General features: G+C 72.4%; 54 protein-coding genes (2 of these 54 running past the window's edge). 13 read left to right on the top strand and 41 right to left on the bottom strand.

Annotation, left to right across the window (positions count from 1 at the left end; translation table 11 throughout):
* Positions 1–1,082, top strand: partial view of a CaiB/BaiF CoA transferase family protein gene (locus ACIRJT_RS08635; RefSeq protein WP_403906274.1) — the 3' portion only. It extends 118 nt beyond the left edge of the window; 1,082 of the gene's 1,200 nt are visible here — the last part of the coding sequence; its start codon lies beyond the left edge, outside the window; it ends in the stop codon at positions 1,080–1,082.
* On the top strand, positions 1,079–1,945 hold the full coding sequence (locus tag ACIRJT_RS08630; RefSeq protein ID WP_403906271.1) for an HpcH/HpaI aldolase/citrate lyase family protein: 867 nt from the start codon (positions 1,079–1,081) through the stop codon (positions 1,943–1,945). The genes ACIRJT_RS08635 and ACIRJT_RS08630 overlap by 4 nt, the downstream gene beginning before the upstream one ends.
* Before the next feature lie 61 nt (positions 1,946–2,006).
* Here ACIRJT_RS08630 and lgt read toward each other — a convergent pair whose 3' ends face one another.
* From lgt to hisI, 11 genes are all read right to left on the bottom strand, one after another.
* A complete protein-coding gene (gene lgt, locus ACIRJT_RS08625) occupies positions 2,007–3,002 on the bottom strand; it encodes a prolipoprotein diacylglyceryl transferase (protein WP_403906268.1) in 996 nt (331 codons plus the stop codon).
* Positions 3,003–3,100: 98 nt separating this feature from the next.
* On the bottom strand, positions 3,101–3,970 hold the full coding sequence (locus ACIRJT_RS08620) for a DsbA family protein (protein WP_403906265.1): 870 nt from the start codon (positions 3,968–3,970) through the stop codon (positions 3,101–3,103).
* Between the two features lie 75 nt (positions 3,971–4,045).
* Positions 4,046–4,858: a tryptophan synthase subunit alpha gene (trpA, locus tag ACIRJT_RS08615; protein ID WP_397795392.1), complete on the bottom strand. Its 813-nt coding sequence runs from the start codon at positions 4,856–4,858 to the stop codon at positions 4,046–4,048.
* Positions 4,855–6,141: a tryptophan synthase subunit beta gene (trpB, locus tag ACIRJT_RS08610; RefSeq protein ID WP_403906261.1), complete on the bottom strand. Its 1,287-nt coding sequence runs from the start codon at positions 6,139–6,141 to the stop codon at positions 4,855–4,857. Before trpB ends, trpA begins: the two co-directional genes overlap by 4 nt.
* Before the next feature lie 138 nt (positions 6,142–6,279).
* Positions 6,280–6,492: a tryptophan biosynthesis modulator TrpM gene (gene trpM / locus ACIRJT_RS08605; RefSeq protein ID WP_371622912.1), complete on the bottom strand. Its 213-nt coding sequence runs from the start codon at positions 6,490–6,492 to the stop codon at positions 6,280–6,282.
* A gap of 16 nt (positions 6,493–6,508) precedes the next feature.
* Positions 6,509–7,318: an indole-3-glycerol phosphate synthase TrpC gene (trpC, locus tag ACIRJT_RS08600; protein WP_010064524.1), complete on the bottom strand. Its 810-nt coding sequence runs from the start codon at positions 7,316–7,318 to the stop codon at positions 6,509–6,511.
* Between the two features lie 136 nt (positions 7,319–7,454).
* Positions 7,455–7,997: a DUF2752 domain-containing protein gene (locus tag ACIRJT_RS08595; RefSeq protein WP_403906579.1), complete on the bottom strand. Its 543-nt coding sequence runs from the start codon at positions 7,995–7,997 to the stop codon at positions 7,455–7,457.
* A gap of 206 nt (positions 7,998–8,203) precedes the next feature.
* Positions 8,204–8,455 carry an HGxxPAAW family protein gene (locus tag ACIRJT_RS08590; protein WP_018957525.1) on the bottom strand — a complete coding sequence of 84 codons (252 nt, stop codon included), beginning with the start codon at positions 8,453–8,455 and terminating at the stop codon, positions 8,204–8,206.
* Between the two features lie 112 nt (positions 8,456–8,567).
* Complete coding sequence (locus ACIRJT_RS08585) at positions 8,568–9,242, bottom strand: TIGR02234 family membrane protein (protein WP_403906258.1); 675 nt, start codon at positions 9,240–9,242, stop codon at positions 8,568–8,570.
* Positions 9,243–9,290: 48 nt separating this feature from the next.
* A complete protein-coding gene (locus ACIRJT_RS08580) occupies positions 9,291–10,784 on the bottom strand; it encodes an anthranilate synthase component I (protein WP_403906255.1) in 1,494 nt (497 codons plus the stop codon).
* Between the two features lie 9 nt (positions 10,785–10,793).
* Positions 10,794–11,174: a phosphoribosyl-AMP cyclohydrolase gene (gene hisI / locus ACIRJT_RS08575; protein WP_361867406.1), complete on the bottom strand. Its 381-nt coding sequence runs from the start codon at positions 11,172–11,174 to the stop codon at positions 10,794–10,796.
* Between the two features lie 84 nt (positions 11,175–11,258).
* Between hisI and ACIRJT_RS08570 the strand changes: the two genes are divergently transcribed.
* On the top strand, positions 11,259–11,891 hold the full coding sequence (locus ACIRJT_RS08570; protein ID WP_403906252.1) for a TIGR03085 family metal-binding protein: 633 nt from the start codon (positions 11,259–11,261) through the stop codon (positions 11,889–11,891).
* A 50-nt stretch (positions 11,892–11,941) separates the two neighbouring features.
* On the opposite strand, the gene ACIRJT_RS08565 is transcribed toward ACIRJT_RS08570, so the two are convergent.
* The 13 genes from ACIRJT_RS08565 to hisD all read right to left on the bottom strand — a co-directional run bounded on the left by ACIRJT_RS08565 (position 11,942) and on the right by hisD (position 25,367).
* Positions 11,942–13,213: an MFS transporter gene (locus ACIRJT_RS08565; protein ID WP_403906250.1), complete on the bottom strand. Its 1,272-nt coding sequence runs from the start codon at positions 13,211–13,213 to the stop codon at positions 11,942–11,944.
* 30 nt (positions 13,214–13,243) lie between these two features.
* Positions 13,244–13,831 carry an ArsR/SmtB family transcription factor gene (locus tag ACIRJT_RS08560; protein WP_403906248.1) on the bottom strand — a complete coding sequence of 196 codons (588 nt, stop codon included), beginning with the start codon at positions 13,829–13,831 and terminating at the stop codon, positions 13,244–13,246.
* 81 nt (positions 13,832–13,912) lie between these two features.
* Entirely contained in the window at positions 13,913–15,193 is a 1,281-nt protein-coding gene (locus ACIRJT_RS08555; protein ID WP_403906246.1) for a PucR family transcriptional regulator, read from the bottom strand.
* Positions 15,194–15,375: 182 nt separating this feature from the next.
* The gene (locus ACIRJT_RS08550) at positions 15,376–18,291 is read right to left on the bottom strand and encodes a LuxR C-terminal-related transcriptional regulator (RefSeq protein ID WP_403906244.1); all 2,916 of its coding nucleotides are present in this window, start codon (positions 18,289–18,291) and stop codon (positions 15,376–15,378) included.
* A 145-nt stretch (positions 18,292–18,436) separates the two neighbouring features.
* Positions 18,437–19,381 (bottom strand): alpha/beta hydrolase, encoded by a 945-nt coding sequence (locus tag ACIRJT_RS08545; RefSeq protein WP_403906241.1) that lies wholly within the window; start codon positions 19,379–19,381, stop codon positions 18,437–18,439.
* Positions 19,382–19,582: 201 nt separating this feature from the next.
* Complete coding sequence (gene hisF / locus ACIRJT_RS08540; RefSeq protein ID WP_403906239.1) at positions 19,583–20,338, bottom strand: imidazole glycerol phosphate synthase subunit HisF; 756 nt, start codon at positions 20,336–20,338, stop codon at positions 19,583–19,585.
* On the bottom strand, positions 20,335–20,757 hold the full coding sequence (locus tag ACIRJT_RS08535; RefSeq protein ID WP_403906236.1) for a RidA family protein: 423 nt from the start codon (positions 20,755–20,757) through the stop codon (positions 20,335–20,337). The genes hisF and ACIRJT_RS08535 overlap by 4 nt, the downstream gene beginning before the upstream one ends.
* On the bottom strand, positions 20,754–21,479 hold the full coding sequence (gene priA / locus ACIRJT_RS08530; protein WP_274029554.1) for a bifunctional 1-(5-phosphoribosyl)-5-((5-phosphoribosylamino)methylideneamino)imidazole-4-carboxamide isomerase/phosphoribosylanthranilate isomerase PriA: 726 nt from the start codon (positions 21,477–21,479) through the stop codon (positions 20,754–20,756). The genes ACIRJT_RS08535 and priA overlap by 4 nt, the downstream gene beginning before the upstream one ends.
* A complete protein-coding gene (hisH, locus tag ACIRJT_RS08525) occupies positions 21,479–22,144 on the bottom strand; it encodes an imidazole glycerol phosphate synthase subunit HisH (protein WP_403906233.1) in 666 nt (221 codons plus the stop codon). Before hisH ends, priA begins: the two co-directional genes overlap by 1 nt.
* 10 nt (positions 22,145–22,154) lie before the next feature.
* Positions 22,155–22,322, bottom strand: a complete 168-nt coding sequence (locus ACIRJT_RS08520) for a hypothetical protein (RefSeq protein WP_003969742.1) — start codon at positions 22,320–22,322, stop codon at positions 22,155–22,157.
* Entirely contained in the window at positions 22,319–22,915 is a 597-nt protein-coding gene (gene hisB / locus ACIRJT_RS08515; RefSeq protein ID WP_093686685.1) for an imidazoleglycerol-phosphate dehydratase HisB, read from the bottom strand. The genes ACIRJT_RS08520 and hisB overlap by 4 nt, the downstream gene beginning before the upstream one ends.
* The gene (locus tag ACIRJT_RS08510; RefSeq protein WP_403906229.1) at positions 22,912–24,048 is read right to left on the bottom strand and encodes a histidinol-phosphate transaminase; all 1,137 of its coding nucleotides are present in this window, start codon (positions 24,046–24,048) and stop codon (positions 22,912–22,914) included. Before ACIRJT_RS08510 ends, hisB begins: the two co-directional genes overlap by 4 nt.
* Complete coding sequence (gene hisD / locus ACIRJT_RS08505; RefSeq protein WP_403906227.1) at positions 24,045–25,367, bottom strand: histidinol dehydrogenase; 1,323 nt, start codon at positions 25,365–25,367, stop codon at positions 24,045–24,047. Before hisD ends, ACIRJT_RS08510 begins: the two co-directional genes overlap by 4 nt.
* 185 nt (positions 25,368–25,552) lie before the next feature.
* On the opposite strand from hisD, the gene ACIRJT_RS08500 reads away from it, so the two are divergent.
* The 4 genes from ACIRJT_RS08500 to ybaK all read left to right on the top strand — a co-directional run bounded on the left by ACIRJT_RS08500 (position 25,553) and on the right by ybaK (position 29,695).
* Positions 25,553–27,154 (top strand): oxidoreductase, encoded by a 1,602-nt coding sequence (locus ACIRJT_RS08500; RefSeq protein WP_403906224.1) that lies wholly within the window; start codon positions 25,553–25,555, stop codon positions 27,152–27,154.
* A gap of 219 nt (positions 27,155–27,373) precedes the next feature.
* Complete coding sequence (locus tag ACIRJT_RS08495) at positions 27,374–28,414, top strand: hypothetical protein (protein ID WP_403906221.1); 1,041 nt, start codon at positions 27,374–27,376, stop codon at positions 28,412–28,414.
* A 5-nt stretch (positions 28,415–28,419) separates the two neighbouring features.
* Positions 28,420–29,181, top strand: coding sequence for an LON peptidase substrate-binding domain-containing protein (locus ACIRJT_RS08490; protein WP_403906219.1), 762 nt, complete (start codon positions 28,420–28,422; stop codon positions 29,179–29,181).
* 16 nt (positions 29,182–29,197) lie between these two features.
* Positions 29,198–29,695, top strand: a complete 498-nt coding sequence (gene ybaK, locus ACIRJT_RS08485) for a Cys-tRNA(Pro) deacylase (protein WP_403906216.1) — start codon at positions 29,198–29,200, stop codon at positions 29,693–29,695.
* Between the two features lie 136 nt (positions 29,696–29,831).
* Here ybaK and ACIRJT_RS08480 read toward each other — a convergent pair whose 3' ends face one another.
* From ACIRJT_RS08480 to ACIRJT_RS08465, 4 genes are all read right to left on the bottom strand, one after another.
* On the bottom strand, positions 29,832–30,554 hold the full coding sequence (locus ACIRJT_RS08480; protein ID WP_403906213.1) for an ABC transporter permease: 723 nt from the start codon (positions 30,552–30,554) through the stop codon (positions 29,832–29,834).
* 69 nt (positions 30,555–30,623) lie between these two features.
* Positions 30,624–31,466, bottom strand: coding sequence for an ABC transporter permease (locus tag ACIRJT_RS08475; RefSeq protein WP_403906211.1), 843 nt, complete (start codon positions 31,464–31,466; stop codon positions 30,624–30,626).
* A 106-nt stretch (positions 31,467–31,572) separates the two neighbouring features.
* Positions 31,573–32,556, bottom strand: a complete 984-nt coding sequence (locus ACIRJT_RS08470) for an ABC transporter ATP-binding protein (RefSeq protein ID WP_403906577.1) — start codon at positions 32,554–32,556, stop codon at positions 31,573–31,575.
* 117 nt (positions 32,557–32,673) lie between these two features.
* Positions 32,674–33,939, bottom strand: a complete 1,266-nt coding sequence (locus ACIRJT_RS08465; RefSeq protein ID WP_403906210.1) for an NYN domain-containing protein — start codon at positions 33,937–33,939, stop codon at positions 32,674–32,676.
* Positions 33,940–34,318: 379 nt separating this feature from the next.
* Between ACIRJT_RS08465 and ACIRJT_RS08460 the strand changes: the two genes are divergently transcribed.
* Entirely contained in the window at positions 34,319–34,492 is a 174-nt protein-coding gene (locus ACIRJT_RS08460) for a hypothetical protein (protein WP_403906208.1), read from the top strand.
* A 94-nt stretch (positions 34,493–34,586) separates the two neighbouring features.
* On the opposite strand, the gene dnaE is transcribed toward ACIRJT_RS08460, so the two are convergent.
* Entirely contained in the window at positions 34,587–38,123 is a 3,537-nt protein-coding gene (gene dnaE, locus ACIRJT_RS08455; protein ID WP_403906207.1) for a DNA polymerase III subunit alpha, read from the bottom strand.
* Positions 38,124–38,337: 214 nt separating this feature from the next.
* Between dnaE and ACIRJT_RS08450 the strand changes: the two genes are divergently transcribed.
* The 3 genes from ACIRJT_RS08450 to ACIRJT_RS08440 all read left to right on the top strand — a co-directional run bounded on the left by ACIRJT_RS08450 (position 38,338) and on the right by ACIRJT_RS08440 (position 41,357).
* A complete protein-coding gene (locus ACIRJT_RS08450) occupies positions 38,338–39,663 on the top strand; it encodes a DUF2252 domain-containing protein (RefSeq protein WP_403906205.1) in 1,326 nt (441 codons plus the stop codon).
* An 84-nt stretch (positions 39,664–39,747) separates the two neighbouring features.
* Positions 39,748–40,476 (top strand): hypothetical protein, encoded by a 729-nt coding sequence (locus ACIRJT_RS08445; RefSeq protein ID WP_403906202.1) that lies wholly within the window; start codon positions 39,748–39,750, stop codon positions 40,474–40,476.
* A 65-nt stretch (positions 40,477–40,541) separates the two neighbouring features.
* Positions 40,542–41,357, top strand: a complete 816-nt coding sequence (locus ACIRJT_RS08440; protein WP_403906199.1) for a DsbA family protein — start codon at positions 40,542–40,544, stop codon at positions 41,355–41,357.
* Positions 41,358–41,430: 73 nt separating this feature from the next.
* On the opposite strand, the gene ACIRJT_RS08435 is transcribed toward ACIRJT_RS08440, so the two are convergent.
* The gene (locus ACIRJT_RS08435; RefSeq protein ID WP_371622939.1) at positions 41,431–42,009 is read right to left on the bottom strand and encodes a dienelactone hydrolase family protein; all 579 of its coding nucleotides are present in this window, start codon (positions 42,007–42,009) and stop codon (positions 41,431–41,433) included.
* A gap of 49 nt (positions 42,010–42,058) precedes the next feature.
* Here ACIRJT_RS08435 and ACIRJT_RS08430 point away from each other — a divergent pair, with 49 nt between their 5' ends.
* The gene (locus tag ACIRJT_RS08430) at positions 42,059–43,207 is read left to right on the top strand and encodes a mechanosensitive ion channel family protein (protein WP_403906196.1); all 1,149 of its coding nucleotides are present in this window, start codon (positions 42,059–42,061) and stop codon (positions 43,205–43,207) included.
* 18 nt (positions 43,208–43,225) lie between these two features.
* On the opposite strand, the gene ACIRJT_RS08425 is transcribed toward ACIRJT_RS08430, so the two are convergent.
* The 5 genes from ACIRJT_RS08425 to ACIRJT_RS08405 form a co-directional block, all read right to left on the bottom strand.
* Positions 43,226–44,812, bottom strand: a complete 1,587-nt coding sequence (locus tag ACIRJT_RS08425) for a Na+/H+ antiporter (RefSeq protein ID WP_403906194.1) — start codon at positions 44,810–44,812, stop codon at positions 43,226–43,228.
* Between the two features lie 109 nt (positions 44,813–44,921).
* Positions 44,922–45,407: a GNAT family N-acetyltransferase gene (locus ACIRJT_RS08420; RefSeq protein WP_403906191.1), complete on the bottom strand. Its 486-nt coding sequence runs from the start codon at positions 45,405–45,407 to the stop codon at positions 44,922–44,924.
* Positions 45,404–46,345 carry an RluA family pseudouridine synthase gene (locus ACIRJT_RS08415; RefSeq protein ID WP_003969718.1) on the bottom strand — a complete coding sequence of 314 codons (942 nt, stop codon included), beginning with the start codon at positions 46,343–46,345 and terminating at the stop codon, positions 45,404–45,406. The genes ACIRJT_RS08420 and ACIRJT_RS08415 overlap by 4 nt, the downstream gene beginning before the upstream one ends.
* A 43-nt stretch (positions 46,346–46,388) precedes the next feature.
* The gene (gene lspA, locus ACIRJT_RS08410) at positions 46,389–46,979 is read right to left on the bottom strand and encodes a signal peptidase II (RefSeq protein ID WP_403906188.1); all 591 of its coding nucleotides are present in this window, start codon (positions 46,977–46,979) and stop codon (positions 46,389–46,391) included.
* A 58-nt stretch (positions 46,980–47,037) separates the two neighbouring features.
* A complete protein-coding gene (locus tag ACIRJT_RS08405; protein WP_403906185.1) occupies positions 47,038–47,844 on the bottom strand; it encodes a TraR/DksA family transcriptional regulator in 807 nt (268 codons plus the stop codon).
* A gap of 561 nt (positions 47,845–48,405) precedes the next feature.
* Here ACIRJT_RS08405 and ileS point away from each other — a divergent pair.
* On the top strand, positions 48,406–51,549 hold the full coding sequence (gene ileS / locus ACIRJT_RS08400; RefSeq protein WP_403906183.1) for an isoleucine--tRNA ligase: 3,144 nt from the start codon (positions 48,406–48,408) through the stop codon (positions 51,547–51,549).
* Positions 51,550–51,826: 277 nt separating this feature from the next.
* Here the strand turns inward: ileS and ACIRJT_RS08395 are convergent, their stop codons facing one another.
* The 6 genes from ACIRJT_RS08395 to ftsZ form a co-directional block, all read right to left on the bottom strand.
* On the bottom strand, positions 51,827–52,984 hold the full coding sequence (locus ACIRJT_RS08395; RefSeq protein ID WP_403906180.1) for a DivIVA domain-containing protein: 1,158 nt from the start codon (positions 52,982–52,984) through the stop codon (positions 51,827–51,829).
* Positions 52,985–53,033: 49 nt separating this feature from the next.
* Positions 53,034–53,318: a YggT family protein gene (locus ACIRJT_RS08390; RefSeq protein WP_006123846.1), complete on the bottom strand. Its 285-nt coding sequence runs from the start codon at positions 53,316–53,318 to the stop codon at positions 53,034–53,036.
* Between the two features lie 91 nt (positions 53,319–53,409).
* Complete coding sequence (locus ACIRJT_RS08385; protein WP_403906179.1) at positions 53,410–54,045, bottom strand: cell division protein SepF; 636 nt, start codon at positions 54,043–54,045, stop codon at positions 53,410–53,412.
* 125 nt (positions 54,046–54,170) lie between these two features.
* Complete coding sequence (locus ACIRJT_RS08380; RefSeq protein ID WP_403906176.1) at positions 54,171–54,890, bottom strand: YggS family pyridoxal phosphate-dependent enzyme; 720 nt, start codon at positions 54,888–54,890, stop codon at positions 54,171–54,173.
* A gap of 6 nt (positions 54,891–54,896) precedes the next feature.
* The gene (gene pgeF / locus ACIRJT_RS08375) at positions 54,897–55,637 is read right to left on the bottom strand and encodes a peptidoglycan editing factor PgeF (RefSeq protein ID WP_403906174.1); all 741 of its coding nucleotides are present in this window, start codon (positions 55,635–55,637) and stop codon (positions 54,897–54,899) included.
* On the bottom strand, positions 55,634–56,401 hold the 3' portion of the coding sequence (ftsZ, locus tag ACIRJT_RS08370) for a cell division protein FtsZ (RefSeq protein WP_403906171.1). Its footprint extends 456 nt past the window's final position; only the last 768 of its 1,224 coding nucleotides appear in the window; the start codon falls outside the window, past its right edge; it ends in the stop codon at positions 55,634–55,636. The genes pgeF and ftsZ overlap by 4 nt, the downstream gene beginning before the upstream one ends.

Below are 56,401 nucleotides of genomic sequence, written 5' to 3'. Positions count from 1 at the left end.
TCGAACACCCCCGTAGACCGGACCCCTCGCGCGGGCACGGGCCCGCCAAGGACGGAATCGGCCTGTGGTGGAAAATGCTCGGCCGCAACAAACGCACCCTGGCTCTGGATCTGTCCGCCCCGGGCGGCCGGGACGTCCTCCTCCAGCTGGCCGCCGAGACCGACGTCATCGTCGAGAACTTCCGGCCGGGGACCCTGGAGCGCTGGGGCCTGGGCCCCGAGGAGCTGCACGCCGTCAATCCGCGTCTGGTGCTGGCCCGGGTCACCGGCTTCGGCCAGTTCGGGCCGTACGCCCACCGCCCCGGCTTCGGCACGCTCGCGGAGGCGATGAGCGGCTTCGCGGCGATCACCGGGGAGCCGGACGGCCCGCCGACGCTGCCGCCCTTCGGGCTCGCGGACTCCATCGCGGCCCTGGCCACGGCGTACGCGGTGATGGCCGCGCTCGCGGGGCGGGAGAAGACCGGCGAGGGGCAGGTGGTGGACCTCGCGATCATCGAGCCGATCCTCACCGTGCTGGGCCCGCAGCCGCTCTGGTACGACCAGCTCGGCTATGTCCAGCCGCGCACCGGCAACCGCTCCCGCAACAACGCACCGCGCAACACCTATCGCACCGCCGACGGCCACTGGGTCGCGGTCTCCACCTCCGCCCAGTCCGTCGCCGAGCGGGTGATGCGCCTCGTCGGCCGCCCGGAGCTGATCGACGAGCCGTGGTTCGGCGCGGGCACCACCCGGGCCGAGCACACCGAGGAGCTGGACGCGGCCGTGGGCCACTGGATCTCCCGGCACAGCCGCGCGGAGGTGCTCGACGGCTTCGAGAAGGCGGAGGCGGCGGTCGCGCCGATCCACGACGTACGAGAGGTGATGGAGGACCCGCAGTACCGGGCGCTGGACACCGTCACCGAGGTCGACGACCCGGAGCTGGGGCCGCTGCGGATGCAGAACGTCCTCTTCCGGCTCTCGGGGACCCCGGGCGGAATCCGGTGGGCGGGCCGCCCGCACGGCGCTGACACCGAGGAGATCCTGGCCGGCCTCGGCATCCCGGAGACCCGGATCGCGGCGCTGCGGGACCAGGGGGCGCTGTGACCGGCCACCCGGTCCCGGCCCCGCCGCTGCCCGAGGGCCCGCCGCCACTCGCCGGACCGCCGCCGCTGACCTGGCTGTACGTGCCCGGGGACCGGCCGGAGGTGGTCGCCAAGGCGCTGGGCAGCGGGGCGGACGTGGTGATCGTCGATCTGGAGGACGCCGTCGCCCCGGACCGTAGGGCGTACGCGCGCTCCGCCACCGCCGAACTCCTCGGCGACCAGGTCACGGCGGCCCCGGACGCGGTGCCGGTCCACGTCCGGGTGCACGGCGAGGGCGACATCCGGGCCCTGGCGGAGCTGCCGGGCCTGGCCGCGTTCCGGCTGCCGAAGGTCACCCACGCGGTCTCGGTGCACCATGTGGCGGCCGTGGCCCCGGGCGTGGCGCTGTATCCGCTGCTGGAGTCGGCGCTCGCGATCGAGCACGCGTACTCGATCGCCTCGGCCCATCACGCCGTGCGCGGCATCGCCCTGGGCGAGGCGGACCTGCGGGCGGATCTGGGCGTACGGGAGGACGCCGGGCTCGACTGGCCGCGCAGCCGTGTCGTGGTGGCGGCCCGCGCGGCGGCTCTTCCGCCGCCCGCCCAGTCGGTGTTCCCGGACGTCCGGGACCTGGACGGGCTGTGGACGTCGTGCGGGCGGGGGCGGGCGCTCGGGATGCTGGGCCGGGCGGCGATCCACCCGCGCCAGCTGCCGGTGATCGAGCGGGCGTTCCGGCCGACGGCCGAGGAGATCGAGGCGGCCGAGGAGATCGTCGCGGCCTCGGAGGTGGAGGCGGGGGCGCTGGCGCTGCCGGACGGGCGGTTCGTGGACGCGGCGGTGGTGGCGTCCGCCCGCCTGACGATCGCGCTCGCCGGGCGGGCCTGAGACTGCGGGCCCGCCCGGCGAGCGGGAGGTGTGCGGGGGTGCGCCCGAGGGGCGCGGCCGGTCAGCTCTTCTCGGCTGCCCCGGCGCTCTCGGCGGTGGCGCCCTGGCCGGGCCCGTCCTTCGTGAGCGGGTCCTTCTTCGCCCCGGCGTCCTGCTGGTCGGCGTCCGCCTTCGCGGAGCCGTCCTCGTCGGAACCGTCCTCGTCGGAGCCGTCCTCGTCGGAGCCCTTCGCGGGGGCGGCGTCCCGGTCGGGCTCGACGATCTCCTCGCGGCCCGGACGGGTCTTCGCGGAGATCACGATGTAGACGACGGCGAGGACGAAGACGATGATCGCGGTCCACACGTTCAGGCGGAGACCGAGGACGTGGTGGGCCTCGTCGACCCGCATGTACTCGATCCAGCCGCGTCCCGCGCAGTAGGCGGCGACGTACAGCGCGAACGCCCGTCCGTGGCCGAGCCGGAAGCGGCGGTCGGCCCAGATGACCAGGAGTGCGACGCCGATGCACCACAGCGACTCGTACAGGAAGGTCGGGTGGTACGTCCCGGCGACCCGGTTCGGGCCCTCGCTGATCTCCAGCGCCCAGGGGAGGTCGGTGGGCTTGCCGTACAGCTCCTGGTTGAACCAGTTCCCCCAGCGGCCGATGGCCTGGGCGATGGCGATGCCCGGGGCCAGCGCGTCGGCCCAGGCGGGCAGCGGGATGCCCCGGCGGCGGCAGGCGATCCAGGCGCCGACGGCGCCGAACGCGATGGCGCCCCAGATGCCGAGGCCGCCCTCCCAGATCTTGAAGGCGTCGACCCAGTCCTCACCGTCGCTGAAGTACAGCTGGTAGTCGGTGATCACGTGGTAGAGCCGGCCGCCGACGAGGCCGAAAGGCACCGCCCAGACGGCGACGTCGGCCACGGTGCCGGCTTTGCCGCCCCGGGCCACCCAGCGCTTGTTGCCGAACCAGACGGCGACGAAGACACCGATGATGATGCAGAACGCGTAGCCGCGGAGCGGGATCGGGCCGAGCTCGATCACGCCGGTCGACGGACTGGGGATGAAGGCAAGATTCATGGCGAGGTCGACGCTACCCTGCCGGGCGGTGGGTACGGCAAGCCACCCGGCAACGTCTGGGTAACGAGGACCGCCTCACGCGCGGGTCCGGGACACGGTCAGGAAGCGGGGGCCGACGACGGATCGGCCGGAGCGGAGGACCCGGCGGCCGGTGCGGACGGGGTGGCGGTGCCCGGCTTCTCGCCCTTGTTGGCCGCGGCGACCCACTTCTTCAGATTCTCCGAAGAGATCTGCTCGCCGCCCTTGCTCGGGAAGACGGACTCCCCGTTGAGCAGCACCGTCGGCGTGCCCTGGAAGCCGCCCTCGCGGAACGCCGTGTCGGACTTCTTCACCCAGCTGTCGTGCTCGCCGTCCTCCACACAGCTGCGGAAGTCCGGTGTGTCGAGCCCCTCGACCTCGCCGGCCAGCTCGATCAGCCGGCTGTTCTTGCCGAAGGCGTCGTCCGGCTCCGGAGGCTGGTTGGCGAAGAGCACGTCGTGGTACGGCGCGAACTTGCCGGCGTCCTGGGCGCAGGCGGCCGCGTTGGCGGCGCGCAGCGACCCGGTGCCGCCGAGGTTGCCGTCGATGATCGTGGCCAGGTGGTACTCCACCTTGACCTGGCCGTCGTCCGCCAGCTCCGTGATGGTGTCCCGGAAGGCGGTCTCGAACTGGGCGCAGACGGGGCAGCGGAAGTCCTCCCAGATCGTGAGGGTGGACGGGGCGTCGGCGGCGCCGACCGGCACGGTCAGGGCGTCCTCGCCGATCGCGCCCGAAGGGGCGACGGCGGGGCCGGAGGCGGTGTCGCCGTCGTCGTCCTTGCCCGCGTTGGCCGCGATCAGGCCGACCACGGCGGCCAGGGCGAGCACCCCGACCACCGCCGAGGCGACGATCAGCGTCCGGCGGCGCTTCTCGCGCCCCTTCTCCCGCTCGCGCTGCTGGGCCAGGCGCTCGCGCGCGCTTCTGTTTCCCTCAGGGATCTTGTCGCTCACACCCGGGAAACGAACCGGGGAGGCGCCTCCGCGCCTCCCCGGCCCACAATCCACCCATTCGGGTGACCAAAGGGCTCAGCGCTTTCGAACGCCCTCGGCCAGTTCGCCCGCCAGGGAGCGGACAGCGGCGAGACCGGCGGCCTCGTCGGGGGCGTCCAGCATGGCCTTCACGAAGGCCGAGCCGACGATCACGCCGTCCGCGAACCCGGCGACCTCGGCGGCCTGCGCCGCGTCGGAGACGCCGAGGCCGACGCAGACCGGGAGGTCGGTGGTGGCGCGGGTGCGCCCCACCAGGTCCTGGGCCTGGGCTCCGACGGAGGCGCGGGTGCCGGTGACGCCCATCAGGGACGCGGCGTAGACGAAGCCGCTCCCGGCCGCCGTGATGGTGGCGAGGCGGGCGTCCTGGCTGCTGGGGGCGACGACGAACACGGTCGCGAGGCCGTGCTTGTCGGCGTGCTCGCGCCACAGCGCGGACTCCTGGACCGGCAGGTCGGGCAGGATGCACCCGGCGCCGCCCGCCTCGGCCAGCTCGGCGGTGAAGCGCTCGACGCCGTAGCGGTCGATCGGATTCCAGTACGTCATGACCAGGATCGGGACGCCGGTGGCCTCGTGCGCCTCGCGGACCGTGCGCATCACGTCGGCGATCCGGACGCCGCCGCGCAGGGCGATGTCGTCGGCGGTCTGGATGACCGGCCCGTCCAGGACCGGGTCGCTGTGCGGGAGCCCGATCTCGACGATGTCCGCGCCGCCCGCGATGACCGCCTTGACCGCCTCGATGCCGCCGTCGACGGTCGGGAAGCCCGCCGGGAGGTAGGCGATGAGCGCCGCCCGGTCCGCGGCCCTGGTGGCGGCCAGGGTGGTGTTCAACAGCTCGATGTTGCCGCTCACTTGGCGTCCCCCTCGATCTCGGCGCGGTCGCTGTCGGCGTCCGCCTCGACGGCGGCGTCGGTGTCGTAGAGCCCGAAGTAGCGGGCGGCGGTGTCCATGTCCTTGTCGCCCCGGCCGGACAGGTTGATGAGGATCAGCCCGTCCTTGCCCAGCTCCTTGCCGAGGTCCAGGGCTCCGGCGAGGGCGTGGGCGCTCTCGATGGCCGGGATGATCCCCTCGGTGCGGGACAGCAGGCGCAGGGCCTGCATGGCCGCGTCGTCGGTGACCGCGCGGTACTCGCCGCGCCCGACGTCCTTGAGGTACGCGTGCTCCGGGCCGATGCCGGGGTAGTCCAGCCCCGCCGAGATGGAGTACGGCTCGGTGATCTGGCCCTCGTCGTCCTGGAGGACGTAGGAGCGCGAGCCGTGCAGGATGCCCGGCTCCCCCGCGGTGAGGGTCGCCGCGTGCTCTCCGGTCTCCACCCCGTGCCCGGCGGGTTCGCAGCCCACCAGGCGGACCTCGGCGTCGGGGAGGAAGGCGTGGAAGAGGCCGATGGCGTTGGAGCCGCCGCCGACGCAGGCGACCGCCGCGTCCGGGAGGCGGCCGGCGCGCTCCAGGATCTGGCGGCGGGCCTCGACGCCGATGACGCGGTGGAAGTCGCGGACCATCGCCGGGAAGGGGTGCGGGCCCGCGACCGTGCCGAAGAGGTAGTGCGTACGGTCCACGTTGGCGACCCAGTCGCGGAACGCCTCGTTGATGGCGTCCTTCAGCGTCCGCGAGCCGGACTTCACGGCGACGACCTCGGCGCCGAGCATCCGCATCCGGGCCACGTTCAGCGCCTGGCGCTGGGTGTCGATCTCCCCCATGTAGATGGTGCATTCGAGACCGAAGAGGGCGCAGGCGGTCGCGGTGGCGACGCCGTGCTGGCCGGCTCCGGTCTCGGCGATGACACGGGTCTTGCCCATGCGCTTGGTGAGGAGGGCCTGGCCCAGCACGTTGTTGATCTTGTGTGAGCCGGTGTGGTTCAGGTCCTCGCGCTTGAGGAAGATCCGGGCGCCGCCGGCGTGCTCGGCGAAGCGCCGGACCTCGGTCAGCGCGCTGGGCCTGCCCGTGTAGTCGACCATGAGCGCGTTGAGCTCGGCGGCGAAGGCCGGGTCGGCCTTGGCCTTGTCGTACTCGACGGCGACCTCGTCCACGGCGGCGACGAGCGCCTCCGGGATGAACTTGCCGCCGTACGCGCCGAAGTAGCCCTCGGCGCTGGGGATCAGACCCTCGGGGTCCGGAATGAAGAATTCGGACGTCATGCGACGTGCTCCTTGGCATGGCAACGGATGGATGCACCGTATGCGCGGAGCGGCGAGCGCCACCGGGACCGGCCTGGGCCGCGGCGGTGCGGTCGTACGTACGAGAAGGGGTGCTGCGGTACGTCGGCCGGGGCTCGCCTACTGCGCGGACCCCGGGCGCCATCGCATCCCGTTCACCTGGCCGGGCTCGTCGCCGATGACGTACCGCACGCGCCGGCCGTGCACGCGCCGGGCGGGGGCGCGGCAGCCGCGGGGGCGGCAGCCGCGCGCCAGCGGGGCGTGCGGGTCCCGGGCCGGGGCCCCGGCGGGGCGGAGGCCCGGCCGGGTGCGGGGCACGGGACGGTCGGTCATGGTCGTCGGTCCCTGCTCAGCCGCGGCCGTGGCGGAGCGCCGGGTGGGCGCCCGCGGCGACGAGGTCGGCGACGGCGGCGCGCGGGTCGCGGCCGGTGACCAGCGACTCGCCGACCAGGACGGCGTCGGCGCCCGCGTTGGCGTACGCGATCAGGTCGTGCGGACCGCGGACGCCGGACTCGGCGACCTTGACGATGTGGTCGGGGATCTCGGGGGCGACGCGCTCGAAGGTGGAGCGGTCGACCTTGAGGTCCTTCAGGTTGCGCGCGTTGACACCGATGATCTTGGCTCCGGCGTCCACGGCGCGCTCCGCCTCCTCCTCGTCGTGCGCCTCGACGAGCGGGGTGAGCCCGATCGACTCGGCGCGCTCGATGAGGGAGACCAGGGCCTCCTGGTCGAGGGCGGCGACGATCAGCAGGGCCAGGTCGGCGCCGTAGGCGCGGGCCTCCCACAGCTGGTACGAGGTGACGATGAAGTCCTTGCGCAGGATCGGGGTGTCGACCTTGGCGCGGACGGCCTCCAGGTCGGCGAGCGAACCGCCGAAGCGGCGCTCCTCCGTGAGGACCGAGATGACGGAAGCGCCGCCCGCCTCGTAGTCCGCGGCGAGCGCGGCCGGGTCGGCGATGGCGGCAAGGGCCCCCTTGGAGGGGGACGAGCGCTTGACCTCGCAGATGACGGTCACGCCCTCGCCGCGCAGGGCGGCGACTCCGTCCTTGGCCTGGGGAGCGCGGGCCGCGCGCTCCTTCAGCTCGTCGAGGCTGACGCGCGCCTGTCGCTCCGCGAGGTCGGCGCGAACGCCGTCGATGATCTCGTCGAGCACACTCACGCGAGCGGCCCCCTTCCGAACGGTTGACGGTGAACAGGATCAGCCGTACCGATGGTATCCGCAGGATGCCCCGGGGCTCGCATCCGGCCACGTCGCGTCCCACTTCCTGGTCATTCGCCCGGGCCGGGCCGGGCGCTCAGGGGGCCAGCGCCGAGCCGAACGGCAGATTCCGGACCACGGTGAAGATCAGCAGGGCGGCGCCCACACCCCACCACCAGACGGGCGCGAGAGCGATGCGCAGGGGCTGTCCGCGCCAGGCCCGGACCAGCCAGAGGATCCAGACCGCGGCGAAGAGGAAGTAGCCGGCGGTGGCGATCGCGTTGGCTTCGAGCGCCGCGCCGAGATCGCCGTGGACGAAGGCGTGGGCGCTGCGCAGCCCGCCGCAACCGGGGCAGAGGACGCCGGTCAGCTTGAGCAGCGGGCAGACCGGGTAGTGGCCGGGCTCGTTGGGGTCGACGGTGCCGACGTAGGCGAACGCGCCGGCGACGGCGGCGAGGATGCCGATGGGGGTGGCGAGGCGGCGCGCTTTCGATCCCGTCCGGCGCTTGAGGACGGAACCGTGGCCTGGGGGGCCGGGCACCTGCGAGGGCTCCTCGCCCGGGGGACCTGTGAGCTCCGGGCCCACCCCGGCGAGGGTTGCGTCCTCGGACGCCGGACGGGCCGGAACGGGCCGGGCCATGTCGGGGGTCGGGCAGACGGTCAGCGGCATGTTCAGGGGGCCGACGCCCTGCTGTGGCTCCGTTTCCGGGTCCGGCGGCTGGGCGGCTGAGGGGGTAGGCGAGGCGTCCACCCGCTGATTGTCCCCCGCCGACGCGAAAAGGCGCAGCCCCGGGTGAGGGCTGCGCCTGTCGGCGTGTCGGTCGCCGGGACGGGCCGGCGTCCGGGTCAGTGGGAGATCTGCGCCCGACCGGCGCGCTCCCTGGCCTCGATCAGCTCGGCCGACTCCTTCGGCATGCCGAGGCCGGCCACCTTCATGGCGAGGCCCACGAGACCACCGGCGAAGATGACGGCGATACCGGCCCAGAAGCCGAGCGGGTTGGCCGCGACCATGAAGACGCCTGCGACGCAGAAGCCGATGAAAGCGATGATGACACCGGTCCAGGCGGCCGGGGTGTGTCCGTGGCTCGTGCCCGCCATGAGTTGCTCCTCGTTGGTGTTGCGCCGTGGGTGGCGCTGTACGTGTGGCCGCCGCCCGGGGACGGCTCGGGTCCATTGTCCCGTACGGGGCAGCGGGAGGTGAGCGTGGGGGTCACGCCTCGCGCGTCGGGTCCTCGCCGCGGTCCAGGGCCTTCCACAGCTCCTCGGGCCGGTCCGGGTCGGGGGCGCTGCGGGGTGCCTTGCCGGGGCGGGGGGTGCCGTCGCGCTCGTACTTTCCGGACATGGCGGGCCAGCGGCTGCCGTAGCGCAGCGCGAGGAGTCCGGCCAGCAGGATCAGCAGGCCGCCGGCGGCCGTGACGTAGGGCCAGGCGGTGTGGCCGATCGCGTGGATGGTGGCCGCCGCGTCGCCGGTCGTCCTGGCGGCCTCCTCGTCGAGGGCCGTGCTGTCGGACCCGCCGGCCCAGGCGCTGAGGGTGGCTCCGAGACCGCTGAGGGCGAGGAGGGCGGCGACGATCCGGCGGCCGGCGCCGCGTACGGCGAAGACGGCGACGAGCGCGGCGAGTCCGACGACGGCCAGGGCGGCCGGGACTCCGGTGACGGCCTGGCCGTCGACGCTCAGCGGGAGGGCGCCACCGCCGGTGGCCGCGTCGCCCTCGGCCCAGGTCTGCCCGGAGGCGAGGAGGACGACGGTCGCGCCGGCCGCGCCGAGGAGCAGACCGGCCGCGAGACTGCGACGGCTCCCTGCGGAGTCGGGCGCGGCGCCGGACGCGGAGTCGGCGGTTCGGGCACGGGGCTGGGGTACGGGGACAGCACTCACGCCCTCCACTATCCCCTACCGCCCCGACGCCCGTGGAGCCGGTCGGCCGTCAGCGGTTCAGCGGTCGTGGAGCCGGTTGGCCGTATGGACGGCGCGGAGCACGGCCGCCGCCTTGTTGCGGCACTCGGTGTCCTCGGCGACCGGGTCGGAGTCGGCGACGACCCCGGCTCCGGCCTGGACGTAGGCGGTGCCGTCGCGGAGCAGGGCGGTCCGGATGGCGATGGCGGTGTCGGAGTCCCCGGCGAAGTCGAGGTAGCCGACGCAGCCCCCGTACAGTCCGCGGCGGCTCGGCTCCAGCTCCTCGATGATCTGCATGGCGCGGGGCTTGGGGGCACCGGAGAGGGTGCCCGCGGGGAAGCAGGCGGTGAGCACGTCGAAGGCGGTCCGGTCCTCGGTGACACGGCCGGTGACGGTGGAGACGATGTGCATCACGTGGGAGTAGCGCTCGATCGACATGAAGTCGACGACCTCGACGCTGCCGGGTTCGCAGACCCGCCCCAGGTCGTTGCGGCCGAGGTCGACGAGCATCAGGTGCTCGGCGCGCTCCTTGGGGTCGGCGAGGAGTTCGTCGGCGAGCGCCTGGTCCTCCTGCGGGGTGGCGCCCCGGTGCCGGGTCCCGGCGATCGGGTGGACCATGGCCCGGCCGTCCTCGACCTTGACCAGGGCCTCGGGGCTGGAGCCGACGACGTCGAACCCGTCGAAGCGGAAGAGGTACATGTACGGGGACGGGTTGGTGGCCCGCAGCACCCGGTAGACGTCCAGGGCGCTCGCCGTGCACGGGGTCTCGAAGCGCTGGGAGGGGACGACCTGGAAGGCCTCGCCCGCCCGGATCCGCTCCTTGATGTCCACGACGGCGTCCCGGTAGGCCTCGCCGCCCCAGAGCGCGGTGTAGGGCGGCAGCTCGGACGGGGGCAGGACGGCGGGGGCGCTGCGGACCGGGAGGCGCAGGTCCCGCTCCATCGCGTCGAGGCGGGCGACGGCGTCCGCGTACGCCTCGTCGACGCCGGTGTCGAGGTCGTTGTGGTTGATCGCGTTGGCGATCAGCAGGACGGTGCCGTCCCGGTGGTCGAGGACGGCGAGGTCCGAGGTGAGGAGCATGGTCAGCTCGGGCAGCCTCAGGTCGTCGCCGCCGTGCTCGCCGATCTTCTCCAGGCGGCGTACGACGTCGTAGCCGAGGTAGCCGACCATGCCGCCGGTGAACGGCGGCAGGCCCTCGTCGCCGACCAGGTCGCGCGGGGTGTGCAGGGTCTCGACGGTGGCGCGCAGCGCGTCCAGCGGGTCGCCGGTCACGGGGACGCCCACGGGCGGGGTGCCGAGCCAGTGGGCCTCGCCGTCGCGGGCGGTGAGGGTGGCGTCGCTGCGGACGCCGATGAAGGAGTAGCGCGACCAGGTCCGGCCGTTCTCGGCGGACTCCAGGAGGAAGGTGCCGGTGCGTTCGGCGGCGAGCTTGCGGTACAGGCCGACCGGGGTGTCGCCGTCCGCGAGGAGGCGGCGGCTGACGGGGACGACGCGGCGGTCGACGGCCAGCTTGCGGAAGGTGTCGAGATCCATGGCCGGACCTTAGCTGTCGAGGAGGGGCAGGGCGTCGGCGTCGAAGCAGGTGCGGTCGCCCGTGTGGCAGGCGGCGCCCGTCTGGTCGACCTTGACGAGGACGGTGTCGGCGTCGCAGTCCAGGGCGACGGACTTCACGTGCTGGACGTGACCGGAGGTGTCGCCCTTGACCCAGTACTCCTGGCGGCTGCGCGACCAGTAGGTGCAGCGGCCCGTGGTGAGGGTGCGGTGGAGCGCCTCGTCGTCCATCCAGCCGAGCATCAGCACCTCGCCGGTGTCGTACTGCTGCGCGATGGCCGGGACCAGGCCGTCGGCGCCGCGCTTGAGGCGGGCGGCGATGGCCGGGTCGAGGCTGCTGGCGGGCGGCGTGGCGCCGGGCGTGCTCGTCATGGGCCCATTGTGCCGTGGTCGCGGAGGCGTTCCGGGCGGACGTCCACTGGGCGGACCCCGGGTGACGGCCGTACGCTGGCGGGCATGTCGACCCATGCGAAGCGTGAACGTCTTCTGCTCGCCGATCTGTTGGAAGCGGCAGGTCCCGAGGCCCTGACGCTGTGCGACGGCTGGAAGACCCGCGATCTGGCCGCCCATGTGGTGGTCCGCGAACGCCGCGCGGACGCGGCGGGCGGGCTGCTGGTGAGCGCGCTGAAGGCCCGGCTGGAGCGGGTGCAGGCGGAGTTCGCGGCGAAGCCGTACGAGGAACTGATCCAGCTGATCCGCACCGGTCCGCCCCGGTTCTCCCCGATGTCCCTCAAGCAGATCGACGAGGCGGCGAACACCGTCGAGTTCTTCGTCCACGCGGAGGACGTGCGCCGGGCCCAGCCCGACTGGTCGCGCCGCGAGCTGGACCCGGTCTTCGCCGACGTGCTGTGGTCCCGGACGGAGAAGACGGCCCGGCTGCTGGGCCGCAGGTCCCCGGTGGGGCTGGTGCTGCGCCGCCCGGACGGCCAGACGGCGGTGGCCCACAAGGGGACGCCGGTGGTGACGGTGACCGGGGAGCCCGCCGAGCTGCTGCTGTACGCGTTCGGCCGGCAGGACGCGGCGGACGTCGAGGTGGAGGGTGATCAGACGGCGGTGGAGCGGCTCAAGGCGGCCGAGCTGGGCATGTAGGCCCAGGGCTCGGGGGTGCCGGGTCGGCCGGGTCCAGCCGGGGTGCCCGGTCAGCGGGGCAGTTCGGCGCGGCGGAGTGCGGTGAAGGCGAGGCCCGCCGCGCCACCGGTCGCGCACACGGCCGCACTGACGGCGTAGACCGGCCCGGTGCCCCAGAGGGCGATGGCAGCGCCCGTGACGGGGTAGCTCAGCGGGATGAGCGCGTAGGTGAAGAACGTCGATACGGAGGTGACCCGGCCCAGGTACGCCGGGTCGGCGGTGGTCTGGACGAGGGCTCCGCACAGCGCGGCGGCCAGTCCGCCGACGAGGCCGACGAACGCGGCGGCCGCGGCGGCGAGGGCCACCGAGGGGACCTGGGCCAGGGCGGCGATGCCCGTCGCGCCGACGAGGGCGGTCAGGCACATCACCAGCCCGGCGCGCGGCACGCGGCCCCGCACGGCGAGGAGGAGGGCCGACCCGGCGGCGCCGGAGGCGAATCCGGCGACGATCCAGCCCATGCCGGCCGCGCCCCAGCCGCGCTGGTCGGAGAGCAGGATCATCCCGAGGTTGAGCGGCCCGACGAAGCCGAGCTCGCTGAGGGCGATGACGAGCATGAGCGGGCCCAGCAGGGGGTGGCGGCGGATGTACCGGAGCCCGTCGACGAGGTCCTGCCAGGCGTTCGGTGTCCTCCCGCTGTCCGCCGACGCCCCCTGCGCCTCGGCCGTCCCGCCCGCCGGCTCGGGCAGCGGCCTGATGCGCAGGCTCAGGAGCAGCGGCAGGGACAGCGCGAACAGCACTCCGGCGGCGGCGAAGGCGAGCGCGGGGCCGCCCGTGGCCACGACGAACCCGCCCAGCGGCGCGCCGACGATCGACGCACCACGTGCGGCCAGCCCGCGCAGCCCCTGGATCCGGCCGAGCTGGCCCGGGGTGCTGATCCGGGGCGGCAGGGCTCCGACGGCGGGCAGGAACAGGGCGTCGACCGCGCCGAAGAGCAGGGCGACGGCCACCAGGACGCCCACGGTGGGCGCGGTGAGGAACAGGGTCGCGGCGAGTCCGAGGACGAGCAGCGCGCGGGCGGCGTCGCTGCCGATGACCACGCGGCGGGGCCCGATCCGGTCGGCGAGCACTCCCCCGCCGAGCATGAGGAGCGCCCGGGGTATCGAGCCGGCGGCGAGGACCAGGCCGGTGCCGGAGGCGCTGCCGGTGCGGGCGGCGGCCCAGGCGAGGGCCATGAAGTAGATGCTGTCGCCGACCATCGACGCGCTGTACGCGCCGAGCCAGCGCAGCACGTTGGGGTCGCGGTGGGCGGGGCGTTCGGGGGCTTCCACGGCGGTGACCGTCATGGGTTCGTCCTTCCGGGCGGAGTAAGGAACTCAGGGGCGGAAGGGGAATCCGTACGTGTGCAGGGCGACGCTCTCGCGGCCCTCCGTGTCGCCCGCTTCCTCGCGGGCGCGGCCCGTTTCCTCGTAGCGGTCGATCAGCGCGCCCATCTCCCGGCCGAGGGCGGCCAGTTCCTCCGCGGTGAGGCGCAGGAGGTTCTCCGCGCTCCAGGAGGCGCCGCGCCATTCCGCGTCCCAGGTGTGCCGTGCGTCCTGGTGGGCCCGGTAGAGCTCGACGTGCTGGTCGAAGGACATCCGGCCGGCGGCGGCGTAGACGGCCGCCTTGTCCGGCGCGTCGTCGAAGTCCGTGTCGCTGAAGGTCAGCCCTCGGGAGGTCGGCTGCCACCAGCGCTCCCGGCCGTCGGTGCCCTGGCCCTCGGCCGGTTCGATCAGTCCGTGGTCGGCGAGCTTGCGCAGGTGGTAGCTGACGAGGGAGACCGCCTCGTCGACCTGGTCGGCGAGCTGGGAGGCGGTGGCGGTGCGCTTGATGTGCAGGGCTCGGTAGAGCTTCAGGCGCAGGGGGTGGCCTATCGCCTTGAGGGTGTCGAGGTCGGAGACGCGGCGTCGCTCTTCACTGGGCATGACACGACCGTAGACGCGCAGGAAAAGTTGCGCAAGAATAATTGCGCAATATTTGTTGTGGAGTTTCTGTTGTGGAGTTTCTCAGGTGCCGAGCAGCCGCCGCGCCGCCAGGGCGAGGGAGACCTCGACCGCGTCCCGGGGGCGGGTGAGGCAGCGGCCGGTGAGCTGTTCGAAGCGGCGGAGGCGGTTGAGGACGGTGTTGCGGTGGCAGTAGAGCCGCGCACCGGCCCGCTGCGCGGAGCCGTCCGCGTCCAGCCAGGCGGTGAGGGTCTCCACGATGACGTCGCGGTCGGCGGGGTCCAGTCGGTCCAGCGGGCCCAGGACCCGGTCGGCGAGCGCCCCGGCGAGCGCCGGGGAGGAGACGACCAGGGCGTCCGGAAGGTGCTCGTCGAGCAGGACGGTGCCCCCGGACGCGGGGCAGGCGCGCAGCGCGGTCTCCGCAAGCCGCCGGGCGTCGCCGAGAGCGGCCAGACCCTCGACGGCGGAGCCGATCCCGGCCCGGACGCCGGCCGGTACGTCCAGTGCGGCGGCCAGCTCGTTCAGCTCGCCGGGCGAGCCCGACAGCGACAGGATCGCGAACTCCGCGTCCGGGCCCGGGTGCCAGAGCTCCGGAGCGCCGGGGGCGCCGGGCGTCGTCAGCGGCGGGCGGGCGACGGCCCCCGGACCGCGCGGGGCGGCGGCCACCGCGAGCACGGCGTAGCGGCCCTGCTCCGGCAGGCCCAGCATCGCGGCCGCCTCGGCGAGGTCGGCGATCCGGGCGGTCCCGTCCAGCAGCGCGGCGACCATGAGCCGCTGCCGGTTCTCGCGCCGCCAGGACAGCCGCCGCTCGGCCTGCCGGTAGGCGTCCGCGACGATCCCGCAGTGCTCGTCGACGAAGTTCCACACGTCGGCGGCGACGTGGACGAGCAGCCGTACGTCGTCGGGGTCGCGACGGGCGGTCTCGTCCACGAGGTCCTGCCAGACCATCGCGCCGCCCATCCGGAAGGCGTGCAGGACGGCGTCGAGCGGCACGCCCTGTTCGGCGCGGATCCCACCGATCCAGCGGGAGGTGCGGTGGGCGGACTCCCGGAACTCCCGCGGCTGGATCAGGGAGCCGACGTTGTGCCGCAGCGAGTGGTGGACCTCCTGCCAGACCTCGGCCCGGCCGGAGTCGATGGCCGCCCGGTAGCCGGGCTCCTGGGCGTACAGGGCCTCGACCAGCCGGTCGGTGAGGGCCGGCAGCGACGCGACGAGGACCCGGGCGGCCCGGTGCAGCACCTCGACGGCCTCACGATCGGCCAGGGAGCGGAAGCGGTGCGGCAACGGGGTTGCCGGGGAGGGGCCGTGCGGCGCCCCGATCCGCGAACGTACGAGCTGTGGCATGGCGGCCTCCACCGGGAATCGACCGGCCGCGCGAGCGGCGGGCCCGGCACCCGGCCCGGGCGGGGCGCGAGCGCGGCGACACGATCCTGACGCCCGCAGAATGACATACCGCCCAGTCGGTACCTAGGGGTCTGCGCGGAACTCGTCATCACGGTCTCGCAACCTCCGGGCCGCGCGGGGGGTCAGGGGCCCAGCAGCCGGGCCAGCTCGGTGCGGGAGCGGATGCCGAGGGCGGCGAAGACATTGCGGAGGTGGTGGTCGACCGTGCGGGGGCTGAGCGACAACCGCAACGCCACCTCTCGGTTGGTGGCCCCCTCGGCGACGCATCGGGCGATGCGTTGCTGCTGCGGGGTGAGCGCCGCCAGCGGCTCGCCCGCCGCGCTCCGCGAGGCCCCGACCGGCTCCCCCGCCGCCCGCAGCTCCCCGGCCGCCCGGTCCGCCCAGGCACGGGCCGAGCAGCGCTGGAAGGCGACCAGGGCGTCGCGCAGCGGGCCCCGGGCCTCCCGGGTGCGCCGACGGCGGCGCAGCCACTGCCCGTACAGCAGCTGGGTGCGGGCCCGTTCGAAGTCGCCGCCCGCCCGGCCGTGGTGGGCCAGGGCCTCGGCGTAGCGGGCGTCGACCTCGTCGGCGGGGGCCAGCAGGGCGCGGCAGCGGGCCAGTTGGGCGGGCGCGCCCGGGTCGGCGGTCCGTGCCGCCCAGGCCGCGAACTCGTCCACGGCCGCCTGGAGTTCGCGGGACTGCTCGGGCTGCCGTCCGCCCAGGACCGCGGCCTCGACCCAGCAGGGGACGGCGAGCATCCGGGCGGCGAAGTGACCCCGCCCCGGGCCGGTCCCGACAAGGGGGGCCAGCCGGGCAGCCGCCTCGCCGGGCCTCCCGGAGGCCAGGTCCGCGCGGGCCCGCGCCCAGGTGGCGAGGGTGACGGCCTGGGCGAGCCCGTGCGGCCCCGCCCCGGTCAGCGCGGCGTCGGCGTGCGCGGCGCACGCCTCCGCGGGCCCCTCCACGGAGGCGGCGAGGGCGAGCACGGCGTGCAGATGGGCGGAGCTGTTGGGCTGCGCCGTACGACGGGCGGCGTGCAGCCCTTCCAGGGCGTGCGCCCGCGCACCTGCGTGCCGCCCGGCCCGCAGTTCGGCGTAGGCGAGGTGTTCGAGGGCCTGGGGCAGCAGCGCGTCGGGTCCCCTGGTCCGTACGGCGGCGAGCGCGCGGCCCCCCGCACGGCAGGCGGCGGTGACATCCCCGAGGACCAGGGCCGCGACCCCGGCCCGGAGCAGCGCGGCCGGGGCGCCGGGGTCCCCTGCTGGGTCGAGGCAGTGGCGGAGCAGTGCGTGACCCTCGGCGGTGCGGCCTGCGAGCACGGCGCACATGCCGGCCCGGTAGTGCTCCAGGCCCGCCTCCAGCGGGGTGCGGGCGAGGCGGTTCATGGCGTCGAGGTAGCCGAGCGCGTCCCCCGCCGCCCAGGCGGCCTCGGCCGCGCAGAGGAGGGCGTCGAGGGTCCGGCGGGGGTCGTGCGGGCCGAGCAGCGCGGCGGCGGCGAGCAGCGCTTCGTGGGCGTCGGCCGCGGGCCCGGAGCGCAGGGCCAGCATGCCGTGGACGTAGGAGGCGAGGCCGCGCGCGGAGTCGGCGGTCGGCCCCGCCGCGCCCGGCGCCCGGGGTCCGGTCCTGGCCAGCAGGGCCCGGGCCAGAGCCGGGTCGCCCGCGAGTCCCGCCTGCTCGGCCGCCGCGGCGAGGCGGGCCGCCCGCAGCGCCGGTTCGGTGGAGAGCAGGGCGGCGCGGGCCAGGGCGGCGGAGCGTTCGGCGTGCGGGAAGGGGGCGCCGGCGGCCGCTTCGAGCCGGGCGGCCAGCGCGGCGTCCGGCCCGGGCGCGGCACAGGCCCGTTGGACGAGGGCGGCGAGCGGGGCGGGCGGACCGGGCGGGAGGGCGATGGCCGGGGGGCGCGGGGAGGACGGAGAGGACGGAGAGGGCGGAGAGAGCGGAGAGGGCGAGGTGGAGGCGCCCGGGGAGGCCCGGTCTCCGGTCTCCGTCAGCAGGGTGGCGAGCAGCTCGTGGGCGGCGCGGCGGTGGGACCAGGGGGCGTGGTGGAGTACGGCGCGGGCGACGAGGCGGTGGGTGAAGTGGGCGCGACTGCCCGCCCGTTGAAGGAGGCCGTCGGTGACCGTGGTGCCGAACAGGGCCCGGTCCAGGAAGTCCCGGGGCAGTCCGCAGCGGGTGCCCGCGCGCAGCAGAAGCAGGGCGTCCGCCCCGGCGCCCTCCGGCTCGTGCTCCTGGGCCGCGGCGGCGAGCAGGAGCAGGGTCCGGGTCCGGTCCGGGAGGCCTGCGAGGCGTTCGGCGTGGGCGGCGAGCACCGCTTCGCCGCCGGGCAGCGGATAGGGCAGCGGGGTGCGGCCGGCGAGCTGGTCCGGGGTGAGGCGGCCCGTGATCCCGGCGAGCAGGCGTGGGTTTCCGGCCGCCTCGCGGAGGAGTTCGGCGCGCACGACCGGGTCGAGCTCCCCCGTACCGACAGCCATTTCGGGAGCAGCCGCGCCGGGGGTGATACCCCCGGTCAGCCGGTCCAGGAGCGCCGAGGCCGCACCCTCGTCCAGGGGTGCGAGGTGGAGCGTGGGCAGTCCGGCGAAGGCGGTGCCGTCGGCGGCCGAGAGGAGGACGGTGGTCCGGCTGCCCGGGCCGAGGTCGCGGGCCGCGAGCGCGAGGGCGGACCTGGACGCCGGGTCCCAGGTGTGCGCGTCGTCGGCGCAGACCAACAGGGGCGGTCCGGCTCCCGGTTCCCGCAGTCGGCGGGCCAGCGCCTCGGAGGTGATGACCGGGTACGGGGCGATGGGCGACAGGCCGGCGGGGAGAGACGGGCCGAGCGGGGCGACCGGCCCGCCACCTGGCACCGGCCGTCCGGCGGAGGCGCCCGAGGCGTACAGCACGGGGCCCCGGTCGCGGTGCGCGTCGGCGGCGGCGCGCAGCAGCGCCGTACGGCCGAGACCGGGCGGCGCGGCCAGCACGAGCACACCTCCGCCGCCCTGCCACGACAGCTCCAACAGGCTTCTCACTGTCGCGAGTTCATCGTCCCGGCCGTACAGCCGGAGCGGACTGCGCACGGTCGTCGATGGGTTCACACCGGCACCGTACGGTCGCGCCGACGGAGGTGGAAGCGCCGCGTCCGGGTCCCCGGCAGCAACGGCCCGGTGCGGTGCGCGCTCCCAGCCGGAGCCCTGCCGCGCTGTGCCGGAGCACAGTGCGGCAGGGCCGGGGACGCCGGGACTACGCGGTGTGCGGGCAGTTGCCCCGGTATTCCGCGATGGTCAGGCTCGGCTGCGGGAGCGGGCACAGGAACTGCTCGTAGCGGGTGTCGTTGTCGATGAATCGCTTCAGCCAGGAAATGCTGTACTTCGCGATCGTCGTGTTGGAGCTGTTCGGCGTGAAGTGCGAGGCGCCGCGCAGCTCCAGGTACGCCTTGTCCAGGGAGCCGGGCAGCGACTCGTAGAACGGCTCGGAGTGCGTGGCGACGGGGGCGACCGTGTCACCGTCCGCACCCACCACGAGGGTGGGCGTGCGCAGTTCGGGCCAGGACTTGTCGGTGTTCCAGCCGGTCAGCGGGATCGCCGCCTTCAGCGAGGTGCGGCTCTTGGCGGCCTCCAGGCTGCCGCCGCCGCCCATCGAGTGCCCCATCACCCCGAGCCGGGAGGCGTCGACCCGGGTCCGCACCGAGCTGCGCTGGGTCAGGTAGTCCAGAGCGGAGAGGAGTTGACGGCCCCGGCTGTCGGGCTGGTCGAGCGTGGTGTTGGTGTCGATGGTGAAGACCACGAAGCCCTGGGACGCCAGGCGCGGGCCGAGCCAGGCGATGGAGGACTCGTAGGCGGTGAAGCCGGGCGAGATGACGACCGCGCCGAAGGTGCCGTCGGCGGTGGACGTCGGGTAGTGGATGGTGCCGCCGCCGAACCCGCTCACGGCGAGCGAGGAGACGGAGGTCTGCGAGGTGGCGTAGGAGCCGCGGCTCGCCTCGATGGAGGCGTTGGTGGGGGCCGGTCCGCGCTCGTAGGGGTTGTCGGCGGCCTGGGCGCCCGGCGCCAGAGCGGTCATCAGGAGACCGGCGGTGGCCGCGGCGGCGGTCAGCAGACCCGCGAGCGTACGGGGGCGGGCCGTGGACGTACGGGAGCGGCTCGGGTGCGGGGGGTGCTGGTGCGAGGGGAGGAGGTGCTGCTGCACGAGGGGGATCCTCTCGGTGGTGGCGGAACCACACCACGCGAGGCCCACGAAGCCCGTCGTCCGGGGGCTCGGGGTGCGCCGCGTGGCCGCCGACGTCGTCCGTCGGCGTTCGCCACTCTCGCGGTGCGCCCCCTGGACGCGCATCGGCGGTATCACCGGTCCCGGCAGGACCGGTGACACCGCCTCGGACTCCGCAGGGACTCAGCGGACCGGGTGGCCCGCTTCCCGCAGGGCGCCCTTGACCTCGGAGATCCGCAGGTCGCCGAAGTGGAAGACGGACGCGGCGAGCACCGCGTCGGCCCCCGCCTCGATCGCCGGGGCGAAGTCGGCGAGCCGGCCCGCGCCGCCGGAGGCGATGACGGGGACGGTGACGTGCTTCCGCACCGCCTCGATCATCTTCGTGTCGTAGCCGTCCTTCGTACCGTCGGCGTCCATCGAGTTGAGCAGGATCTCGCCCGCGCCCAGCTCGGCGGCCCGGTGGGCCCACTCGACGGCGTCGATGCCGGTGCCCTTGCGGCCGCCGTGCGTGGTGACCTCGAACGTGCCCTCCGGGGTGCGGCGGGCGTCCACGGAGAGCACCAGGACCTGGCGCCCGAAGCGTTCGGCGATCTCACGGATGAGGTCGGGGCGGGCGATGGCGGCGGTGTTGACGCCGACCTTGTCGGCCCCGGCGCGCAGCAGCTTGTCGACGTCGTCCGGGGTGCGGACGCCGCCGCCGACGGTGAGCGGGATGAAGACCTGCTCGGCGGTGCGGCGGACCACGTCGTACGTCGTCTCGCGGTCGCCGCTGGAGGCGGTGATGTCGAGGAAGGTCAGCTCGTCGGCGCCCTCGGCGTCGTACAGTTTGGCCATCTCGACGGGGTCGCCCGCGTCGCGCAGATTCTGGAAGTTGACGCCCTTGACGACCCGGCCGTTGTCGACGTCCAGGCAGGGGATGACCCGTACGGCGAGGTTCACTTCGCGCCTCCCCGGTAGGCCTCGACCTCGACCTCGACGACCAGGCCCGGGTCCACGAAGCCGGACACGATGATCATGGAGGCGACGGGGCGCACGGCGTCGAACAGCTCCTTGTGGGCGCGGCCGATGTCCTCCACGTCCCGGGCGTGCGTGAGGTACATCCGGGTGCGGACGACGTCCTCGCGGGTGAGACCCACCTGCTCCAGGGCCGCGAAGGCGACGTCGAAGGAGGTGATGGCCTGCTCGTACGGGGAGCCCGCGGAGATCTGGCCGTTGATCACGGAGGTGCAGCCGGCGACCAGGACGAGCCCGCCCGGGAGCTCGACGGCGCGCGAGTAGCCGAACTTCTCCTCCCAGGGCGCGCCGGTGGAGATCCGGCGTACGGAGGAAGCGGCGGCGGGCTCAGGAGAATCGGTCATGCGGCGACCGCCTTGAGGGCTTCTTCCAGCGTGAACGCCTTCGCGTACAGCGCCTTGCCGACGATCGCGCCCTCGACGCCCTCGGGGACGAGGAGGGAGATCGCGCGGAGGTCGTCGAGGGAGGAGACGCCGCCGGAGGCGACGACCGGGCGGTCGGTGGCCGCGCAGACGTCCCGCAGCAGGCCCAGGTTGGGGCCCTGAAGGGTGCCGTCCTTGGCGATGTCGGTGACGACGTAGCGGGCGCAGCCCTCGGCGTCGAGGCGGGCGAGGGTCTCGTAGAGGTCGCCGCCGTCGCGGGTCCAGCCGCGGCCGCGCAGGGTGGTGCCGCGGACGTCGAGGCCGACGGCGATCTTGTCGCCGTGCTCGGCGATGACCTTGGCGACCCACTCCGGGGTCTCCAGGGCGGCCGTGCCGAGGTTGACCCGGCGGCAGCCGGTGGCGAGGGCGGCGGCGAGCGAGGCGTCGTCGCGGATGCCGCCGGACAGCTCGACCTTGATGTCCATGGCCCCGGCGACCTCGGCGATCAGGGCGCGGTTGTCGCCGGTGCCGAAGGCGGCGTCCAGGTCGACGAGGTGCAGCCACTCGGCGCCGGCGCGCTGCCAGGCGAGGGCGGCCTCCAGCGGGGAGCCGTAGGAGGTCTCGGAGCCGGACTCGCCGTGCACGAGGCGGACGGCCTGGCCGTCGCGGACGTCGACGGCGGGGAGCAGTTCAAGCTTCGGCATTACAGCGTCTCGATCCAGTTGGTCAGCAGCTGGGCGCCGGCATCGCCGGACTTCTCGGGGTGGAACTGGGTGGCCCACAGCGCGCCGTTCTCCACGGCGGCCACGAACCGTTCGCCGTGCGTGGCCCAGGCGACCTTGGGGGCACGGATCTTGGCGTTGGTCACTTCGAGGGACCAGTCGTGCGCCGCGTAGGAGTGCACGAAGTAGTACCGGGCTTCGGCGTCCAGGCCCGCGAAGAGCCGGGAGTCCTCGGGGGCCTCGACGGTGTTCCATCCCATGTGCGGGACGACGTCGGCCTTCAGGGGGCCGACGGTGCCGGGCCATTCGTCCAGGCCCTCGGTCTCCACGCCGTGCTCGATGCCGCGCTCGAACAGGATCTGCATCCCGACGCAGATGCCCATGACGGGACGGCCGCCGGAGAGCCGACGGCCGACGATCCAGTCGCCGCGGGCCCGCTTCAGCCCGTCCATGCAGGCGGAGAACGCGCCGACGCCGGGGACCAGGAGCCCGTCGGCGTTCATCGCGCGGTCGTAGTCCCGGGTGATCTCGACGTCCGCGCCGACATGGGCGAGTGCCCGCTCGGCGGAACGGACGTTGCCGAAGCCGTAGTCGAAGACGACGACCTTCTTCTTGGCGGTCTTGCTGGCAGTCGATCGGTCAGTCACAGCGTGCCTCTCAGTCCCACAGTCCCTGGATCCGCAGGATGCCCGCCACCAGGCACATCACGGAGCCGATCGACAGCAGCACGATGACGCCCTTGGGCATCCCCTGCTTCGCGAAGGAGTAGACGCCACCGGCCAGGAAGAGGCCGACGACGATCAGGATGGTGTTGAGGCCGGTCACAGGGCGCCCTTCGTGGAAGGCAGGATGCCGGCGGCGCGCGGGTCGTGCTCGCAGGCGTACCGCAGGGCGCGGGCGAGCGCCTTGAACTGGCACTCGACGATGTGGTGGGCGTTGCGCCCGTACGGCACGTGGACGTGCAGGGCGATCTGCGCCTGGGCGACGAAGGACTCCAGGATGTGCCGGGTCATCGTCGTGTCGTACTCGCCGATCATCGGCGCCATCTTCTCGGGCTCGGTGTGCACGAGGTAGGGGCGGCCGGAGAGGTCGACGGTGACCTGGGCGAGCGACTCGTCCAGCGGGACGGTGCAGTTGCCGAAGCGGTAGATGCCGACCTTGTCGCCGAGGGCCTGCTTGAAAGCGGCGCCGAGCGCGAGCGCGGTGTCCTCGATGGTGTGGTGGCTGTCGATGTGCAGGTCGCCCTCGGTCTTGACCGTGAGGTCGAAGAGGCCGTGGCGGCCGAGCTGGTCGAGCATGTGGTCGTAGAAGCCGACCCCGGTGGCGACATCGACCTTGCCGGTGCCGTCGAGGTTGATCTCGACGAGCACGGACGTTTCCTTCGTGGTGCGTTCCACGCGGCCTACGCGGGGGCTCATGCGTCGTGCTCCTTCTTCAGTTCGCGTACCGCATCGAGGAACGCGTCGTTCTCTGCCGGGGTTCCCGCGGAGACCCGCAGCCATCCCGGTACGCCGTTGTCCCGGACCAGGACGCCCCGGTCGAGGATCTGCTGCCAGACGGCGTGGCTGTCGTCGAAGCGACCGAACTGGACGAAGTTGGCGTCCGAGTCGGTGACCTCGTAGCCGGTGGCGCGCAGCTCGGCCACCAGCCGGTCGCGCTCGCTCTTGAGCTGCGCGACGTATCCGAGCAGCGTATCGGTGTGCTCCAGGGCGGCGAGCGCGGTGGCCTGGGTGACGGAGGAGAGGTGGTACGGCAGCCGCACCAGCTGGACCGCGTCGACCACGGCCGGGTCGGCGGCGAGGTAGCCGAGGCGGAGCCCGGCCGCGCCGAACGCCTTGGACATGGTCCGCGAGAGGACCAGGTTTCGGCGGCCCTCGATCAGCGGGAGCAGCGAGGGGTGGTGGCTGAACTCGCCGTAGGCCTCGTCGACGACGACCATCGAGGGTCCGGCGGCCTGGGCGGCGTCGTACAGGGCGAGGACGGTCTGCGCGTCGACGGCGGTGCCGGTGGGGTTGTTCGGCGAGGTGATGAAGACGACCTCGGGCCGGTGCGCGGCGATGGCGGCGCGGGCGGCGTCCACGTCGATGGTGAAGTCGTCGCGGCGCGGGCCGGAGATCCAGCCGGTGCCGGTGCCCCGGGAGATCAGGGCGTGCATGGAGTACGAGGGTTCGAAGCCGATCGCGGTGCGGCCGGGGCCGCCGAAGGTCTGGAGCAGCTGCTGGAGGACCTCGTTGGAGCCGTTGGCGGCCCATACGTTGGCCGTGCCGACCTGGTGCCCGGCGGTGCGGGTCAGGTAGCGGGCCAGCTCGGTGCGGAGCTCGACGGCGTCCCGGTCGGGGTAGCGGTTGAGGCCGCGGGCGGCCTCGCGGACCCGCTCGGCGATCCGGTCGACCAGGGCTTCGGGGAGCGGGTACGGATTCTCGTTGGTGTTGAGGCGTACGGGGACGTCGAGCTGGGGTGCTCCGTACGGGGACTGGCCGCGCAGTTCGTCGCGGATGGGGAGCTCGTCCCAGGGGTTCACGGTCGCGCGGGTGGTGCTGTCGTCTCTCACTGCTGCGGAACCTTCCAGCCGAACCTTGCCTTCAGTGCGGCGCCGTGGGCGGGGAGGTCCTCCGCCTCGGCGAGGGTCACGACGTGGTGGGTGACCTCGGCGAGCGCGTCGCGGCTGTAGTCGACGATGTGGATGCCGCGCAGGAAGGACTGCACGGACAGGCCCGAGGAGTGGCAGGCGCAGCCGCCGGTGGGCAGGACGTGGTTGGAGCCGGCGCAGTAGTCGCCGAGCGATACGGGGGAGAAGGGGCCGACGAAGATCGCTCCGGCGTTGCGGACCCGGTCGGCGACGGCGGCGGCGTCGGCGGTCTGGATCTCCAGGTGCTCGGCGCCGTACGCGTCGACGACCTTGAGGCCGTCCTCGATCGAGGAGACCAGGACGATCGCCGACTGGCGGCCGGCGAGGGCGGGCTCGATGCGGTCCGCGATGTGCTTGGTGGCGGCGACCTGGGGGACCAGCTCGGCCTCGGTCGCGGCGGCCAGCTCCTCGGAGTCGGTGACCAGGACGGCGGCGGCCATCGGGTCGTGCTCGGCCTGGCTGATCAGGTCGGCGGCCACGTGCACCGGGTCGGCGGTGGCGTCGGCGAGGATCGCGATCTCGGTGGGCCCGGCCTCGGCGTCGATGCCGATGCGGCCCTTGAGGAGGCGCTTGGCGGCGGTCACGTAGACGTTGCCGGGGCCGGTGACCAGGTTGACCGGGAGGCAGTCCTCGGTGCCGTACGCGAACATCGCGACGGCCTGGGAGCCGCCGGCGGCGTACACCTCGTCGACGCCGAGCAGGGCGCAGGCGGCGAGGATCGTGGGGTGCGGCAGCCCGCCGAAGTCCTTCTGCGGCGGGGAGGCGACGGCGATGCCCCGGACGCCCGCCTCCTGGGCGGGGACGACGTTCATCACGACGGAGGAGGGGTAGACCGAGCGGCCGCCGGGGACGTAGAGCCCGACGCGCTCGACGGGCACCCACTTCTCCGTGACAGTGCCGCCGGGGACGACCTGGGTGGTGTGCGTGGTGCGGCGCTGCTCGCGGTGGACGAGGCGGGCGCGGCGGATCGACTCCTGGAGCGCTGCCCGGACGGCCGGGTCCAGCTCCGCCAGGGCGCGGGAGACGGCGTCGGCGGGCACCCGGACCGACTCGATCCGGACACCGTCCAGTTTCTCCCCCCAGTCGATCACTGCCGCGGAGCCACGATGGCGTACGTCCTCGCAGATGGGCCGCACCGTCTCCAGGGCGGCTTCCACGTCGAACTCGGCACGGGGCAGCAGGTCGCGCAGGGCGGCGCCCTCGGGGAGGACGTCACCGCGCAGATCGATTCGAGAGATCACACGGCAATTCTCTCAGACCGGTCCGAGCGTCCGGTCGCCCGTATCACTGGCTGATACCGGTCGTCCGTACCACTGGCCGATACGCGTCTCGGCCATGTCCGGCTGTCACTGCTGACCGCTAGCTTTCACGGCGTCACACAGAGGGAAGAACAGCACTACAGCATGTGTGCACGGAGGGAGCGGCCGTGACCGAGCCGCACGAAGGCGACATCCCGGACGGCCTCAGCGCAGCGGAGCTGGGCATGTGGCAGTCCTTCCGCAACGGGACCACCTACGACTTACGCAGCTACGACCCGACCCACAACGATCCGTTCGCCCCGCTGGTGTGGGGGCCCGAGCGGAGCGTCGGCGCGCGCACGGTGGCGCGGCTGCTGCTGAGCGGCCCGCCGGCCCGGCCCGGCCGGGTGGCGGCGCTGAAGCTCCGCGGGGTGCGGATCACCGGAAAGCTGGATCTGGCGGGCGGCCGGGTGGCTCCGTACGTGGAGCTGACCGGCTGCCGCTTCGAGCAGGAGGTGGTGCTCCCCGAGTGCCACTTCACGACCCTGCGGCTGGTGGGGTGCGCGCTGCCCCGGCTGGAGGCCGCGCGGCTGCACACGGAGGGCGATCTGCACCTGCCGCGCTGCCGGATCGACCGGGGGATCCGGCTGACCGACGCCCAGATCGGCACGGATCTGCTGATCAACCAGCTCAGCGTCGGCCCGGACCGGCACGGGCGGGCCATCGTCGGGGACGGCATGGCGGTCGCCCAGGACCTCCAGGCCGAGATGATCGAGACGCTCGGCGAGTTGAGCCTGCGCGGGGCGAAGGTGGGCGGTTCGCTGAGCCTGCGCGGCAGCCGGCTGCGCGCCGCGGAGGACCGCCGTGCGTTGAACGCCCCGCAGCTGACGGTGGAGCGCACGCTCTACATGACCGAGGCGTGGGTGAGCGTCGACACGGGGAACCAGGGCACCACTCCCCCGTACGGCGTGGTCTACGCCCCGACCCCGGCGCGCGGCACCCGCTCGCAGATCTTCGAGTGCCGGGGCGGGGTGCGCCTCGACGACGGGCGGTTCGGCGACGCGGTGGACCTGCACAAGGCCCGGTTCACCATGACCAGGCAGGAGGAGTTGTCGCTGCGCCGGATCGTGACGCCGGAGCTGCGGTTCAACGCGGAGCGCCCGGAGGAGGGCCGCGTCGTCCTGAACGGCGCGAAGGTGGTGACCCTGATCGACCTGTCGACGAGCTGGCCGGGCCCCGGGGGCCTGGCGATGGGCGGCTTCGTCTACGAGAACCTCGTCCCCTACGGCCACTTCCCGCTCTCCCGGCGGCTGGAGTGGGTGCAGGCCGCGACCCCGGAGTACGTCCCCGAGCCGTACGAGCGGCTGGCCACGGTGATGCGCAGCTGCGGTGAGGACGCGGACGCGCGCGAGGTGCTGCTGGCCAAGCAGCGCCGGCGCCGCGAGACGCTGCCGCCCGCCGCGAAGGCGTGGGGCTACCTCCAGGACTGGACGGTGGCGTACGGCTACCGGCCGGGGCGGGCCGCGGTGTGGATGGCGGTGCTGTGGGCGGCGGGCACGGCGGCCTTCGCCCAGCACGTTCCGCCCTCGATCAAGGGCGAGGAGCATCCGCAGTGGAACCCCGCCCTGTACGCGCTGGATCTGCTGATCCCGGTGATCAACCTCGGTCAGGACGGCTACTGGCGGATGGAGGACGCCTGGCAGTGGACCGCGGCCGGTCTGGTGCTGGTGGGGTGGGTTCTGGCCACCACCGTGGCGGCAGGGGCGTCGAGGATGCTGCGCAGGGGCTGACCTCGGAGGGCCCTCATACGGCCGTGGGCGGCCGGGGCCACGGAGCCGGCCGCCCGCACCACCGTGACCGGAGGGACGGACGAGCCTCACGGGAGGGTGCGATCAAGCCAGCGAAGGACATTTCCTTTGCCCTTTCTTGACCCGGCCCGATACAACCCATTCACTCGGCACAGAAGCTTCACAGCACACCTCTGGCGCGGCCCTCACCAGCGCTTTTCAATGGTCTGCACCATGGCATTCCTTCGCGCTCTGCTCAGTACCGCGCGCATGATCCGGCACAGCCCTCCGCTGTCCGCCGGACTGTCCGCGGATGACGCGGTGCTGCTCGACGCCCCCGACGAGCGGCTCTCTCCCGCGCTGGTCGCCGCTGCCCTGGGCGACCACGAACCGGCCGCCAAACTGCTCGCCACCACCCGGGACGCCGCCGACTGGGAGAACCGGGACCGCTATCTCGGGCGGCTCGTCGCCTTCGCCCGCGGCCGGGACGGCTGGCTCGTCGACTGGCTGGCCGCCGCGCCGCGGGATCCGGACGCGCTGCTGGTCAAGGCGGAGCTGTCGGTCCGCCGGGCCTGGGAGTCGCCCGCCCGCGCGGAACGGCTCCGCGAGGTCGGCCCGCTGATCACCGCCGCCGCCGACGCGGACCCGCGCGACCCCGTGCCGTGGCGGCTCGCCCTGGACCACGCCCGCGGCACCCATGCCACGCACACCGCCTTCGAAGCGCTGTGGGAGCAGGCCGTACGGCGCTCCGCGCACCACTACGGCTGCCATGTGGCGGCCCTGCGCTACCTCTCCGCCGCCTGGTACGGCTCGCACCGCGAGTGCTTCGACTTCGCCGAGCGGGCCGCCGAGGACGCGCTGCCCGACTCCCTGGTGCAGGCCCTCCCCGTCCGGGCGGCCTTCGCGCTGCTCCTGGACGCCCAGGCGGCGGGCCGCACCACCTCCGTACTGGAGGAGCGGATCGACACGGCGGCCGACCTGGCGATCAGGCTCTCCGCCTCCTACCGGCCCGGCGATCCGTGGCCGGCCGAGGTCCGCAACCTCCTCGCGTACGTCCTGCTCGCCCGGGGCCGCTGGGCGGAGGCGCTGCACCAGTTCAACCTGATCGGCCTGCACGCGACGTCGTTCCCGTGGTCGTCGGTGTCCGAGGACGCGCTGGGCCGGTTCCTGGACGCGCGGGACGACGCACGGCTCCAGGCGGCCTCCCTGACCCCATTGCGCAACCGGGCCGACCACGGCCGCCCCCGAGGCCATTACGCTTGAGCGTTGTGACCACCGCCCGCCTTCCCCTTTTCCCGCTCAACGCGGTGCTGTTCCCCGGCCTGGTGCTGCCGCTCAACGTCTTCGAAGAGCGATATCGCGCCATGATGCGGGAGCTGCTGAAGAGCGACGAGGACGAACCTCGCCGCTTCGTCGTGGTCGCGATCCGCGACGGCCGCGAGATCGCTCCGACGGCCACCGGCATGCCGGACACCGTCGCGGCCGCCCCTCCCCCCGAGCGCGCCCCGGCGGAGGGCTTCGGCCCCGATCCGATCCAGACCTTTCACCGCGTCGGCTGCGTCGCCGACGCGGCGACGATCCGCGAGCGCGCCGACGGCAGCTTCGAGGTCCTGGCCACCGGCACCACCCGGGTCAGGCTGCTGTCCGTAGAAGCGAGCGGGCCGTATCTGACCGCCGAGGTCGAGGAGTTGGCCGAGGAGCCGCCCGGCGAGGAGGAGGACGAGGCGGGGGCGCTCGGCGAGGGTGTCCTGCGGGCCTTCCGCGCCTACCAGAAGCGGCTGGCCGGGGCGAGCGAACGGTCGCTGGCGACCGGTGCCGACCTCCCCGACGACCCGTCCGTGATCTCCTACCTGGTCGCGGCGGCCACGGTCCTGGACGTCCCCACCAAGCAGCGCCTGCTCCAGGCCCCGGACACCGCGACCCGGCTGCGCGAGGAACTGGCGCTGCTGCGCAAGGAGACCGCGGTCATCCGGCACCTGCCCTCGTTGCCCGCGACCGACCTGACCCGGGCCCCCACCCACCCCAACTGACCGAGGACCCCTCACGGTGGCGAAGAAGCCGAAGAAGCAGTCGGGCGGCACCCCCGCCACGGTCGCCCTGACCGCGGCGGGCACCGCCTTCACGGTCCACGCCTACGACCACGATCCCTCCTCCCCGTCCTACGGGGAGGAGGCCGCCGAGGCCCTCGGCGTCTCCCCGGACCGCGTCTTCAAGACCCTGGTGGCGGACGTGGACGGCGCTCTGACGGTCGCGGTGGTCCCGGTGGCCGGCTCCCTGGACCTCAAGGCCCTGGCCTCCGCGGTGGGCGGCAAACGGGCCGCGATGGCGGACCCGGCCGCGGCGGAACGCACCACGGGCTACGTACGCGGCGGCATCTCTCCCCTGGGCCAGCGCAAGCGCCTGCGCACGGTGCTGGACGCGTCGGCGCGCTCCCACGCCACGATCTGCGTGTCGGCGGGCCGCCGCGGCCTGGAGGTCGAGCTGGCGGCGACGGATCTGGCGGAGCTGACGGGTGCGGTGTTCGCGGAGATCGCGCGGGGCTGAATCTCCATCCCTCCGGCGCTTGAGGAGCAGGGCCCGGGGCAGCGCCCCACATGTCCAGCCCCTCCGGCGCTTGAGGAGCAGGGCCCGGGGCAGCACCCCGGTTTCGAGAAGGGCAACAGGCCCGCCGCAGGCGACCCTAGGCCGCCCCGCCGCCCCCACCCGCAGAAGGCGGCCCGCCCGCCGGAGACCCGGAAGACGGCCCCGCCAGGGGCCCCTGCACAGGCCCGTCATACTCCGCGTACCCCGACCAGTCCGGCTCCACGTCCCGCGGCCCGAACGCCGCGGTGAGCAGCAGATGGATCCCCATCGCCGCGAACGGCCACGCCAGCACCGCCACCCACACCGAGTGCAGCTCCAGCGGCGCGTCGAACGTCACGCCCTGACCGGCCTCCCGGGCCCGCGCCACCACGTCGGAGGACGGCCCCAGCCAGATGCCGACCCGCCACGCCACCAGCGAGGCGAGCAGCGCGCCCAGCGCCAGCCCCACGACCACGAGAACGCCCCCGCGACGCAGCCGCCAGAAGACGGCGGCGGCCGAGAGCGCGCCGAAGCCGATGGCCAGCAGGACGAACGTCCCGTCCGCACCGATCGCCTCCTCGCCCTCGCTGTTCTCGAGGAAGACGGCCGTGTCGTCGGAGACCAGCGGAACGCGCGGAGCGAGCCACAGCCACAACAGCCCGAGCACGATACCCGCGAGCGCGACCAGGACGAGGACGGCGGCGGCCTGGCGGAGTTCCGTGGCCGTGTCCGGGTCGTCCGGATCGCCCGCCGAAGGCGCGGCGGGGTGGGAGCCCGAGGGCGGGGCCTGCCACGGGTCGTGGGGGCCGGGCTGGTGGGGCGGCGTCAGAGGTGCGGTCACCGTGCCATCGTGCCAGGCCCCCCTGTGAGGCGCCTCACCGGATGCCGCACCCGGCGGCCCCCGGCCCCGTCAGCGTACGGCGGCCCGCCGGTACGCCCACGTCGCCGCGGCCAGCGAGAGAACCCCCACCGCCGCGCAGATCGCGAGGAAGAAGGCGATGAGTCCCCAGTCCGGGCGGGCGTCGAAGGACCGGGCCAGTGCCTCGACCCCGTACGTCGAGGGCAGCAGGTCGCGCGCCCACCCCACCGGCTCGGGCAGCCGGTCGGCCGGCAGCACCCCGAGCAGCAGGGCGGCGGACATCCCCAGCTGGCCCAGCAGGGTCGCCAGCTCCGGGCGCGGGGCGAGCAGCCCCAGTGCCGCGCCGAGACCGGCCAGGGCCGCGCCGGAGAGCGGGACGACGGCCACCAGGACCCACAGATGGGTCATCGGCAGCTGGAACAGCACGCTCCCGGTGATCGCGGTGAAGACCGTGCCGGGCACGGTGAACGAGGCGTACGCGGCGGCTGCCCCCAGCACCACCGCCGCCGGCGGCACGGGCAGGGTGGCGTAGTGGTCGAGTCCGCCGCCCGCCCGCAGCTGCCCGAAGTACTGGGCGAGCAGGTTGAGCGCCACGAACGCGACGACCAGGACGCTGGACCCCGCGACCACCGCGCGGGCCTCCGCGCCGCCGTCCACGACGCCCCGCATCAGGACCATGATCCCGACGGACTGGAAGGTCGCCACGAAGAGCAGCGGGATCCGGGCCACCCGTGCCCGGGAGAGCTGGGCGCGGTAGACGGCGGCCAGCGAGGGCAGCAGCCGGGCGCGCGGCGCGAGGGGAGCCGCGACGGTACGGGCGGGGCCCGTGGCAGCGGGGCCGGAAGCGGGCCGGGCGCGCGGCGGTGTGGTCCTGGCCGGAATGATGCTCGTCACCTGCGGCCGCTCCCCTGAGACACGTCCAACCCGTTCGACTCGTCCGACCTGCCGCGCACGCCCCCCGCGTTCACCGCGTTCACGCTCCCCACGCCTCTCCAGTCCCTCACGCCTTCACCAGCCCCTTGGTCGCATTGGCCGCGTCTCCCCCGAGCGCGAGATAGACATCCTCCAGGCTGGGCGTGGCCAGGGTGAAATCGTCGAGCGCGGCGAAGGCCGCTCCGCCGGTCACCGCGGCGACCGCGGCCCGTGCCTCGTCCGGCCCCAGACGCAGCACCCAGCGCCGCCCGGACTCCTGGGCGGAGGGCCGCAGGGCTGCCACCTCGGGGACGTCCAGCGGGGCCCGTTCGCGCCACACCAGCTCGACGCGCACCTCCCCGGCGACCTGTTCCTTGAGCCCGGCGGGGGTGTCGCAGGCGATGACCCGGCCGCGTTCGAGGACGGCGACCCGGTCGAGGACGGTCTCGGCCTCGATCACGTTGTGGGTGACCAGCAGGACCGTGGCCCCGCGCTCCGCCCGGCGGCGGTCGACGGCTGCCCAGACGGCGCGGCGGGCGACCGGGTCCATCCCGGTGGTCGGTTCGTCGAGGACGAGGACGGGCCGGTCGCCGACCAGGGTGGCGGCGAAGCAGGCAAGCCGTCGCTGACCGCCGGAGAGCTTCTTCAGCGGCCGCCCGGCGATCGCGGTGAGGCCCAGCTCCTCCAGGACCGCGTCGCGCTCGGCGCGCGCGTCCCGGACGGTGAGACCGCGCAGCCGTCCGGTGGTCTCGGCGGCGAGCGAGACGGTCAGTTCGTCGAGGGCGGTGGATTCCTGCCCGAGGTAGCCGATCAGCCGGGAGGCCCGCTCGGGGTGGCGTACGAGGTCGTGACCCAGCACCTCGACGCTGCCGGAGTCGGGCCGCATCAGCCCGGTGAGCTGACGGACCAGTGTGGACTTGCCGGCGCCGTTGGGGCCGAGCAGTCCGAAGATCTCACCGCGTTCCACGTCCAGACTGATGCTGTCCGTGGCGCGGACCTCGGGCGTCGCGGGGGCGCCCCGGCGGCCCCGGACGGCGGGATAGGTCTTGACCAGATCACGCACCGCGCACACGGTGCCGGTGTCCCTCTGCGCCTGTGCTGTGCCCGTACTCACGAGGTACGAGGGTACGGGGTCACATGCCCCGGTTCGCGTCCGGGGCCACCCCGCGTCGTCGGGCGGCGCGGCCGGCTACTCCCCCGCCGGTACGTGCTCGGCGGCGGCCCGCACGTCGATCTCCCGCCAGAAGCCGGCCCGGATCGCGTAGCGGTCGTGCTCGTCGATCTGGTCGTCCTTGTGGGCGAGGAGGCCGAAACGGGCCGCGTACCGCAGCAGTTCGCCGTCGATCCGGTGCGGGATGCGCGGGTACATGGTGGAGAGTTTCTGCAGGTGGACGGTTTCCGGCAGGCGCTCCATCCAGCGGCGGGCGAAGACCTGGCCGACCTCGAAGGGGTCGCCGCCGACGGTGGTGATGTCCTCCTCCCGGTCCGCCCAGCGCTGTTCGGCGCTGGTGACCTGGGCGAGGGTCGGCAGCGACGCGGTCTCCGCCGGCTCACCGAGGGGCCCGCCACGCTCCACCCAGCCCCTGTCGGAGGACCAGCGCAGGGTGGCGTTCGCGGGCTGGGGCGGGTGCTGGCGGTCCGGGTGGGTGGCGTGGGCGCGCAGCGCGGCCAGGTCCTTGGGGGTGGGGACGCCCTTGTGGCCGGGGGCGGGCTGGGTGTCGGACGAGGGGGCGGCGGCGTCCTCGGCGGCGGCGGCGGCGCCGTCCCGGGCCGCCGCGGCCTGGGCCTCGGAGGCGCGTTCGGCGGAGGCGGCGAGGGCGGCCTCCGGCAGCGGTGCGGAGAGGATCGCGGCGATCTCGGGGCGCGGGACGGGCGGCGGGGCGCAGGTGCCGCCGAGGTCCTTGGCGCGTACGGCCTTGGTGATCCAGGCCCGGTCGAGGACCCGCCGTTCGTCGGCCTCGGCGACCAGGTCCTCGGACTGGTTGTAGTCGCCGTCGGCGGCCTGCACGGCCCAGAGGTGGACGGCGACCCCGTGTTCCTTGGCGGACATCAGGCCGGGCAGCAGATCGCCGTCACCGGTCACCAGGACCACGTCCGAGCAGGCCCGGTTCCTGGCCAGCTCGGTCAACTCGGCGTGCATGGCGGCGTCGACGCCCTTCTGCGCCCAGCGCCCGTCACTGCGGGTCAGGGCGCCGAGCCGGACGGTCACACGGGGCATCACGCGGAGGCGGCGGTGCTCGGGCTGGGGCACCCGGTCGGGGGCGCCGTCGAACCAGTAGATGCGCAGCAGGGGCTGTTGGGTGTCGGCCTCGGCGCGTTCGCGCAGCCCCTGGATGAGGGCCGCGTGGTCGACGGTGATGCGGGAACGGGCGGGCTCTCCGGCCAGCAGACTCGCGGCTGCGCCCAGCAAGTAGCCGGCGTCCACCAGGACGACGCAACGGTCCACGCGTTCCACCCTCTTCCGAATTCGGGAACGGTTCAGCGGCCCGCTCCTCGATAACCGGGTCCGCTTACCCAGGGTTTCCTTCGAGTCTGCCCGACCGCACAGGGGTTAACGGCCGGAACTGGATCATCGGCGTGGCGGATCGGGAAAGGAAGAGCAAAGGACAGGAGGAAGGGAGGGAGCGAGGACGGGAGAAGGCACGGGAGAAAGGGCGGGAAAAGGAAGACGGAAGGAGGCCAGAGGACGGGAGAGGCCGGGCGGGGACCGCGGAACGGGGCCTCGCCGCGGAAACCACTACGGACGGTAATGATCCAACATGCGGCGTTTGCGGCGCTATGTGAATCTGACAACGGTCCTGGCCCCCCAGGATTCCCCACAGGAGGCATTCACCATGGCCAAGAACAAGAACCGCAAGCAGGGCAGCCAGCACGACCGCGCGTCCGCGTCGGAGCGTGGCGCGGAGGAGGCCAAGTCGACGGCGTACGAGTCGCAGAACCAGCCGCAGGCGCAGGGCAGCCCGTCCGACGTGGCGCGCAAGCATCAGCGACGTTTCGGCCACAACTGACCCGTCGGCCGCTCGCGGTGCGGAGACTGCCGTTGAGGACAGCGAGAGGGGCGTCCCGCCGATGCGGGGCGCCCCTCTCGCTGTCGACGCGCGCTCAGCCGGCCAGGCAGGCCGGGCCGAGCAGCACCTTCAGGTCGCCGAAGAGGGCCGAGTCGGCCTTGACGCGGTGCCGGTCGAGCCGGAGCACCGTGGTCTTGCGGGGGCCCTGGAGCTTGATGCGCACCTCGGTGTCGCCCCGGTGGTGGCTGAGCACCTCGCCGAGCCGGGTGACCATGGGCGGGGTGATCTTCACGGTGGGGATGGTGAGGACGACGGGCGCGTTGGTCCCGGCGTTGGAGATGTCGGGGACCTGCATCTCCATGGCGACCAGCCGGGGCACGTCCTCGCGCTTGTCGAGCCGTCCCTTGACGAAGACGACGGTGTCCTCGACGAGCTGGGTGGAGACCAGCTGGTAGGTGGCGGGGAAGAACATGCACTCGATGGAGCCCGCCAGGTCCTCCACGGTGGCGATGGCCCAGGCGTTGCCCTGTTTGGTCATCTTGCGCTGGAGGCCGGAGATGATGCCGCCGACGGTGACGATGGCGCCGTCGCCGTAGTCCCCGCTCATGAGCTGGGAGATCGAGGAGTCGGCCTTGTCGGACAGCACGTGCTCCAGGCCGAACAGCGGGTGGTCGGAGACGTACAGGCCGAGCATCTCCCGCTCCTGGGCGAGCAGGTAGGCCTTCTCCCACTCGATGTCGGAGAACTCCACGTCGAGCCCGAATCCCGGCTCGCCGCTCTCCTCCTCGCCGCCTCCGAAGAGGTCGAACTGCCCCTCGGCCTCCTTGCGCTTGACCTGCACCACGTTGTCGATCATCGGTTCGTGGTGGGCGACGAGGCCCTTGCGGGTGTGGCCCATCTCGTCGAACGCGCCGGCCTTGATGAGCGATTCCACGGTGCGCTTGTTGCAGACGACCGCCTCGACCTTGTCCAGGAAGTCGGGGAAGGTGCTGTACTTCCCCTTCGCCTTGCGGGACCGGATGATCGAGTCGACGACGTTCTGGCCGACGTTGCGGATGGCGGTCAGGCCGAAGAGGATCACGTCGTCGCCCTGGGCGGCGAAGTTGGACAGCGACTCGTTGACGTTGGGCGGGAGCACCTTGATGCCCATGCGGCGGCACTCGTTGAGGTAGACCGCGGACTTGTCCTTGTCGTCCTTGACCGAGGTCAGCAGGGCGGCCATGTACTCGGCGGGGTAGTTCGCCTTGAGGTATCCGGTCCAGTAGGTGACCAGCCCGTACGCGGAGGAGTGCGCCTTGTTGAAGGCGTACCCGGCGAACGGGACCAGCACGTCCCACAGCGCCTTGATCGCGGCGTCGGAGAAGCCGTTCTTCTTGGCGCCGGCCTCGAAGAGGACGAAGTTCTTCGCCAGCTCCTCGGGCTTCTTCTTGCCCATCACGCGGCGCAGGATGTCGGCCTCGCCCAGCGAGTACCCGGCGACGATCTGGGCGGCCTTCTGGACCTGCTCCTGGTAGACGATCAGGCCGTAGGTGAGGCCGAGGACCTCCTTGAGGGGCTCTTCCAGCTCCGGGTGGATCGGAGTGATCTCCTGGCGGCCGTTCTTGCGCTCCGCGTAGTTCGTGTGCGAGTTCATGCCCATCGGGCCCGGCCGGTAGAGGGCCGAGACGGCGGAGATGTCCTCGAAGTTGTCGGGCTGCATCTGGCGCAGCAGGGAACGCATCGGTCCGCCGTCGAACTGGAAGACTCCGAGCGTGTCGCCGCGGCAGAGCAGTTCATACGTCTTGGGGTCGTCCAGCGGGAGGGAGAGCATCTCCAGGTCGACGCCCTTGTTGGACTTCACCATCTTGATGGCGTCGTCCATGATCGTCAGGTTGCGCAGGCCGAGGAAGTCCATCTTCAGCAGGCCGAGCGACTCGCACTGCGGGTAGTCCCACTGCGTGATGGTGACGCCGTCGGTGTGCCGCGTCCAGAGCGGCGCGTGGTCGACGATCGGCTCGCTGGACATGATGACGCCGGCGGCGTGCACGCCCATCTGCCGGACCAGGCCCTCGACGCCCTTGGCGGTGTCGATGACCTTCTTGACGTCCGGTTCGCTCTCGTACATCCCCCGGATCTCGCCCGCCTCGCTGTAGCGCGGGTGCTTGGGGTCGGTGATGCCGTTGAGGTCGATGCCCTTGCCGAGGACGTCGGCGGGCATGGCCTTGGTGAGCCGGTCGCCCATCGCGTACGGGTAGCCCAGCACGCGGGCGGAGTCCTTGATGGCGTTCTTGGCCTTGATCTTGCCGTAGGTGCCGATCATGGCGACCTTGTCGGCGCCGTACTTCTCGGTCACGTACCGGATCACCTCGACGCGCCGGCGCTCGTCGAAGTCGATGTCGACGTCGGGCATGGAGACGCGCTCGGGGTTGAGGAACCGCTCGAAGATCAGCCCGTGCTCGATCGGGTCGAGGTCGGTGATGCCCATCGCGTACGAGACGATCGAACCGGCGGCGGAGCCACGGCCGGGGCCCACCGCGATGCCGTTGTTCTTGGCCCACATGATGAAGTCGGCGACGACCAGGAAGTACCCCGGGAACCCCATCTGGATGATGATGTCCATCTCGTACTCGACCTGCTTCTGACGGTCGTCGGGGACGCCGTTCGGGAAGCGGCGGCCCATGCCGACCCGGACCTCCTCCTGGAACCAGGTGATCTCCGTGAAGCCGTCCGGGATCTCGAACTTCGGCATGAGGTTCTTCGCCTCGAACATGCCGGCGGTGTCGATCTGCTGGGCGACCAGGAGGGTGTTGGCGCAGCCCTGCTGCCAGGCGTCGGAGGAGTCGACGGCGTACATCTCGTCCGTCGTCTTGAGGTAGTAGCCCGTGCCGTCGAAGCGGAAGCGATCGGGGTCCGAGAGGTTCTTGCCGGTCTGGATGCAGAGCAGGGCGTCGTGGGCGGTGGCCTCGTTGGCGTACGTGTAGTGGGAGTCGTTCGTCACGAGCGGCGGGATGTCGAGCTTCTTGCCGATCTCCAGCAGCCCGTCACGGACCCGGCGCTCGATCTCGATGCCGTGGTCCATCAGCTCCAGGAAGTACTTGTCCGCCCCGAAGATGTCCTTGTAGTCGGAGGCCGCCTGGACGGCCTCGTCGAACTGGCCGAGCCGCAGCCGGGTCTGCACCTCGCCGGAGGGGCAGCCGGTGGAGGCGATGAGGCCGTCGGACCACTGGGAGATGGTCTCCTTGTCCATCCGGGGCCACTTCTGGAGCCAGCCCTCGGCGTACGCGTCGGAGGAGAGCCGGAAGAGGTTGTGCAGCCCGGTCTTGTTGGAGGCCCAGATCGTCTTGTGGGTGTAACCACCGGATCCGGACACATCGTCGCGCTTCTGGTGCGGCTGTCCCCACTGCACCTTGCGCTTGTGTTTGCGCGACTCCGGGGCGACATACGCCTCGATGCCGATGATCGGCGTGACGCCCGCCTTCGTCGCCGAGTGGAAGAAGTCGTAGGCCCCGTGGAGGTTGCCGTGGTCGGTCATCGCGATGTGCGACATGCCCATCTCGTTGCAGGCCTCGAACATGTCCTTGAGCCGCGCCGCACCGTCCAGCAGCGAGTACTGGGTGTGAACGTGCAGGTGCGTGAAGGGCGGCTTGGTCACGGCGTCGGGCCTCCGGGAAGTCGGGCGATGACGGACGGGGGGACAGCGTGGAAGTCTACGACGTGACGGAGTCGAACGACGGGCACTCCCGGCTTCCGCCGAGCGTTGGAGAAGGCGGGACACCTGTCCGTTTTGTCATGCACTCAGTCAGGACCCGACCGGGCGGACCAGCGGTCCGGCCGGACACGCCAGCTACAGCAGGAGGCAGCAAGAAATGTCGGAAACGCAGACCGGCGCAGCGCGGCGCGGGGAGCAGATTCTCGCCGTTTTCGACACCGCCTTCGGGGAGCTGCTGGCCGCCGATCCGGCCGCTTTCCGGGTCAAGTTCCGCAAGATGGCGGGCTCGGCCTTCGCCTTCTACCGGGGCACGGCCTGCCTGTTCTACGGCGACCTGGAGCGGGAGCGGCACGGCGGCCCGTTCCTGGACGAGCGCACCGGCCGGGTGTGGATCCACGGTGATCTCCACGCGGAGAACTTCGGCACCTACATGGACGCCAACGGCCGCCTCGTCTTCAACGTCAACGACTTCGACGAGGCCTATGTGGGCCCCTTCACCTGGGACCTGAAGCGCTTCGCCGCCTCCGTGGCGCTGATCGGCTACGCGAAGGCGCTGGCCGACGAGCAGATCAGCGAGCTGGTGACGATCTTCGCCGACTCCTACCGCGAGCGGATCCGCGCGCTGGCGGCGGGCGCGAAGAACGACGAGGTGCCCCCGTTCACGCTGGACACCGCGGACGGCCCGCTGCTGGGCGCGCTGCGCGCCGCCCGGTCGCGCACGCGCTTCTCGCTGCTGGACTCGATGACGGTGATCCGGGACTTCGAGCGCCGGTTCGCGGACGGCGGCGGGTCGATCGACCTGGACGCCGCGACGCGCTACAAGGTGCTGGCCGCGTTCGACGGCTATCTGGAGACGCTGCCGGAGTCGAGCCTGACCCGTCCCGACTCCTACCGGGTCAAGGACGTGGTGGGCCGCCGGGGCATCGGCATAGGGTCCGCCGGGCTGCCCTCGTACAACATCCTGCTGGAGGGCAACAGCGACGCCCTGGAGAACGATGTGGTGATCTACCTCAAGCAGGCGCAGACCCCGGCGGTCTCCCGGCACATCTCGGACGCCGCCGTGCGGGAGTACTTCCAGCACGAGGGGCACCGCACGGTGATCTCGCAGCGCGCGCTCCAGGCGCACGCGGACCCGTGGCTGGGCTGGACCGAGCTGGACGGCTCGGGTCAGCTGGTCGCCGAGGTCTCGCCGTACGCGGTCGACCTGGACTGGTCCGACATCGACGAGGTGGACGAGATCGCGGCGGTCGTCGCGGATCTGGGCCGGGCGACGGCCACGATGCACGCGGCCGCCGACGACGAGAGCGGGCACTCGCTGGTGCCGTTCTCCACCGAGCGGGCGATCGACGCGGCCATCGCGGCCGACGAGGAGAGCTTCGCGCCCATGCTGGTCGACTTCGCCCACAGCTACGGGGCGAGAGCCCGCGCGGACCACCAGATCTTCGTGGACCTCTTCCGCAACGGCCGGATCCCGGGCCTGTAGGGCTCCGGAGTCCCCGGAGGGCACCGGGGACTCTCAGCCTCTTTTAAGGTCCGCTTACCTCGGCGCATGACACACTTTCCGGCGATGGACATTTCAGGGACGCAGCTCAGGGTCGCGCGCGCGGCGGTCTTCACCGCGCTCGTCGTCACCCTGTCCACGGCGTCCCATGTGCTGCTCTCCCGGGTCCCGCTGCCGCTGACCGCGGTCGTGCTGCTCGCCGCCGCGGTCTTCGCGGTGGCGTACGCGCTGGCCGGCCGGGAGCGCGGCTTCGGGGCGATCGCGGGCCTGCTGGTCCCGTTGGAGCTGGCCGCCGACACGCTCTTCACCACGGGCCAGCACCTCTGTTACGGGGCGGCCGGCGGTCCGGTCGCCGGCACGCTGCGCGCGGTGGGCTTCGACGTCCTGTGCGGCGGCGGCGAGGTCGGCGCGGGCGGGGCCCGGATCGCGGGCGTCGGCGCGGTGGGCACCCCGCTGGCCGAGGTGGCCGGTGCGGGCGACCGTGCGGCGGCGCTGCTGGCGCAGCCGGGACCGGCCGTGCCCTGGCTCCTGCTCGTCGCCCATGTGGCGGTCGGGCTGCTCGCCGCGGCCTGGCTGCGGCGCGGCGAGGCGGCCCTGGCCGGGCTGCTGCGCGCGGCGGCCCTGCTGGCGTTCCGGCCGCTGCTGGTCGCGGTCGCCGTGGTGCGCGCGGGCGTCCGGGCCGCGGTCCGCCGCTCCCGGCCCGCCGGGCGTCCGCACCCGCCGCTCACCGCCCGCTTCCTCGTGCACTCTGTGGGCCGCAGGGGCCCGCCGCTCGTGACGTACGCCGCTGCCTGAGGGCACGGCGACGCGACGACGGCAGGACCGCCCACTCCCCACACACGTACCCACGGAGAATGACCATGAGCAAGCGCAACACCCAGACGAACAAGGCGGCGGCCCGCGAGCGGCTGCGCGCCGAGCGCGAGGCACAGGCGAAGAAGGACAAGACGCGCAAGCAGCTCGTCGTGGCGGTCTCGGTCGTCGCGGCCCTCGCCGTGGTCGGCGGCATCAGCTACGGCGTGATGCAGCTGAACAAGCCGGACGCCTGGGAGGCGGCCTCGGACGCGAAGAACGTCACCGCGCCGAAGAACACCTCGGGCGACGACGGCACCACCGTGGTGATCGGCGAGTCGAGCGCGAAGAAGACCCTGGAGCTGTACGAGGACTCGCGCTGCCCGGTCTGCGCCACGTTCGAGCAGGGCGTCGGCGAGACCGTCTCGAAGGACGTCGAGGCCGGCAAGTACAAGGTCAAGTACGTCGGCGCGACCTTCATCGACAACACCGACAACGGCGAGGGCTCCAAGAACGCCCTGAGCGCGCTCGGCGCGGCGCTGGACGTGAGCCCCGAGGCGTTCATGGAGTACAAGGCCGCGCTGTACTCCGCGAAGTTCCACCCCGAGGAGAGCGACGACAAGTTCGCCAAGGACAGCTATCTCATCGAGGTCGCGGACTCGGTCGACGCGCTGAAGGGGAACAAGGACTTCCAGAAGGACGTCGAGGACGGCACGTACGACGCCTGGGCCATGAAGATGTCCACGTCGTTCGACAAGAGCGGTGTGCAGGGCACGCCGACGTTGAAGATGGACGACGAGAAGATCACGGCCGAGGGCAGCGAGAACGCCCCGATGACGGCCGACGAGTTCACGAAGGCGATCGACAAGGCGCTCAAGGCGTAACGCCTCAGCCTTCCGTGACACCCGGCGCGTCCGGGCGGGCCGACCGTCCGGACGCGCCGGGTGTCGCGCGTTTCTACAGGGTCGCCAGGAAGCCGAGCGCGACCTTCCAGGTCTGCTCGGCGGCCGCCTGGTCGTAGTCGTGCAGATCGGGGTCGGTGAACAGGTGCCCGGCCCCGGGGTAGCGGTAGACCTCGACGTCCGCTCCGGTGCGCTGCATCTGGAGGTACCAGCTGTTCAGCCAGTCGTGGGACTCGAAGGGGTCCGGGTCCGCGACGTGCAGCTGCACGGGGAGCTCGTCCACCGAGGCGTTCTCGGCGATGTCCGAGGTGCCGTGGAACAGCAGCAGCCCGCGGGCCTTCGCGTCGCCGAGCGCCAGGGTCTGCGCGGTCGCCGCCCCGAGGGAGAAGCCGGCGTAGACGAGCCCCTGGTCGGAATAGGGCGCGGCGGCCAGCACGGCGCGCCTCAGCAGCTCCTCCTTGCCGACCTCTTCCTTGTGGGCCATGCCCTCTTCCACCGTGTCAAAGGTGTGCCCCTCGAACAGATCGGGCACGCGCACCTCGTGGCCGGCGTCCCTGAGGCGCGCGGCCGCGGCGTGCACGGCGGGCCTGAGCCCGTACGTCGAGTGGAAAAGCATGATGTTCATGAGGCCCATGGTGCCATTTGTGCCCTGCGGGCCGCCCTACAGCTTGGAGGACGAGGGAATGGAGAGCGTGCTGCGCCCGCTGATCGTCATCGGTGGTTCCGTGGTGATCACCCTGCTGGTCGGCTGGCTGGTCGACCGGCTGCTGCGGCGGGCCGACAGCCGTCACCACGAGACCCCGCTGTGGGGGTTGCTGCGGCGCTGCCGGCCTCCGCTCCAGGTGGTGCTCATCACGGCGCTGCTGCGCAGCAGCTACCGCCAGATGGGCATCGACTGGATCCGTGATCACCGGGCCGGGATCGGCCAGGTGCTGACCCTGGTGCTGATCGGCGCGTCCGCCTGGCTGGTGGTGCGGATCGCGGTGACGGTCGTGGAGGCCAGTTACGCCCGGTACGCGACGGCCGGCCGCGACCCGGCCCGGGTCCGCCGGGTCCGTACGCAGGTCACGCTGATCCAGCGGGTGGTCATCGCGGTGGTGGCGGTGGTCGCCATCGCGGCGATGCTGCTGACGTTCCCGCCGATGCGGGCGGTCGGCACGTCGATGCTCGCCTCGGCCGGTCTGCTCGGCATCGTCGCGGGTGTCGCCGCCCAGTCGACGCTCGGCAATCTCTTCGCCGGATTCCAGATCGCGTTCGGCGACATGGTGCGGCTCGGCGACACCGTGGTGGTGGACGGCGAGTGGGGGACGATCGACGAGATCACCCTGACGTTCCTGGCGGTACGGACCTGGGACGAGCGGCGGATCACGATGCCGGTCTCCTACTTCACCAGCCAGCCGTTCGAGAACTGGTCGCGCGGCGGGGTGCAGATGACGGGCACGGTCTTCTTCCATCTCGACCACTCCGCTCCGGTCGCCGCGATGCGGGAGAAGCTGCGGGAGCTCCTCGGGGACATCGCCACCTGGGACGGCCGGGACTGGTCGCTGGCCGTCACGGACACGACACCGTCCACGATCCAGGTGCGGGCGGTGGTCACGGCGAAGGACGCGGACGACATCTGGACGGTGCGCTGCGCGGTGCGTGAGCAGCTGATCGGCTGGCTGCGCGACCACCACCCGTACGCGCTGCCGCGGATCGCCACCGGCCCCGCCGTCCTGCCGCCGGGCGAGCAGTGGGCGGAGCTGACGGGCGCCGGGCCCCGGGCGGTCCTGGACAAGGCGGCGCCCGCCGACGGGGACGGCTCCAAGGCCCCGCGCACGGGCCGCGGCTGAGACTGCCCGCGAGGGTCCTCAGCGCAGCGAACGGAAGTCCAGATACCGCAGCACCCGGTCCACGACCTCCGGGTCGGAGCCGGGCTCGCTGCGCGCGGAGAGCACCTCGTGGCGGGCGGCCGACATCATCTCGCGCTGGACACGGCTGATCGCCTTGAAGCGCTCCGCGCGCTGGGCGTAGGCCTCGCGCCGCTCCTCGTCGACCATGTCCGGGCTGATCCGGGCGCCGATGTCGTACGCGGCGCGCTGGAGCCGCTCCATGACCTCCTCGGGGAGCTCCTCGACCTCCTGGATCTCCTTGAGGCGGTACTTGGCGGCCTTGGCGGCCCGGACGGCGAGGTCCCGCTCCAGTGCCTCTTCGGCCACGGTGTCGGCCCGGACCCTCAGCTTGCGCACCAGCCAGGGCAGGGTGAGTCCCTGGAAGACCAAGGTGGCCATGATGACGGCGAACGCGATGAAGATGATCTCGTCACGGCCGGGGAAGGGCCGCCCGTCGTCGGTCTCCAGCGGGATCGCCAGCGCCAGGGCGACGGAGGCCACCCCGCGCATCCCGGCCCACCACATCACGACGGTCTCCCGCCAGCTGGTGGGGATCTCCTCGCTGACGTCGCGGCGGGTGTGGAGCCGCTTGGCCAGCCAGGTCGCCGGCAGCAGGTACAGCAGCCGTACGCCGACGACGACGGCGACGATCGCGAGCCCCCAGCCGACCATCTCCAGGGCGTGCCCGTCGGCGGTGCCGAAGACGCTGTGCAGCTCCAGACCGATCAGCCCGAAGGCCACGCCGGTGACCAGGGTGTCGACGATGTCCCAGAACGTCCGTCCGGTGAGCCGGCCCAGCACGTCGTCGGCGTCGGCGGTGTGCTCGGCGAGGAACAGCGCGACCGTCAGGACGGCCAGCACGCCGGAGCCCATCAGCTCCTCCGCGAGGACGTAGGCGACGAACGGCACCAGCAGGGTCAGCCCGACCTGGAGGGTGGCGTCGCCCAGCAGGTTCATCAGCTTGATGGTGAGCCAGCCGAGCGCGAGGCCGACGGCGAGGGCGACGACGGCGGAGAGGAGCAGCAGCCCGAAGGCCTCGGGGAGCGAGAAGGTGCCGCTGACGGCGGCGGCGATGGCCACATGGTAGAGCACGATGGCGGTCACGTCGTTGAAGAGCCCCTCGCCCTCCAGGATCGACACCAGTCGGCGCGGCAGTCCCACGGAGCCCGCCACGGCCGTCGCCGCGACCGGGTCGGGCGGGGCGACGAGCGCGCCGAGGGCGACGGCGGCGGCGATGGGCAGCCCCGGCACGATCGAGCTCGCGACCGCGGCGACGGCGGCCGTGGTGACGAAGACGAGGGCCACGGCCAGCAGGAAGATCGGGCGTCTGTTGGCGGCGAACTGCCGCCAGGAAGTGCGCTGCACGGTGGCGTAGAGCAGCGGCGGGAGCAGTGCGGGGAGGATGATCTCCGGCGGGATGTCCACGTTCGGCACGAACGGCATGAACGCCATCGCGATGCCGACGAGGGTCATCAGCACCGGCGCCGGCAGCCCCAGCCGGTCACCGAGCGGCACCGTGACCACGGCTCCGAGCAGCAGCAGGAGCAGGAGGGACATCTGTTCCACGAGGCGCCTTCCGGAGCATGCGGTTCCGGCACACCACAAGCGGCCGAACAGGGCTCCCACCCTGCCACGCGAGGCGCGCGATTCGGCCGATACCCCCCGCTACCGGCACTCAGGCCGGGTGGATCTCCCGCCGCATGGCCCGGTGCGGCATGCCCGCGTCGGGGAATTCGGGGCCGTACGCGACATATCCGAGCCGCTCGTAGAAGCCGAGGGCGTGCGTCTGGGCGTGCAGGTCGACGGCGGTCAGGCCCAGCGCCCGCGCCTCGTCCTCGATGGCCCGCACCAGGGCCGCGCCGACCCCGAGGCCACGCGCCTCCCGGCTCACGGCGAGCCGGCCCAGCGAGCCGACGGCCGGGTCGTCGCCGGTCTTCCCGGCCGCGTCCGCGCCGTGCAGCAGTCGGCCCGTGCCGAGCGCGGCGCCGTCCGCCGCGACGGCCAGGACGTGCACCGCGGTCGCGTCGTGGGCGTCGTACTCCAGCTCCTCGGGCACGTCCTGCTCGCCGACGAAGACCTCCTTGCGCACCTGGAAGCAGGCTTGGAGGTCGCTCTCCTCGACGGCCCTGCGGGTGCTGTACGGGGAGGGGGCGGAGGTCACTGACTCTCCGCGGAGATGGTGTCGAGGGCGTGCTGGAGGTCGGCCGGGTAGGTGCTGGAGAACTCCACCCAGCTGCCGTCGCTCGGGTGCTCGAAGCCCAGGCGCACGGCGTGCAGCCACTGGCGGGTCAGCCCGAGGCGCTTGGCCAGGGTCGGGTCCGCGCCGTAGGTGAGGTCGCCGACGCAGGGGTGGCGGTGGGCGGACATGTGGACCCGGATCTGGTGGGTGCGGCCGGTCTCCAGCTTGATGTCGAGGAGGCTGGCGGCGCGGTAGGCCTCGATCAGGTCGTAGTGGGTCACCGACGGCTTGCCCTCGGCGGTGACCGCCCACTTGTAGTCGTGGTTGGGGTGGCGCCCGATGGGGGCGTCGATGGTGCCGCTCATCGGGTCCGGGTGGCCCTGGACGAGCGCGTGGTACTTCTTGTCGACGACCCGGTCGCGGAACTGGGCCTTGAGCAGGGTGTAGGCGCGCTCGGACTTGGCGACGACCATGAGGCCGGAGGTGCCGACGTCGAGGCGGTGGACGATGCCCTGGCGCTCGGCGGCGCCGGACGTCGAGATCCGGTAGCCGGCGGCGGCGAGGCCGCCGATGACGGTGGTGCCGGTCCAGCCGGGGCTGGGGTGGGCGGCGACGCCGACCGGCTTCATGATGACGACGATGTCGTCGTCGTCATGGACGATCTCCATGCCCTCGACGGGCTCGGCGACGATCTGGACGGGGGCGGGCGCCCCCGGCATCTCCACTTCCAGCCAGGCGCCCCCGTGGACCCGCTCGGACTTCCCGGCCACCGAACCGTCCACCTGGACCTTCCCGGCTGCGGCCAGCTCGGCGGCCTTGGTGCGGGAGAAACCGAACATGCGGGAGATGGCGGCGTCGACGCGCTCGCCTTCCAGGCCGTCCGGTACGGGCAGGGTGCGGATCTCGGGGTGCGTACTCACCTGTCGAGTATGCCTTGCGCCCGCAGGTCCCCGCGCCGGGCGGTCAGTCCTTGTGGACGGTCCCGTCGGGGTCCAGGCCCTTGAAGGAGAGGATCACGATGAGGATGCCGCCGCAGACGATGGCGGAGTCGGCGAGGTTGAAGACGGCGAAGTGCTTGGGGGCGATGAAGTCCACCACCGCGCCCTCGAACGCGCCGGGCGCCCGGAAGAGCCGGTCGGTGAGGTTGCCGAGCGCACCGCCCAGGAGGAGGCCCAGGGCGATGGCCCACGGCAGGCTGTAGAGCTTGCGGGCCAGCCGGATGATCACCACGATCACTCCGGAGGCGATGATGGTGAAGATCACCGTGAACGCCTCGCCGATCCCGAACGCGGCGCCCGCGTTCCGGAGCGCCCGGAACTGGAGCCAGTCGCCGATGATGTCGATCGGCGGCTGGTGCTCCAGCTTCGCGACCACGATCATCTTGGTGCTCAGATCCAGCAGATAGGCCACGACGGCCACGCTCAGGAGAATGAGGATCTTCCGCTTGCCCCGGCCCGTGTTCACGGCCGCGTCGGCGGCCGTGCTGCCGCCTTCGTCCGTGCCTTCGGCCTCGGGATCGTCCGGCGTACCGATGATGCGCTCCGCCTCTGCCACGTGAGTCCCTCAACCTAGGTGCCTGCCTGAGGATGAGGGTACGACACACCTGTGCGGATCAGCCGCGCCGCTCCTGTTTCTGCTTGTCCTCGACGCACAGGGTGGCCCGGGGGAAGGCCTGCATCCGCGCCTTGCCGATCGGTTTGCCGCAGACCTCGCAGAGCCCGTACGTCCCCGCCTCCAGCCGGGCGAGCGCCCGCTCGGTCTGCTCCAGCATCTCCTGGGCGTTGGCGGCGAGCGACAGCTCGTGCTCGCGGGTGATGTTCTTGGTGCCGGTGTCCGCCTCGTCGTCGCCCGCGCCGTCGCCGGAGTCCCGCATCAGCCCGGCGAGCGCCGCGCCGGAGGTCTCCAGCTCGCTGCGGAGCCGCAGCGTCTCGCTCGTCAGCAGGGTGCGCGCCTCGGTGACCTCCTCGGGCGTCCAGGGGTCCTCCCCGGGCCGGACGGCCAGCTCGTCGGGGGCGGCGGCGCGGGCCGGCGGCACGGGGGCCGTGGCCTGTGCGCCTGCTGCGTGACGACTCGCGCTCTTCTTGGCTACCACCGTGTGGGCTCCCGTCTGCTCGGCGGCCCGGGCCGCCTCCGTGGCCGCCACCGCGGCCTCTTTCGACGCCTTCTCGGCCGTGCTCTTCCTGGCGGTGCTCTTCTCGGCGGCGGGCTTCTCGCCGGCCGCCGTCTTCTTCGCCGCGGTCTTCTTCGCCACGGTCTTCTTCCCAGCCGTCTTCTTCGCAGCCGTCCTCTTGACCGACGCCTTCTTGGAAGCGGCCTTCTTCTCCGCGCTCTTCGCGGGCGCGGCCTCCTGGCCGACCGGTGGCTCGTGGGTGCCGTCGTGCTCGGCCGCGGTCTCTTCCGCCGTCTTCTTCGCCACCATGGCCGCGGCCCCTTCACATATTGTGATCTTGCTCGCGAATCGTGCTGGGACGATAAATCGACTCCAGCCCCGCGGCAACGGGGCACGCCGCCTTCGCGCCCTCCCCGTGTCCGGTCGTGGCGTGCCTGCCTCCGTTGTTCCCAGCTCCCCGCCCGGTAATCCGGCCCTCGGGCCGCGCCGGGAAGTCCTTGTACCCCGTCCCGCCACTCGGGTCACGCCCGTGCGCCGCCGATAACCGGTCGGCCGTTGGCCGTACGGGCCCGTACACTGGGCCCGGCGAGAGGCTTGGATGGGACGAGTAGCGCCGTACGCAGCCAGTAGCGACCCGGGGACGGTGGGAGCCCGGGGGCGAGCGCGTCGTGAAGATCACCCCGGAGCCGCCGGAAGAACGCTTTGCCCGATGGGCCCGCCCACCGACGCAAGGCCACTAGACCCGGCATCGCGACCCCAATGAGGGGGCCACGGGCCTGTGCCCGGGGCCAAGGAGGGTGGTACCGCGGGAGCAGAGACGCTCTCGTCCCTCCGACGGAAGTGGAAGACGTCCGCCGGAGGAAGCCGCACATGACATCGCCGCAGTACCGCCAGGTACCCGCCCAGGTCGACCTGCCCGCGCTCGAACACGCCGTGCTCGACTTCTGGCGCGAGAGCAAGGTCTTCGCCAAGAGCCTCGAACGGTCCGAGGGCCGCCCCGAGTGGGTCTTCTACGAGGGCCCGCCCACCGCCAACGGCATGCCGGGCGCCCACCACATCGAGGCCCGCGTCTTCAAGGACGTCTTCCCCCGCTTCCGCACCATGCAGGGCTATCACGTCGGCCGCAAGGCCGGCTGGGACTGCCACGGCCTGCCGGTCGAGCTCGCGGTCGAGAAGGAGCTGGGCTTCAACGGCAAGAAGGACATCGAGGCGTTCGGCATCGCCGAGTTCAACGCCAAGTGCCGCGAGTCGGTGACCCGGCACACCGACGCCTTCGCCGAGCTGACGACCCGCATGGGGTACTGGGTCGACCTGGACGACGCGTACCGCACGATGGACCCGGAGTACGTGGACTCCGTGTGGTGGTCGCTCAAGGAGATCTTCAACAAGGATCTGCTGGTCCAGGACCACCGCGTCGCCCCCTGGTGCCCGCGTTGCGGCACCGGCCTGTCCGACCACGAGCTGGCCCAGGGTTACGAGACGGTCGTCGACCCCTCGGTCTTCGTCCGCTTCCCGCTCACCTCCGGCCCGCTGGCCGGCGAGGCGGCCCTCCTGGTCTGGACGACCACCCCCTGGACGCTGGTCTCCAACACGGCGGTCGCCGCCCACCCCGAGGTCCGCTACGTCGTGGCGACCAACGGCGAGGAGAAGCTCGTCGTCGCCGAGCCGCTCCTGGAGAAGGCCCTCGGCGAGGGCTGGGAGGCCACCGACCGGTCGTTCACGGGCGCCGAGATGGAGCGCTGGACCTACGAGCGCCCGTTCGCCCTGGTGGACTTCCCGGCCGAGGCGCACTACGTCGTGAACGCCGACTACGTGACGACCGAGGACGGTACGGGCCTGGTCCACCAGTCCCCCGCGTTCGGTGCCGACGACCTCGTGGTCTGCCGTGCGTACGGCCTGCCGGTGGTCAACCCGGTACGCCCGGACGGCACGTTCGAGGAAGACCTCCCCCTGGTCGGCGGCGTCTTCTTCAAGAAGGCCGACGAGGCGCTCACCGCGGACCTGGACGCGCGCGGCAAGCTCTTCCGCCATGTCCCGTACGAGCACAGCTACCCGCACTGCTGGCGCTGCCACACGGCGCTGCTCTACTACGCGCAGCCGTCCTGGTACGTCAGGACGACGGCGATCAAGGACCGGCTCCTCGAGGAGAACGAGAAGACCAACTGGTACCCGGACTCGGTCAAGAACGGCCGCTTCGGCGACTGGCTGAACAACAACGTCGACTGGGCGCTCTCCCGCAACCGCTACTGGGGCACGCCGCTGCCGATCTGGCGCTGCGAGGACAACCACCTCACCTGCGTGGGCTCACGCGCCGAACTGACGGAGCTCACGGGCACCGACCAATCAGCCCTTGACCCGCACCGCCCGTTCATCGACGAGATCACCTTCACCTGCTCGCACGAGAACTGCCGGCTGGAGGCGTACCGCGTCCCGGAGGTCATCGACGCCTGGTACGACTCGGGTTCGATGCCGTTCGCGCAGTGGGGCTACCCGTACAAGAACAAGGAAGTCTTCGAGAGCCGCTACCCGGCGCAGTTCATCTCGGAGGCCATCGACCAGACCCGCGGCTGGTTCTACACGCTGATGGCGGTCGGCACCCTGGTCTTCGACAAGTCGAGTTACGAGAACGTCGTCTGCCTGGGCCACATCCTCGCCGAGGACGGCCGCAAGATGTCCAAGCACCTGGGGAACATCCTCCAGCCGATCCCGCTGATGGACCAGCACGGGGCCGACGCGGTGCGGTGGTTCATGGCGGCGGGCGGTTCCCCGTGGGCGGCACGGCGCGTGGGCCACGGCACGATCCAGGAGGTCGTCCGCAAGACCCTCCTCACCTACTGGAACACGGTCGCCTTCCAGGCCCTGTACGCGCGCACGTCGGGCTGGGCCCCCTCGGCGGCCGACCCGGCCCCGGCGGACCGCACGGTCCTGGACCGCTGGCTGCTCAGCGAACTGAACGCGCTGGTCGACCAGATGACCGTCGCGATGGAGGGGTACGACACCCAGCGCGCCGGCAAGCTGCTCTCGGCGTTCGTGGACGACCTCTCCAACTGGTACGTGCGCCGCTCGCGCCGCCGCTTCTGGCAGGGCGACAAGGCGGCGCTGCGCACGCTGCACGAGGTCGTCGAGACGGTGACCCGGCTGATGGCCCCGCTGACCCCGTTCATCACGGAGCGGGTCTGGCAGGACCTGGTGGCACCGGTCACTCCCGACGCCCCGGAGTCGGTCCACCTGTCCTCCTGGCCGAAGGCGGACCTGTCTTTGATCGACCCGACGCTCTCCACGCAGATGGCGCTGGTGCGCCGCCTGGTGGAGCTGGGCCGGGCCACACGCGCCGAGTCGGGCGTGAAGACCCGTCAGCCGCTGTCGCGCGCGCTGGTGGCGGCGACGGGCTTCACGGCCCTCTCCCCCGAACTGCGCGCGCAGATCACGGAGGAGCTGAACGTCACGTCGCTGGCCTCGCTCTCGGAGGTGGGCGGCTCCCTGGTCGACACGACGGCGAAGGCCAACTTCCGCGCCCTGGGCAAGCGGTTCGGCAAGGGCGTCCAGGCGGTGGCCAAGGCGGTGGCGAACGCGGACGCGGCCGCCCTGTCCCTGGCCCTGCGCGAGGGCACGGCCGCGGTGGAGGTCGACGGCGAGCGGATCACCCTCTCCCCCGACGAGGTCATCATCACGGAGACCCCGCGCGAGGGCTGGTCGGTCGCCTCGGACTCGGGCGCGACGGTCGCCCTGGACCTGGAGATCACCCCGGAACTGCGCCGCGCGGGCCTGGCCCGTGACGCGATCCGCCTGATCCAGGAGGCCCGCAAGAACAGCGGCCTGGACGTCGCGGACCGCATCGCCGTCCGCTGGACCTCGACGTCCCCGGCGACGGTGGAGGCGCTCACCGAGCACACCCCGCTGATCTCCGAGGAGGTGCTCGCCCTGGACTACGCGGAGGGCGAGGCGGACGAGACGTACGGCGAGGTGTTCGCGGACGAGGGCCTGGAGCTCACGTTCCGCCTGCGCAAGCGGTAGCGGTAGCCCGCAGGACCGGAAGGGCCCGCCGGATTCCGGCGGGCCCTTCCGCGTACCCCCTCCGGTGTCTCCAGCCCCTCCGGCGTCTGAGGAGCGGGGTCCGGGGCGGAGCCCCGGTTTCGGGAAGGGGCGGGTAGGGGAACAGCCCGCCGCAGGCGCCCCACCCGCACCCGGCAAGGGCACCCGGGGCCCACGCAAGAGGGCCGGGCCCCGGGGGAAACCCCGGGGCCCGGCCCTCTGCCTGCCGACGGCTACGCGCTCAGCGAGCGCGAACCGCTCAGTTGTCGTCCTCGTCGATCAGGAACCCGCGCATCGGCGAAGGCGCCTGCTGCATCGGCTGCGGCGCCTGCGGCCGCACCGGCGCCATCGGCTGCGTCATCGCGGGCGACATCTGCTGCTGGCCACCGTAGGACGGCGCGCCACCCATCGCGGACGGACCGCCACCCATCTGCTGGCCGCCGTGGCCACCGTGGTTGGAGCCGCCCATGGAGTGACCCATCGCACCCGCACCGGCCGGGGCCAGCGAGGGGGACGGCGGCAGCGAAGCGGCTGCCGGAGTCCGCGGCGGGGCGAGCGAGTCGTCCGCCTGGGTCTCCAGCTGACGCAGCTGGCTCTCCAGGTAGGACTTCAGCCGCGTGCGGTACTCGCGCTCGAAGCCGCGCAAGTCCTCGACCTTGCGCTCCAGCGTCGCGCGGGCCGACTCCAGCGAGCCCATCGCCACCCGGTGCTTCTCCTGCGCGTCCCGCTCCAGGGCGTCGGCCTTGGCACGCGCGTCGCGCTCCAGGCCCTCGGCACGGCTGCGCGCCTCGCCGACGATCTTGTTGGCCTCGGAACGGGCCTCCGCGATCGCCTGGTCGGCGGTCTGCTGTGCGAGCGAGAGGACGCGGGCGGCGCTGTCGCCGCCGGGGCCCTGCCCCTGCTGCTGCATCTGCGGCGGCTGCATCTGCTGCATCTGCTGCTGCTGGGGGTGCTGACCCATGGGGCCGCCCATCGGGCCACCCATGGGACCGCCCTGCATCGGGCCGGGGCCGTGCGGGCCCTGCGGACCGGGACCATGGCCGCCCTGGGGGCCGTGGCCACTGGGACCTGCGGGCAACTGCGGCGCGCCACCGGGCAGCTGGGGCGGACCCATCTGCGGGGGCTGCTGCTGCTGCGGCGGTCCTGATATGGCGGCGGGAACGGGAGCACCCGGCCGATCCTGCTGCTCCGGAGGCTTGCGCATACCCTGCTGCTGCTGTTGCTGCTGCTGGTTCTGCGCGGCGGCACGCGTCGCGGCGGCCAGCTTGGCGCGCAGGTCCTCGTTCTCACGGAGCAGACGGGTCAGCTCCGATTCGACCTCGTCGAGAAAGGCATCGACCTCGTCCTCGTCATAGCCTTCTCGGAGGCGGACGGTCGTGAACTGCTTGTTCCGCACGTCCTCGGGGGTCAACGGCATCTCTTCTTCACCTCTACGTAGTCGTCGGCAGTCGGCAAGACCGTATCGCTCACAACCTGACCACAACGCTGATCAGGATGTAGACGATGATCATCAGAACGAAGAAGGACAGGTCGAGTGCCACGCCCCCGAGACGCAGCGGCGGAATGAACCGCCGCAGAAGCTTGAGCGGTGGATCGGTGACAGTGTAGGTGGCCTCAAGTACGACCACCATCGCCTTGCCGGGTTGCCATGAACGTGCGAACTGGAAGACATAGTCCATGACCAGCCGGAAGATCAGCACGATGAGGAAACACATCAGCGCGATATAGACCACATCCAGTGCGACGCCCATGTCCCGCTGTTCCCTCTCCCCTGGCTCTCGTCAGCTCCGGCCTCGTGGCCGGCACCGGCCTCTCGGCCGGGTTGTTCCCGGTGTCGTGTTCTCAGCTCTGGTTGAAGAATCCGCCCTCTGCGATGCGGGCCTTGTCCTCCGCCGTGACATCGACGTTAGCAGGCGACAACAGGAACACCTTCTGCGTCACGCGTTCAATGCTGCCATGGAGACCGAAGACGAGCCCCGCGGCAAAGTCGACAAGTCGCTTCGCGTCCGTGTCGTCCATCTCCGTGAGATTCATGATCACCGGAGTGCCCTCACGGAAGTGTTCCCCGATGGTACGGGCCTCGTTGTAGGTCCTGGGGTGCAGCGTGGTGATGCGGTAGGGCTCCCGCTCGGACACGACCTTGGGCATGATCACCGGTGCGTTCTTCTCCATGTTCGGGCGTTCAGGTGTGATGGATGCCACGGGGGCGATTCGGGCGGGTCGCGCGCTTTCCGCGGGGAGCTGAACAGGCTCGCGCTGGGCGGGTGGTTGCACCACTCGTACCGGTTCATCCCTTTCGCGCTCACGATCGCGCTCGCGTTCCCGCTCCACCTGGTGCGGGGGCTGATGCCGCCGCCGGTCGCGTTCGGGCTCCGGCTCAGGTTCGAATTCGTCATCGGGGTCGAACCCCGGGCCGTCGTACCCATCGTCCTCCACGAGGCCGAGGTAGACCGCCATCTTGCGCATCGCGCCGGCCATGCTCCGAGTCCTCCGCTCTGTGGTGGATCGGCATTCGTCACCAAGTGCCCGCGATCCACTGTGGCCTGCCCGCTGTGAGCGGTAATGACCATATTTTCTGCTGTGGTCCGACTTGCTTCGCGACGTTACCCGAGCCGGGGTCGGACTCCGAGTACCGCCGTACCGACGCGTACATGTGTCGCTCCGGCCGCCACGGCGTCCTCCAGGTCCCCGCTCATACCTGCGGAGACCATGTTCGCAGCCGGATGACCGGCGCGCAGGCGGGATGAGATTTCCATCAGCCGGTCGAACGCGGCCCGTTGCCGGCCCGTGTACTCCCCGGCCAGCGGCGCCACGGTCATCAGTCCGTCGAGCCGGAGTCCGGGAGCCGCGCCGATCGCCGCCGCCAACTCCTCGACCCCCTCCGGGGCGACGCCGCCGCGCTCACCGCGCTCACCGCCCTCCGCGTCCAGGGCGACCTGGATCAGGCAGCCGAGTCCACGCTCCTCGCGCACCGCGGCGGCGGAGAGGGCGGTGACCAGTTTGGCGCGGTCCACCGACTGCACAACATCGGCATAACTGGTCACAGAACGAACCTTGTTCGTCTGCAGTTGTCCGACAAAGTGCCATGTGAGCGAAAGATCCGCACAAGCGGCGGCTTTGGGCGACGCGTCCTGGTCACGATTCTCCGCGACATGGCGCACACCGAGTTCATGCAGGATCCGCACATCGCTCGCGGGGTAGGTTTTGGTGACCACGATCAGGGTCACTTCCTCGCGCCCCCGACCGGCCGCGGCGCAGGAGGAGGCGATCCTTTCCTCCACCTGTGCCAGATTCGCGGCGAGTTCAGCCTTACGGTCCGTCATGCCCTATCAGTCCAACCAGACATATCCGGCGAGCCGCCCGGTGGTGCGGTCGCGGCGGTACGAGAAGTGGTCGCCCGATTCCAGGGTGCAGTAGGGCGAGGAGTGCCGGTCCGTCACACCGAGGGCGGCGAGCTGGGCATGGACTCCGCCGGTGACGTCGACCGCCGGGGTTCCCCAGCTGGTCTCGGACCAGGTGCCGGGGACGGCGTCGGAGACCTCGGCCCGCATCGCTTCCGGAACTTCGTAGCACCGTCCGCAGACGGCCGGTCCGGTGTGCGCGGTGATCCGGGAGGGGTGCGCCCCGAGCGCGACCATGGCCTCGACCGCCGCCGGAACGACTCCGGCGACCAGTCCCGGCCGCCCGGCGTGCGCCGCCCCGACGACCCCGGCGACCGGGTCGACGAGAAGAACGGGAGTGCAGTCGGCGGTGAGGACGGCGAGCGCGAGTCCACGACGGGCGGTCACCACCGCGTCCACGGCCGGAATCTCCGCGTCCGCACCCCAGGGTCCGTCCACCACCGCGACGTCCCGGCCGTGCACCTGGTTCATCCAGACGACGCCGGCCGGGTCGAGACCGAGGCGGCGGGCCGCACGCTCCCGGTTCGCGCCGACGGCGGCGGGGTCGTCGCCGACCGCGCCGCCGAGGTTGAGCTCACCGTACGGAGCGGCGCTCACTCCGCCCCACCGGTCGGTGAAGGCGAAATGAGCGCTGCCCGTGACGGGTGCCGCCGAGTGCTGGGCTATCACTTCAAGAAGTCCGGAACGTCCAGCTCTTCGGCCTGGGTGTCCTGGTAGGGACGGGCCGGCGGGACGTGCGGCGGCGAGACCGGCCCGTGCGCGCTCTCGCTCGAAGCCGACGCGGGGACGGGCTCGGCCGGTGCCGGGCTCTCCTCGCGCGCAGGCACGGACCCGAGTCCGCCCGTCGGACGCGTGGACTCGGCGGAGGACCTGGCCGGGGCGGCCGGCTCCTCGCGCTTGTTGCTGCTCGCACCGAGGACGTTCTCCCGGCGGGCCGGCGGCTGTCCGCCGTCGAAGCCCGCCGCGATCACGGTGACCCGCACCTCGTCGCCCAGGGCGTCGTCGATGACGGCGCCGAAGATGATGTTGGCCTCGGGGTGCGCCGCCTCACTCACCAGCTGGGCGGCCTCGTTGATCTCGAAGAGACCGAGGTCGCTGCCGCCGGAGATGGAGAGGAGGACACCGCGGGCGCCGTCGATGGAGGCTTCCAGGAGGGGCGAGGAGATCGCCATCTCCGCCGCCGCCACCGCGCGGTCGTCGCCGCGCGCCGAGCCGATGCCCATGAGCGCCGATCCGGCCTCGGACATGACCGACTTGACGTCGGCGAAGTCGAGGTTGATCAGACCCGGGGTGGTGATGAGGTCGGTGATGCCCTGGACACCCGAGAGCAGCACCTGGTCGGCCGACTTGAACGCGTCGAGCACGCTGACCTGGCGGTCCGAGATGGACAGCAGTCGGTCGTTGGGAATGACGATGAGGGTGTCGACCTCTTC

Source organism: Streptomyces sp. NPDC102283, assembly GCF_044766265.1.
Lineage (GTDB): Bacteria > Actinomycetota > Actinomycetes > Streptomycetales > Streptomycetaceae > Streptomyces.
The sequence above is the reverse complement of the archived record's forward strand: the minus strand, read 5'-3'. Positions and strand labels throughout refer to the sequence as shown.

Excerpts from the sequence above, each read along its gene's own strand:
- ACIRJT_RS08440 (WP_403906199.1), top strand. The coding sequence starts at position 40,542 with ATGAGCAAGCGCAACACCCAGACGAACAAGGCGGCGGCCCGCGAGCGG.
- ACIRJT_RS08380 (WP_403906176.1), bottom strand. The coding sequence starts at position 54,890 with ATGACGGACCGTAAGGCTGAACTCGCCGCGAATCTGGCACAGGTGGAG.
- priA (WP_274029554.1), bottom strand. The coding sequence starts at position 21,479 with ATGCCGAAGCTTGAACTGCTCCCCGCCGTCGACGTCCGCGACGGCCAG.
- ACIRJT_RS08460 (WP_403906208.1), top strand. The coding sequence starts at position 34,319 with ATGGCCAAGAACAAGAACCGCAAGCAGGGCAGCCAGCACGACCGCGCG.
- ACIRJT_RS08565 (WP_403906250.1), bottom strand. The coding sequence starts at position 13,213 with ATGACGGTCACCGCCGTGGAAGCCCCCGAACGCCCCGCCCACCGCGAC.
- ACIRJT_RS08445 (WP_403906202.1), top strand. The coding sequence starts at position 39,748 with ATGGACATTTCAGGGACGCAGCTCAGGGTCGCGCGCGCGGCGGTCTTC.
- ACIRJT_RS08405 (WP_403906185.1), bottom strand. The coding sequence starts at position 47,844 with ATGGTGGCGAAGAAGACGGCGGAAGAGACCGCGGCCGAGCACGACGGC.
- ACIRJT_RS08535 (WP_403906236.1), bottom strand. The coding sequence starts at position 20,757 with ATGACCGATTCTCCTGAGCCCGCCGCCGCTTCCTCCGTACGCCGGATC.
- ACIRJT_RS08395 (WP_403906180.1), bottom strand. The coding sequence starts at position 52,984 with ATGCCGTTGACCCCCGAGGACGTGCGGAACAAGCAGTTCACGACCGTC.
- ACIRJT_RS08435 (WP_371622939.1), bottom strand. The coding sequence starts at position 42,009 with ATGGGCCTCATGAACATCATGCTTTTCCACTCGACGTACGGGCTCAGG.
- ACIRJT_RS08560 (WP_403906248.1), bottom strand. The coding sequence starts at position 13,831 with ATGCCCAGTGAAGAGCGACGCCGCGTCTCCGACCTCGACACCCTCAAG.
- ACIRJT_RS08385 (WP_403906179.1), bottom strand. The coding sequence starts at position 54,045 with ATGGCCGGCGCGATGCGCAAGATGGCGGTCTACCTCGGCCTCGTGGAG.
- hisB (WP_093686685.1), bottom strand. The coding sequence starts at position 22,915 with ATGAGCCCCCGCGTAGGCCGCGTGGAACGCACCACGAAGGAAACGTCC.
- lgt (WP_403906268.1), bottom strand. The coding sequence starts at position 3,002 with ATGAATCTTGCCTTCATCCCCAGTCCGTCGACCGGCGTGATCGAGCTC.
- ACIRJT_RS08450 (WP_403906205.1), top strand. The coding sequence starts at position 38,338 with ATGTCGGAAACGCAGACCGGCGCAGCGCGGCGCGGGGAGCAGATTCTC.
- ACIRJT_RS08555 (WP_403906246.1), bottom strand. The coding sequence starts at position 15,193 with ATGCCACAGCTCGTACGTTCGCGGATCGGGGCGCCGCACGGCCCCTCC.
- ileS (WP_403906183.1), top strand. The coding sequence starts at position 48,406 with ATGACATCGCCGCAGTACCGCCAGGTACCCGCCCAGGTCGACCTGCCC.
- ACIRJT_RS08390 (WP_006123846.1), bottom strand. The coding sequence starts at position 53,318 with ATGGGCGTCGCACTGGATGTGGTCTATATCGCGCTGATGTGTTTCCTC.
- ACIRJT_RS08570 (WP_403906252.1), top strand. The coding sequence starts at position 11,259 with ATGTCGACCCATGCGAAGCGTGAACGTCTTCTGCTCGCCGATCTGTTG.
- ACIRJT_RS08495 (WP_403906221.1), top strand. The coding sequence starts at position 27,374 with ATGGTCTGCACCATGGCATTCCTTCGCGCTCTGCTCAGTACCGCGCGC.
- ACIRJT_RS08580 (WP_403906255.1), bottom strand. The coding sequence starts at position 10,784 with ATGGATCTCGACACCTTCCGCAAGCTGGCCGTCGACCGCCGCGTCGTC.
- ACIRJT_RS08590 (WP_018957525.1), bottom strand. The coding sequence starts at position 8,455 with ATGGCGGGCACGAGCCACGGACACACCCCGGCCGCCTGGACCGGTGTC.
- hisI (WP_361867406.1), bottom strand. The coding sequence starts at position 11,174 with ATGACGAGCACGCCCGGCGCCACGCCGCCCGCCAGCAGCCTCGACCCG.
- ACIRJT_RS08595 (WP_403906579.1), bottom strand. The coding sequence starts at position 7,997 with ATGGCCCGGCCCGTTCCGGCCCGTCCGGCGTCCGAGGACGCAACCCTC.
- trpM (WP_371622912.1), bottom strand. The coding sequence starts at position 6,492 with ATGACCGACCGTCCCGTGCCCCGCACCCGGCCGGGCCTCCGCCCCGCC.
- trpB (WP_403906261.1), bottom strand. The coding sequence starts at position 6,141 with ATGACGTCCGAATTCTTCATTCCGGACCCCGAGGGTCTGATCCCCAGC.
- ACIRJT_RS08430 (WP_403906196.1), top strand. The coding sequence starts at position 42,059 with ATGGAGAGCGTGCTGCGCCCGCTGATCGTCATCGGTGGTTCCGTGGTG.